Annotated in this window: 56 protein-coding genes and 2 tRNA genes (1 of these 58 only partly in view); 31 read left to right on the top strand and 27 right to left on the bottom strand. The window is 67.4% G+C overall.

The window, feature by feature from the left end; all coding sequences use genetic code 11:
• From glyS to JF542_RS19970, 4 genes are all read right to left on the bottom strand, one after another.
• Positions 1-1,705: the 5' portion of a glycine--tRNA ligase subunit beta gene (glyS, locus tag JF542_RS19985; RefSeq protein ID WP_207077153.1), read on the bottom strand. Its footprint begins 521 nt before the window's first position; the window shows 1,705 of its 2,226 coding nt (coding positions 1-1,705); the start codon lies at positions 1,703-1,705; its stop codon lies beyond the left edge, outside the window.
• Between the two features lie 97 nt (positions 1,706-1,802).
• A complete protein-coding gene (locus JF542_RS19980; protein ID WP_207077152.1) occupies positions 1,803-2,663 on the bottom strand; it encodes a DUF1206 domain-containing protein in 861 nt (286 codons plus the stop codon).
• Positions 2,664-2,869: 206 nt separating this feature from the next.
• A complete protein-coding gene (locus JF542_RS19975; protein WP_207077151.1) occupies positions 2,870-3,385 on the bottom strand; it encodes a DUF6446 family protein in 516 nt (171 codons plus the stop codon).
• 53 nt (positions 3,386-3,438) lie between these two features.
• The gene (locus JF542_RS19970) at positions 3,439-4,368 is read right to left on the bottom strand and encodes a glycine--tRNA ligase subunit alpha (protein WP_207077150.1); all 930 of its coding nucleotides are present in this window, start codon (positions 4,366-4,368) and stop codon (positions 3,439-3,441) included.
• Between the two features lie 176 nt (positions 4,369-4,544).
• Here JF542_RS19970 and JF542_RS19965 point away from each other — a divergent pair, with 176 nt between their 5' ends.
• From JF542_RS19965 to JF542_RS19945, 5 genes are all read left to right on the top strand, one after another.
• On the top strand, positions 4,545-6,284 hold the full coding sequence (locus tag JF542_RS19965; RefSeq protein WP_242533859.1) for a trypsin-like peptidase domain-containing protein: 1,740 nt from the start codon (positions 4,545-4,547) through the stop codon (positions 6,282-6,284).
• Positions 6,285-6,373: 89 nt separating this feature from the next.
• On the top strand, positions 6,374-6,724 hold the full coding sequence (locus JF542_RS19960) for a CidA/LrgA family protein (RefSeq protein ID WP_207077148.1): 351 nt from the start codon (positions 6,374-6,376) through the stop codon (positions 6,722-6,724).
• On the top strand, positions 6,717-7,442 hold the full coding sequence (locus JF542_RS19955) for an LrgB family protein (RefSeq protein ID WP_207077147.1): 726 nt from the start codon (positions 6,717-6,719) through the stop codon (positions 7,440-7,442). The genes JF542_RS19960 and JF542_RS19955 overlap by 8 nt, the downstream gene beginning before the upstream one ends.
• 96 nt (positions 7,443-7,538) lie before the next feature.
• Positions 7,539-8,924 carry a GntP family permease gene (locus JF542_RS19950; protein ID WP_207077146.1) on the top strand — a complete coding sequence of 462 codons (1,386 nt, stop codon included), beginning with the start codon at positions 7,539-7,541 and terminating at the stop codon, positions 8,922-8,924.
• A gap of 159 nt (positions 8,925-9,083) precedes the next feature.
• Positions 9,084-9,278 (top strand): hypothetical protein, encoded by a 195-nt coding sequence (locus tag JF542_RS19945; protein ID WP_007798324.1) that lies wholly within the window; start codon positions 9,084-9,086, stop codon positions 9,276-9,278.
• An 81-nt stretch (positions 9,279-9,359) separates the two neighbouring features.
• Here JF542_RS19945 and ilvC read toward each other — a convergent pair whose 3' ends face one another.
• Entirely contained in the window at positions 9,360-10,382 is a 1,023-nt protein-coding gene (gene ilvC, locus JF542_RS19940; protein WP_007798327.1) for a ketol-acid reductoisomerase, read from the bottom strand.
• A gap of 147 nt (positions 10,383-10,529) precedes the next feature.
• On the opposite strand from ilvC, the gene JF542_RS19935 reads away from it, so the two are divergent.
• From JF542_RS19935 to JF542_RS19925, 3 genes are all read left to right on the top strand, one after another.
• Complete coding sequence (locus JF542_RS19935; RefSeq protein ID WP_007798328.1) at positions 10,530-10,985, top strand: Lrp/AsnC family transcriptional regulator; 456 nt, start codon at positions 10,530-10,532, stop codon at positions 10,983-10,985.
• Positions 10,982-11,446 (top strand): Lrp/AsnC family transcriptional regulator, encoded by a 465-nt coding sequence (locus tag JF542_RS19930; protein ID WP_007798330.1) that lies wholly within the window; start codon positions 10,982-10,984, stop codon positions 11,444-11,446. Before JF542_RS19935 ends, JF542_RS19930 begins: the two co-directional genes overlap by 4 nt.
• A 129-nt stretch (positions 11,447-11,575) precedes the next feature.
• Positions 11,576-12,700, top strand: a complete 1,125-nt coding sequence (locus JF542_RS19925) for an aminotransferase class V-fold PLP-dependent enzyme (protein ID WP_207077145.1) — start codon at positions 11,576-11,578, stop codon at positions 12,698-12,700.
• Between the two features lie 210 nt (positions 12,701-12,910).
• Here JF542_RS19925 and JF542_RS19920 read toward each other — a convergent pair whose 3' ends face one another.
• From JF542_RS19920 to JF542_RS19910, 3 genes are all read right to left on the bottom strand, one after another.
• The gene (locus JF542_RS19920) at positions 12,911-14,104 is read right to left on the bottom strand and encodes a UbiH/UbiF family hydroxylase (protein WP_207077144.1); all 1,194 of its coding nucleotides are present in this window, start codon (positions 14,102-14,104) and stop codon (positions 12,911-12,913) included.
• Positions 14,105-14,160: 56 nt separating this feature from the next.
• Positions 14,161-14,370, bottom strand: a complete 210-nt coding sequence (locus tag JF542_RS19915; RefSeq protein WP_242533858.1) for a hypothetical protein — start codon at positions 14,368-14,370, stop codon at positions 14,161-14,163.
• A 139-nt stretch (positions 14,371-14,509) separates the two neighbouring features.
• Complete coding sequence (locus JF542_RS19910; protein WP_207077143.1) at positions 14,510-15,154, bottom strand: pyrimidine 5'-nucleotidase; 645 nt, start codon at positions 15,152-15,154, stop codon at positions 14,510-14,512.
• A gap of 99 nt (positions 15,155-15,253) precedes the next feature.
• On the opposite strand from JF542_RS19910, the gene JF542_RS19905 reads away from it, so the two are divergent.
• On the top strand, positions 15,254-15,898 hold the full coding sequence (locus tag JF542_RS19905; protein ID WP_007798345.1) for a GntR family transcriptional regulator: 645 nt from the start codon (positions 15,254-15,256) through the stop codon (positions 15,896-15,898).
• Here JF542_RS19905 and JF542_RS19900 read toward each other — a convergent pair.
• The gene (locus JF542_RS19900; RefSeq protein ID WP_207077142.1) at positions 15,883-17,733 is read right to left on the bottom strand and encodes a glycosyltransferase family 2 protein; all 1,851 of its coding nucleotides are present in this window, start codon (positions 17,731-17,733) and stop codon (positions 15,883-15,885) included. The genes JF542_RS19905 and JF542_RS19900 overlap by 16 nt on opposite strands.
• 92 nt (positions 17,734-17,825) lie before the next feature.
• Positions 17,826-18,965: a glutamine-hydrolyzing carbamoyl-phosphate synthase small subunit gene (gene carA / locus JF542_RS19895; RefSeq protein ID WP_207077141.1), complete on the bottom strand. Its 1,140-nt coding sequence runs from the start codon at positions 18,963-18,965 to the stop codon at positions 17,826-17,828.
• A gap of 196 nt (positions 18,966-19,161) precedes the next feature.
• Here carA and JF542_RS19890 point away from each other — a divergent pair, with 196 nt between their 5' ends.
• Positions 19,162-19,629 (top strand): GatB/YqeY domain-containing protein, encoded by a 468-nt coding sequence (locus tag JF542_RS19890; protein WP_007798351.1) that lies wholly within the window; start codon positions 19,162-19,164, stop codon positions 19,627-19,629.
• Between the two features lie 45 nt (positions 19,630-19,674).
• On the opposite strand, the gene JF542_RS19885 is transcribed toward JF542_RS19890, so the two are convergent.
• The 4 genes from JF542_RS19885 to ctaD all read right to left on the bottom strand — a co-directional run bounded on the left by JF542_RS19885 (position 19,675) and on the right by ctaD (position 23,724).
• Complete coding sequence (locus tag JF542_RS19885) at positions 19,675-20,571, bottom strand: hypothetical protein (RefSeq protein WP_207077140.1); 897 nt, start codon at positions 20,569-20,571, stop codon at positions 19,675-19,677.
• Positions 20,572-20,600: 29 nt separating this feature from the next.
• A complete protein-coding gene (locus JF542_RS19880) occupies positions 20,601-21,098 on the bottom strand; it encodes a DUF2244 domain-containing protein (RefSeq protein WP_207077139.1) in 498 nt (165 codons plus the stop codon).
• 84 nt (positions 21,099-21,182) lie between these two features.
• A complete protein-coding gene (locus JF542_RS19875; RefSeq protein WP_207077138.1) occupies positions 21,183-21,932 on the bottom strand; it encodes a metallophosphoesterase family protein in 750 nt (249 codons plus the stop codon).
• Positions 21,933-22,050: 118 nt separating this feature from the next.
• The gene (gene ctaD, locus JF542_RS19870; RefSeq protein ID WP_007798362.1) at positions 22,051-23,724 is read right to left on the bottom strand and encodes a cytochrome c oxidase subunit I; all 1,674 of its coding nucleotides are present in this window, start codon (positions 23,722-23,724) and stop codon (positions 22,051-22,053) included.
• A gap of 713 nt (positions 23,725-24,437) precedes the next feature.
• Between ctaD and JF542_RS19860 the strand changes: the two genes are divergently transcribed.
• On the top strand, positions 24,438-24,899 hold the full coding sequence (locus JF542_RS19860) for a GNAT family N-acetyltransferase (protein ID WP_207077136.1): 462 nt from the start codon (positions 24,438-24,440) through the stop codon (positions 24,897-24,899).
• Positions 24,900-24,904: 5 nt separating this feature from the next.
• Here the strand turns inward: JF542_RS19860 and lipB are convergent, their stop codons facing one another.
• Entirely contained in the window at positions 24,905-25,555 is a 651-nt protein-coding gene (gene lipB / locus JF542_RS19855) for a lipoyl(octanoyl) transferase LipB (protein WP_207077135.1), read from the bottom strand.
• Between the two features lie 223 nt (positions 25,556-25,778).
• Here lipB and JF542_RS19850 point away from each other — a divergent pair, with 223 nt between their 5' ends.
• Positions 25,779-27,476: a peptidoglycan-binding protein gene (locus JF542_RS19850; protein WP_207077134.1), complete on the top strand. Its 1,698-nt coding sequence runs from the start codon at positions 25,779-25,781 to the stop codon at positions 27,474-27,476.
• Between the two features lie 165 nt (positions 27,477-27,641).
• Positions 27,642-27,728, top strand: a tRNA-Leu gene (locus tag JF542_RS19845).
• An 88-nt stretch (positions 27,729-27,816) separates the two neighbouring features.
• Here the strand turns inward: JF542_RS19845 and JF542_RS19840 are convergent.
• Positions 27,817-28,053, bottom strand: a complete 237-nt coding sequence (locus JF542_RS19840; RefSeq protein ID WP_207077133.1) for a hypothetical protein — start codon at positions 28,051-28,053, stop codon at positions 27,817-27,819.
• A gap of 82 nt (positions 28,054-28,135) precedes the next feature.
• Positions 28,136-29,938, bottom strand: a complete 1,803-nt coding sequence (locus JF542_RS19835) for a hypothetical protein (protein ID WP_207077132.1) — start codon at positions 29,936-29,938, stop codon at positions 28,136-28,138.
• 111 nt (positions 29,939-30,049) lie between these two features.
• On the opposite strand from JF542_RS19835, the gene JF542_RS19830 reads away from it, so the two are divergent.
• Positions 30,050-30,520 (top strand): GtrA family protein, encoded by a 471-nt coding sequence (locus tag JF542_RS19830; RefSeq protein ID WP_207077131.1) that lies wholly within the window; start codon positions 30,050-30,052, stop codon positions 30,518-30,520.
• A gap of 22 nt (positions 30,521-30,542) precedes the next feature.
• On the opposite strand, the gene JF542_RS19825 is transcribed toward JF542_RS19830, so the two are convergent.
• The 3 genes from JF542_RS19825 to JF542_RS19815 form a co-directional block, all read right to left on the bottom strand.
• Positions 30,543-31,571 (bottom strand): glycosyltransferase family 2 protein, encoded by a 1,029-nt coding sequence (locus tag JF542_RS19825; RefSeq protein ID WP_207077130.1) that lies wholly within the window; start codon positions 31,569-31,571, stop codon positions 30,543-30,545.
• Between the two features lie 173 nt (positions 31,572-31,744).
• Complete coding sequence (locus JF542_RS19820) at positions 31,745-32,887, bottom strand: M24 family metallopeptidase (protein ID WP_242533856.1); 1,143 nt, start codon at positions 32,885-32,887, stop codon at positions 31,745-31,747.
• A gap of 82 nt (positions 32,888-32,969) precedes the next feature.
• Positions 32,970-34,196: a multidrug effflux MFS transporter gene (locus JF542_RS19815; RefSeq protein WP_207077129.1), complete on the bottom strand. Its 1,227-nt coding sequence runs from the start codon at positions 34,194-34,196 to the stop codon at positions 32,970-32,972.
• A gap of 176 nt (positions 34,197-34,372) precedes the next feature.
• Here JF542_RS19815 and JF542_RS19810 point away from each other — a divergent pair, with 176 nt between their 5' ends.
• The 9 genes from JF542_RS19810 to JF542_RS19770 all read left to right on the top strand — a co-directional run bounded on the left by JF542_RS19810 (position 34,373) and on the right by JF542_RS19770 (position 41,728).
• Positions 34,373-35,905 (top strand): acyl-CoA carboxylase subunit beta, encoded by a 1,533-nt coding sequence (locus JF542_RS19810; RefSeq protein WP_007798391.1) that lies wholly within the window; start codon positions 34,373-34,375, stop codon positions 35,903-35,905.
• A 26-nt stretch (positions 35,906-35,931) separates the two neighbouring features.
• Positions 35,932-36,270: a hypothetical protein gene (locus JF542_RS19805; RefSeq protein ID WP_207077128.1), complete on the top strand. Its 339-nt coding sequence runs from the start codon at positions 35,932-35,934 to the stop codon at positions 36,268-36,270.
• Positions 36,267-36,659 (top strand): DUF6497 family protein, encoded by a 393-nt coding sequence (locus JF542_RS19800; RefSeq protein WP_207077127.1) that lies wholly within the window; start codon positions 36,267-36,269, stop codon positions 36,657-36,659. Before JF542_RS19805 ends, JF542_RS19800 begins: the two co-directional genes overlap by 4 nt.
• A gap of 214 nt (positions 36,660-36,873) precedes the next feature.
• Positions 36,874-37,011: a hypothetical protein gene (locus JF542_RS19795; protein WP_007798398.1), complete on the top strand. Its 138-nt coding sequence runs from the start codon at positions 36,874-36,876 to the stop codon at positions 37,009-37,011.
• 156 nt (positions 37,012-37,167) lie between these two features.
• A complete protein-coding gene (locus JF542_RS19790) occupies positions 37,168-37,536 on the top strand; it encodes a hypothetical protein (protein WP_207077126.1) in 369 nt (122 codons plus the stop codon).
• Positions 37,537-37,635: 99 nt separating this feature from the next.
• On the top strand, positions 37,636-37,998 hold the full coding sequence (locus JF542_RS19785) for a hypothetical protein (RefSeq protein ID WP_207077125.1): 363 nt from the start codon (positions 37,636-37,638) through the stop codon (positions 37,996-37,998).
• Between the two features lie 355 nt (positions 37,999-38,353).
• Positions 38,354-38,563, top strand: coding sequence for a hypothetical protein (locus JF542_RS19780; protein ID WP_007798406.1), 210 nt, complete (start codon positions 38,354-38,356; stop codon positions 38,561-38,563).
• A 137-nt stretch (positions 38,564-38,700) separates the two neighbouring features.
• On the top strand, positions 38,701-40,701 hold the full coding sequence (locus JF542_RS19775; RefSeq protein WP_007798409.1) for an acetyl-CoA carboxylase biotin carboxylase subunit: 2,001 nt from the start codon (positions 38,701-38,703) through the stop codon (positions 40,699-40,701).
• A 7-nt stretch (positions 40,702-40,708) separates the two neighbouring features.
• Positions 40,709-41,728 carry a hypothetical protein gene (locus JF542_RS19770; protein ID WP_207077124.1) on the top strand — a complete coding sequence of 340 codons (1,020 nt, stop codon included), beginning with the start codon at positions 40,709-40,711 and terminating at the stop codon, positions 41,726-41,728.
• Between the two features lie 165 nt (positions 41,729-41,893).
• Here the strand turns inward: JF542_RS19770 and JF542_RS19765 are convergent, their stop codons facing one another.
• Complete coding sequence (locus JF542_RS19765) at positions 41,894-42,346, bottom strand: DUF4174 domain-containing protein (RefSeq protein WP_207077123.1); 453 nt, start codon at positions 42,344-42,346, stop codon at positions 41,894-41,896.
• A 148-nt stretch (positions 42,347-42,494) separates the two neighbouring features.
• On the opposite strand from JF542_RS19765, the gene JF542_RS19760 reads away from it, so the two are divergent.
• From JF542_RS19760 to JF542_RS19735, 6 genes are all read left to right on the top strand, one after another.
• The gene (locus JF542_RS19760; RefSeq protein WP_207077122.1) at positions 42,495-43,430 is read left to right on the top strand and encodes a hypothetical protein; all 936 of its coding nucleotides are present in this window, start codon (positions 42,495-42,497) and stop codon (positions 43,428-43,430) included.
• Positions 43,393-45,522: a methylmalonyl-CoA mutase gene (gene scpA, locus JF542_RS19755; RefSeq protein WP_207077121.1), complete on the top strand. Its 2,130-nt coding sequence runs from the start codon at positions 43,393-43,395 to the stop codon at positions 45,520-45,522. The genes JF542_RS19760 and scpA overlap by 38 nt, the downstream gene beginning before the upstream one ends.
• A gap of 275 nt (positions 45,523-45,797) precedes the next feature.
• Complete coding sequence (locus tag JF542_RS19750; protein WP_207077120.1) at positions 45,798-46,418, top strand: VOC family protein; 621 nt, start codon at positions 45,798-45,800, stop codon at positions 46,416-46,418.
• On the top strand, positions 46,415-46,894 hold the full coding sequence (locus JF542_RS19745) for a GNAT family N-acetyltransferase (RefSeq protein ID WP_207077119.1): 480 nt from the start codon (positions 46,415-46,417) through the stop codon (positions 46,892-46,894). The genes JF542_RS19750 and JF542_RS19745 overlap by 4 nt, the downstream gene beginning before the upstream one ends.
• Before the next feature lie 41 nt (positions 46,895-46,935).
• Positions 46,936-47,619: a molecular chaperone DjiA gene (locus JF542_RS19740; RefSeq protein ID WP_207077118.1), complete on the top strand. Its 684-nt coding sequence runs from the start codon at positions 46,936-46,938 to the stop codon at positions 47,617-47,619.
• A 5-nt stretch (positions 47,620-47,624) separates the two neighbouring features.
• Entirely contained in the window at positions 47,625-48,626 is a 1,002-nt protein-coding gene (locus tag JF542_RS19735) for an endonuclease/exonuclease/phosphatase family protein (protein ID WP_207077117.1), read from the top strand.
• A 5-nt stretch (positions 48,627-48,631) separates the two neighbouring features.
• Here JF542_RS19735 and hisA read toward each other — a convergent pair whose 3' ends face one another.
• Positions 48,632-49,354: a 1-(5-phosphoribosyl)-5-[(5-phosphoribosylamino)methylideneamino]imidazole-4-carboxamide isomerase gene (gene hisA / locus JF542_RS19730; RefSeq protein ID WP_207077116.1), complete on the bottom strand. Its 723-nt coding sequence runs from the start codon at positions 49,352-49,354 to the stop codon at positions 48,632-48,634.
• A 143-nt stretch (positions 49,355-49,497) separates the two neighbouring features.
• Between hisA and JF542_RS19725 the strand changes: the two genes are divergently transcribed.
• On the top strand, positions 49,498-49,884 hold the full coding sequence (locus JF542_RS19725) for a DUF2147 domain-containing protein (protein WP_207077115.1): 387 nt from the start codon (positions 49,498-49,500) through the stop codon (positions 49,882-49,884).
• Positions 49,885-50,091: 207 nt separating this feature from the next.
• Here the strand turns inward: JF542_RS19725 and JF542_RS19720 are convergent, their stop codons facing one another.
• The 4 genes from JF542_RS19720 to JF542_RS19705 are packed head-to-tail and all read right to left on the bottom strand — an operon-like array spanning position 50,092 to position 53,981.
• Entirely contained in the window at positions 50,092-51,210 is a 1,119-nt protein-coding gene (locus JF542_RS19720) for a DNA polymerase III subunit delta' (RefSeq protein ID WP_207077114.1), read from the bottom strand.
• Positions 51,207-51,833, bottom strand: a complete 627-nt coding sequence (gene tmk / locus JF542_RS19715; RefSeq protein ID WP_007798441.1) for a dTMP kinase — start codon at positions 51,831-51,833, stop codon at positions 51,207-51,209. The genes JF542_RS19720 and tmk overlap by 4 nt, the downstream gene beginning before the upstream one ends.
• Positions 51,830-53,005: a D-alanyl-D-alanine carboxypeptidase family protein gene (locus JF542_RS19710; RefSeq protein ID WP_207077113.1), complete on the bottom strand. Its 1,176-nt coding sequence runs from the start codon at positions 53,003-53,005 to the stop codon at positions 51,830-51,832. The genes tmk and JF542_RS19710 overlap by 4 nt, the downstream gene beginning before the upstream one ends.
• 49 nt (positions 53,006-53,054) lie before the next feature.
• Positions 53,055-53,981, bottom strand: a complete 927-nt coding sequence (locus tag JF542_RS19705) for an SPOR domain-containing protein (RefSeq protein WP_050768447.1) — start codon at positions 53,979-53,981, stop codon at positions 53,055-53,057.
• A 256-nt stretch (positions 53,982-54,237) separates the two neighbouring features.
• On the opposite strand from JF542_RS19705, the gene JF542_RS19700 reads away from it, so the two are divergent.
• Positions 54,238-54,327 (top strand) — tRNA-Ser (locus tag JF542_RS19700).
• A 226-nt stretch (positions 54,328-54,553) separates the two neighbouring features.
• On the opposite strand, the gene JF542_RS19695 is transcribed toward JF542_RS19700, so the two are convergent.
• Complete coding sequence (locus JF542_RS19695; protein ID WP_340689169.1) at positions 54,554-54,784, bottom strand: recombinase family protein; 231 nt, start codon at positions 54,782-54,784, stop codon at positions 54,554-54,556.
• Between the last annotated feature and the right edge of the window lie 122 nt (positions 54,785-54,906).

Raw genomic sequence — 54,906 nt, 5'->3', positions numbered from 1 at the left:
CGTCGCTGAGATCGGGGCGGTGGTTGGTGACCTCTGTGACCCACTCGGCCGCGTCGCCCTCGATCTGGTCGATCACGGCTTTGACCGAGGAGCCGAAGACGCCGTGTTGCGCGATCTCGCGCAGCAGCGCATCGCGCAGCTCCTGCTGGTCGCTATCGACGCCGGCGCCGATCTTGTGGCGCAGGATCTGCGCGTCGAAGAGGCGGTCGAGATGCAGGCGCAGCCCGTTGACCAGCACCAGCCGGATCACGCCAAGTGCGGCGCGGCGCAGCGCGTAGGGGTCCTTGGAGCCAGTGGGCTTCTCGTCGATCGCCCAGAAGCCGGTCAGCGTGTCGAGCTTGTCGGCCAGCGCCACGGCGACCGAGACCGGCGCGGTGGGCACGGCGTCGGACGGCCCGAGCGGCGAGTAATGCTCCTCGCAGGCCACGGCGACCTCTGTCGGCAGGCCGGCGGCCTCGGCGTAATAACGGCCCATAAGCCCCTGAAGCTCGGGGAATTCATAGACCATCTCCGAGCTCAGGTCGGCCTTGGCCACGCGCGCCGCCTGCTCGGCCAGCGCTGCGTCCGCGCCGACCATCGGTGCGATCTCGCGCGCCAGTGCCGCGATGCGCTCGATGCGGTCGCGCTGCGAGCCAAGCTTGTTGTGGAAGGTCACGTTGCCGAGCCGCTCGGTCCAGGCTTCCAGGCCCTCGTTCTTTGCGACACGCAGATCGTTCTCCCAGAAGAACTTGGCGTCGGACAGGCGGGCCGAAAGCACCTTGTTGTTGCCTGCGAGGATGGTCGCGCCGTCATCCGGCGTTTCCACATTTGCAACCGTGACAAAGCCTTCAATGCGGCTGGTGGCCGGATTCTTGACCGAAAAGAACTTCTGGTGCTCTTTCATCGAGGTCTGGAGCACTTCCGGCGGCAGCTCGAGGAACTGCGCGTCGATCTTGCCCATCAGCACCACCGGCCACTCGACCAGACCCGCCACCTCGGCCAGCAGCCCGCGGTCCTCGACCACTTCGAGGCCTTGGGCGAAGGCGCGGTTTGTCGCGTCATGCCAGATGGTTTCAGCGCGTTCCTCAGCCGAGAGGATGACCTTCGCGCGCTTCAGCCGGGTTTCATAATCGGCGAAGGAGGTCACTTCGAAGGCGCCGTCGCCCATGAAGCGGTGACCCTCTGTGGTCTGGCCCGCCTCGATGCCATCGATTTCCAAGGGCACCACCGCGTCGCCGGCCTCGGAGCTCAGGACGCAGATGATGCGGTGCAGCGGGCGCACCCAGCGCAACGTGCCTGCGCCCCAGCGCATCGACTTGGGCCAGGGGAAGTTGCGGATCGCCGCTTCGAGCACCTCGGCCACGATCTCGGCGGCCGGGCGGCCCGGCTTCTCGATCACCGCGTAGAGAAAGGTGCCCTTCTTGTCCTCGCGCGCTTCGCACTGCTCGCGGCTGACGCCGGCACCGCGCAGGAAGCCCTCGATGGCCTTCTCCGGCGCGTCGACCTTTGGGCCGCGGCGCTCTTCGCGGGTGGCGGGGGAGGCGTCGAGCAGACCGCTCACGGTGAGGGTCAGCCGGCGCGGCGTCGAGAAGGCGGCGGCGCCGGCATAGGTCAGACCGTTCTCCACCAGACCGTCGGTGACGAGTTTCTTCAGATCCTCCGCGGCACGCGTCTGCATGCGGGCGGGGATTTCCTCGGAAAAGAGTTCGATCAGAAGGTCGGGCATAGTCTCACCAAAGCATCCGCCCGCGCCGGGATCGGCACGGGCTGTTGTTCGCTTCGGTGGATAACGGCCCCAAGGGCCGAGGTCCAGCGGTTAGCCGTCAGGCGGTGGCCTCTTGCAGCTTGCCCTCGGCCTTGAGCTTTGCACGGCGCGCCAGCGTCATCACGTCGTCGCCCGAGCGGCGCGGCACGATGCGGTAGGCGGCCTCGATGAAGTTCTCCACTGCAAATCCGATCAGGCCGATGGCGACGACGCCCAAGAGGATGCGGCCATAGGCCACCGAGCGGATCTGGTCGAGCGCGGTGCCGACACCGCCGGCCTCTTCGGGATTGACGGTCATGCCGGCATAGAAGATCGACGCGCCGATAATGCCGATCACCACGCCCTCGGCGATGAGGCCGAACTTCATCACCGGATCGAGCTTGCGCGCGAGCGGGGTGACGCGGATGTCGCGCTTGTATTTCTCCTTGAGGCCCTTGTGTGCGTAGTAGATCCCTGCGCCGATGGTCACGAGCCCGACGGCCATGACCAGCCACGGCCCCCAGGGCATCGACATCAGCTTCTGTGTGGCGGTTTGCGCGCCACCTCCGCCACCGCTGCCGCCGCCCATCGCGGTGGTTGCCACCGACACGCCGATGGCGCCATGGATCACGCCGGTGATCGCCTGGCCGGCGCGGGCCACCATGCCCTTGGCATCGGTGCCCTCGCATTCGAGATCCATCCAGGCGTCGATCAGCCGCCAGATCATGTAGGCGATGAGGCCGATGGCAATCGCCCAGAGCAGCGCCACGCCCCATGGCACGCTTCGCAGCTCGGCGAGCGCATCTGTGGTGCCCTCGGCTTGGCCGCCTCTCCAGGCGGCCAGCAATGCAAGCCCCCCGACGACGGTATAAACGGCACCGCGCGCGGCATATCCGGCGCGCATTACGGGAACGACCCAGGCGGGGGCTTTGTCTGACATCACTGATCTCCTCGATTGAGGAGACAGCGCCCGGACCCCGCAAAAGGTTCCGTCCCGCCGTTCGACAGGCGCGCAACCCCCTGTCTTCTCTGGTTCAAAAATACCTCGGGGGAATCGCAGCCCTGCTGCGATGGGGGCAGCGCCCCCGCTTGTCGCCTCGGTTCAAATCCGACGCGACGGCAGGCAGGCCTCGGACCCTTCCGGCCTCACTCCCGCGGCGGGCAGTCCTCGCCGAGCGGCGTGCCGTCATAGGCCTTGTCGCCGCAATCGTTGATCTCTTCCCAGATATAGCCGCGGCCGTCCTCGGTCACCGCGACCACCCGGTCGATGCCGTATTCGATATTGCGCTGCGCGGTATAGACATGCGCCTCGCCGGTCTCGACAAGCGTCCCGATCGCCTCGGCGTCGAAGCAGCCGAACCAGAACGGCGCGTTGCGCGGCTCGGCGCCGTCGTAGCGCTCGAAGCGCGCGTCGAGCGCCTGCGGGCGCTCCGGCGTGGTGAAGCAGCCGCGGAAGCGGATCGGCGAGCTGGTGGCGTCGATGCCCTCGAAATCGCCATAGGGGATGTGTTCGGGCGCGCCGCCGTCGAGCGGCGTCAGGAAGACCTGCCCGGCATCGTCCTCGACACGCTCGTAGTAGTGGAACACCTGGAAATAGTAGACCCCGGCGCCGAAGAGCAGGGCGGTCACGATGATGGCGATGCCGAGGATCTTGCCGCTCATGTCTGCGCTCCGGTCTGGGTCTGGGTCTGTCTCTGGATGTCGGGCCGCGCGGCTCAGGCCGCGTGGCCGCCGGCCTCGGTCATCACGAAGGCGTCGGCGCAGCGCTTGGCCAGCGCCCGGACCCGGCCGATATAGGCCTGGCGTTCGGTGACCGAGATCACGCCGCGCGCGTCGAGCAGGTTGAACAGGTGGCTGGCCTTGATGCACTGGTCATAGGCCGGGTGGGCCATGACGATGCGCTTGCCGGTCTTGGGATCCACTGTCTCGGCCTCGAGCGCGCGCTGGCACTCGGCTTCGGCATCCTCGAAATGCTTCAGCAGCGTCTCGGTGTCGGCCACGTCGAAGTTCCAGCGCGAGTATTCCTCCTCGGTCTGGCGGAACACGTCGCCATAGAACAGCGGCTGCGGCGATTGCGGGTCGTTGAACGGCATCTCCATGACGTGGTCGATGCCCAGCACGTACATGGCGAGGCGTTCGAGCCCGTAGGTCAGCTCGCCCGAGACCGGGGTGCAGTCATGCCCGCCGACCTGCTGGAAATAGGTGAACTGCGACACTTCCATGCCGTCGCACCAGACCTCCCAGCCCAGGCCCCATGCGCCCAGCGTCGGGCTTTCCCAGTCGTCCTCGACGAAGCGCACGTCATGCATCGACATGTCGATGCCGATGGCCTCGAGCGAACCGAGATAGAGCGCCTGCAGGTCCGGCGGCGACGGTTTGATCAGCACCTGGAACTGGTAGTAATGCTGCAGCCGGTTCGGGTTCTCGCCGTAGCGCCCGTCGGTCGGGCGGCGCGAGGGCTGCACATAGGCCGCGGCCCAGGGCTTGGAGCCGAGCGCGCGCAGCGTGGTGGCCGGGTGGAAGGTGCCGGCACCGACTTCCATGTCGTAGGGCTGCAGCACGGCGCAGCCCTTGGCGGCCCAATAGGTCTGCAGTCGCAGGATGATCTCCTGGAAGCTCCGCGGTTTGGTGCTGGTGTCGGTCATCGCATCGGCCCTGTCTGAGAGTTGCGGACTGATTATGCGCCACAGGCGCAAGGGTCAATTGCGGGGCTGACCATATTTTGAGGTGACGGCCCGACCCGCTCTGGTAAACACGAGGACAGAGCAAAATAAGATTTCCGACGCAAGGGACAGATACAGGGATGTTGAGGTCAATACTGATGGCAGGCGCGACAACCGTGCTGGTCGCGCAGGCTGCCATCGCGCAGGAGCGGGTGTTCATCCAGATCGAGGCGCAGCCGAGCCTTGCGCAGGCCGAGGCGGCGCTGCGCGGCTATGCCAGCCGGCTCGACAACGTCAACGGCTTCTCGCTGGGCGGCGGCTGGTACGGCATCGCGCTTGGCCCCTACAGCCCCGACGACGCCGGACAGCTGCTGCGCAACCTGCGCGCCAACGGCGTGATCCCGCGCGACAGCTACCTCGCGGCGACCTCGGAGTACCGCGACCAGTTCTGGCCGGTGGGGGCAGGGCTCGCAACCGAAGCGCCGGTGCAGCCGACGCCGCAGCCCGAGGCCGCAGAGCCGCCATCCGAGACGCCGGTGGTCGAGGCCGCGCCCGGGCCCGAGCCGCAGCCGGTGATTGACGAGACCCCGCGCGAGGCCCGTGCCAGCGAGGCGCTGCTCAACCGCGCGCAGCGCGAGCAGCTGCAGATCGCCCTGCGCTGGGCCGGGGTCTATGACGCCGGCATCGACGGTGCCTTCGGTCGCGGCACCCGCGGCGCGATGGCGGCGTGGCAGTCGCAGAACGGCTTTGACGCGACCGGCATCCTGACCACCGGGCAGCGTGCCGCGCTGATGGGGCAGTACAACGCCGTGCTCGACGGGCTCGACATGCGCATGGTGCGCGACGAGCGCGCCGGCATCCGCATCGAGATGCCCACCGCCGCCGTCGGCTTCGATCGCTACGAGGCGCCCTTCGCGCTCTACGAGCCGACCGGAGACCTGCCGGCGCGGGTGCTGCTGATCAGCCAGCCCGGCGACCGCCAGAGCATGGGCGGGCTCTACGAGATCATGCAGACTCTCGAGATCGTGCCGCTCGAGGGCCCGCGTGTGCGCAACCGCGACGGCTTCAGCCTGACAGGCGCCAACAGCCGCATCGTCAGCCACACCGAGGTCAGCCTGCGCGACGGCCATATCAAGGGCTTCACCCTGATCTGGCCCGCCGGCGACGAAGAGCGCCGCGAGCGCGTGCTCGGCCTGATGCAGACCAGCTTCGCCACCACCGACGCGGTGCTCGACCCGGCCGAGGTCAGCGACGCCGGCCAGTCGGTCGACCTCGTCTCCGGGCTCGAGATCCGCAAGCCCATCGCCACGGTCTCGGGCTTCTTCGTCGATGCCGGCGGCGCGGTGGTGACCTCGGCCGAGGCAGTGGCCTCCTGCGGGCGCATCACCCTCGACGATGTTTACGAGGCCACGGTGGCGGCGCGCGATCCGGCCCTCGGCGTCGCCGTGCTGCGCCCCGAGACGGCGCTGGCGCCGCGTTCGGTGGCAAGCTTCCGGCAGGACACGCCGCGGATCAATTCCGAGGTTGCCGTCGCGGGCTACCCGTTCGGCGGCGTGCTGAGCGCGCCCACCCTGACCTTCGGCGCGCTCGAGGATATCCGCGGCCTGCGCGGTGAAGAGCAGTTCGAGCGGCTTGCGCTGGCCGCGCAGCCCGGCGATGCCGGTGGTCCGGTGGTGGATGCCGGCGGTGCGGTGCTGGGAATGCTGCTGCCCAAGGCGCAGAACGGCCAGTCGCTGCCTGAGGATGTCGCCTTTGCCGCCGATGCCTCGGCCCTTCAGGCCTTTCTCGACGGCGCCGGGCTGCGCAGCTCGGTGGCGCAGGGCGAGGCGGCCATGGCGCCCGAGGATCTGACCGCCGCCGCCGGCGCGATGACCGTCAAGGTCAGCTGCTGGGAGTGATCCCGGCGCGGCCCGCGACCGCATAACCGCTTGATCCGCACCGCCCTTGCGCGGTTATCCTTCGGGGGAGGTTTCCCCCGGAGGTGCATATGCTTGGCTATCTCACCCTGATCTTCGTCTGCCAGCTTGCCGGCGAGCTGGTGGTCGGCACGATGGCGATGCCGGTGCCCGGGCCGGTGGTCGGCATGGTGCTGCTGTTCCTCTACCTCGCGCTGCGCCGCTCGGTGCCCGAGGGGCTGGGGCAGGCGGCGGGCGGGCTGCAGCGCGCCATGTCGCTGCTCTTCGTGCCGGCGGGCGCCGGGGTGATGCTGCATTTCCATCTGCTGGCCGAGGCGGCGCTGCCGCTCGGGCTGGGGCTGCTGGTGAGCACCATCGCCACCATCGCCGTCACCGGCCTGCTGATGAGCTGGCTCGGGCGCGGGGCGCGCGACGATGGATAACCTCGACAATCTCGCCGAGACCTGGGTCTATCTCAGCGCCTCTCCGCTCTTTCACTTGACGCTGACGCTGGTGGCCTTCCAGGGGTCCTCCTGGTTGTTCGAGAAGGGCGGGCGCAACCCGCTGCTGAACCCCGTGCTGGGGGCGGTGATCGTGGTGGTGGCCGTGCTGCTCGTCACCGGCACCGACTACGCCACCTATTTCGAGGGCGCGCAGTTCGTGCATTTCCTGCTTGGCCCGGCGACGGTCTCGCTGGCGGTGCCGCTCTATCGCCAATGGGCGCTGGTGCGACGTTCTGCGCTGGCGATCACCGTGAGCCTGCTCTGCGGCTCGCTGACCGCGATCCTCACGGCGGTGGGCGTGGCTTCGCTGGCAGGTGGCGGCAGCGAGGTGCTGGCCTCGATCGCGCCCAAGTCGGTCACCGCGCCGGTCGCCATGGCCATCGCCGAGGAACTTGGCGGGGTGCCCTCGCTGACCGCGGTGCTGGTGATCGTGACCGGCATCCTCGGCGCCATGCTCGGCCCGCTGGTGCTGACCCTCGTGGGGGTGACGGGCTGGAGCGCCCGCGGCCTTGCCATCGGCACCGCCAGCCACGGCATCGGCACCGCCCGCGCGCTGCAGGTCAACGAGACTGCAGGCGCCTTCGCGGGGCTGGCCATGGGGCTCAACGCGCTCGCCACGGCGCTCTTGCTGCCGATCCTCTGGGGGCTGCTTTTCTGACGTGAAGTCAAGGTGGTGAAGTTTCCGTGACGGTGCTGGTCCTCGTCACTCATGCGGGCTAGGTCCCCTCTCGATACAACTGGAGGGGAATCTCAGATGGGTCTTTTCGGAATCATCCTGTCACTCGGGCTGCTGATGTATCTCGCTTATCGCGGGATCAACGTGCTGATCCTTGCGCCGCTGCTCTCGGCGCTCGCGGTGCTGATGTCCGGCGGTCTGCCGGTGCTGGCGACCTATACGCAGGTCTTCATGGAGAGCCTCGGCGGCTACGTCATCACCTATTTCCCGCTGTTCCTGCTGGGCGCGATCTTCGGCAAGGTGATGGCCGATGGCGGCGCGGCGCGCACCATCGCCGAGCGCATCGTCGACTGGGTCGGGCCGGGGCAGGCGATCCTTGCCGTAGTGCTGGCCTGCGGCGTGCTGACCTTCGGCGGCGTCTCGCTCTTCGTGGTGGCCTTCGCGATCTATCCCATCGCCAACGCGCTGTTCCGCCGCGCCGACGTGCCCAAGCGGCTGTTGCCGGCGGCCATCGCGCTGGGCTCCTTCACCTTCACCATGACCGCCTTTCCCGGCACCCCGGCGATCCAGAACGCCATCCCGATCCCGTTCTTCGGCACCAACGTCTTCGCCGCGCCGCTCTTCGGCACGCTGGCGGGGGTCATCATGCTGGGCGGCGGCACGCTGTGGCTGAACCGCCGCCGGGCCAGCGCGCAGGGCCGGGGCGAGGGCTATGGCGAGCATGACAGCACCGGCGCCGACAGCACGTTGCCGTCCGATGTGAAACTGCCGAATTTTGCCGTGGCGATCGCTCCGGTGGTGGCGGTGATCGGGCTCAACGCGCTGTTCACCTACGTGCTGATCCCGATGATGTCGGCCGACTACCTCGCCGAGCCGCAATATGGCGAGACCTCGCTGAGCTCGGTCGCCGGCATCTGGGCCATCATCGTGTCGCTGACCCTGTCGATCCTGCTCGCCATCGGGCTCAACTGGGGCCGTTTCAAGGATGTGTTGGAGACCGTCAATACCGGCACCATGGGCTCGCTCCTGCCGGTGTTCAACACCGCCTCCGAGGTCGGCTACGGCGCGGTTATCGCCTCGCTGCCGGCCTTCGGTCTGATCCGCGACGCGGTGCTGGGGCTGTTCCCGAACAACCCCGTGGCCTCGCTTGCGGTGGCGGTGAACGTTCTGGCGGGCATCACGGGCTCTGCCTCGGGCGGCATGTCGATTGCGCTGAACGCGCTCGGCGAGCAGTTTGCCGAGATGGGGCAGGCGCAGGGCGTGAGCATGGAGCTGATGCACCGGGTCACCGCGCTGAGCTCTGGCGGGTTCGACGCGCTGCCGCACAATGGCGCTGTCATCACCCTGCTGGCGATCACCGGGCTGACCCACAAGAAGAGCTATGGCGACATCTTCATGGTCGCGGTGGCGATCCCGGTTCTGGCCACGATCACGGTGATCGTACTGGGCTCGCTCGGCCTCTGAGGGGCAAAGCTGCCGTTTTCTTGAGCGGTTTGCGCAGACCATTGCGGAAAGACGGTGGGCCGATGCTGCATTGCAGCGTCGGCCCTCTCGATTCACACGATCTTCGGTTAGGGTGAGAGAGGGAGGACCGGACCAACGCCAATTGAAGGACCTCTCCCCATGTGCCTGACCGCTGAAGCGCTCTTCCTCTTCCTGTCCGTGCTGCCACCCGAGATCGTCGAGACCACGGAATCCCGCATCACCGTCGCAGCCGAGACCCGTGACGCGGTCTGGCTCGCCAAGGGGGACGAGTGGTGCACCTCTGCGCCTCAGATCGACGCCGCGATCCGGCTGAAGCGCGGCGAGGCGCTCTGATCGCAGCCGCAACGCAAAAGCCCGCGCCGGTGAGGGCGCGGGCCTGATCCGGCCAGAGCGGCCGGATGGATCAGCGAACGATCAGTTCTTCGCCTTGTCGACCATCTTGCCGGCGGAGATCCACGGCATCATGTCGCGCAGCTTTTCACCGACCTGCTCGATCTGGTGCTCGTCATTGGCGCGGCGCGAGGCCTTGAGGGTCGGCTGGCCGACCTGATTCTCGAGCATGAAGTCGCGCACGAACTTGCCCTTCTGGATGTCGGTGAGGACTTCCTTCATGCGCTTCTTGGTCTCCTCGTAGGGGAGGATGCGCGGGCCGGTGACGTACTGGCCATACTCGGCAGTGTTGGAGATCGAGTAATCCATGGTGGCGATGCCGCCTTCATAGATCAGGTCGACGATCAGCTTCACCTCGTGAAGGCACTCGAAATAGGCCATCTCGGGGGCATAGCCGGCTTCCACCAGGGTCTCGAAGCCGCAGCGGATCAGCTCGACGAGGCCGCCGCAGAGCACGACCTGCTCGCCGAAGAGGTCGGTTTCGCACTCTTCGCGGAAGTTGGTCTCGATGACGCCCGAGCGGCCGCCGCCGATGGCCGAGCAGTAGGACAGGCCGATCTCAAGCGCCTTGCCGGTGGCGTCTTGGTCGACGGCCACGAGGCAGGGCACGCCGCCGCCCTTGACGTACTCGCCGCGCACGGTGTGGCCGGGGCCCTTCGGTGCCATCATGATGACGTCGACGCCGGGCTTCGGCTCGATCAGGCCGAAATGCACGTTCAGGCCGTGGGCAAAGGCGATTGCCGCGCCGTCCTTGAGGTTGTCATGGACGTATTTCTTGTAGGTCTCGGCCTGAAGTTCGTCGGGCATGGTGAACATGATCAGGTCGCACCAGGCTGCCGCTTCGGCGATGCCCATTACCTGCAGGCCTTCGCCTTCGGCCTTCTTGGCCGAGGGGGAGCCTTCGCGCAGGGCGACGACGACGTTCTTCGCGCCGCTGTCGCGCAGGTTCAGTGCGTGCGCGTGGCCCTGGCTGCCATAGCCGAGGATCGCCACTTTCATGTCCTTGATCAGGTTGATGTCGCAATCGCGGTCGTAATAAACGCGCATGGTCTCGTCCTTCCTAGGTGATCTTGTTTTTGATCTCGTTGTGGCGGGCAATCTAGCGGGCCGGGGGCGATGGTGCTTGCGTAGTTCTTGAATTTTCCACGCAATGGTGAAAGGTCATTCTCGGTTTTGAGATTATGCGGGGAATTCATGCTCGACGATACCGACCGGCGCATCCTGCGCCAGTATCAAGCGGCGCCCGAGATGCCGTCGGCCGAGCTGGCCGAGCGTGCCGGCGTCACGCCCTCGACGCTGGCGCGGCGGCTGGCCGCCATGCGCGAGGGCGGCGTGCTGCGCGGCGTGCGCGGCGTGGTGCACTGGCCGGCGCTGGGCTACGACATCGAAGTGATGCTGAGGGTGACGCTGGAAAAGACCCATCCGCGCGCCTTCGACGAGTTTCTCGCCGGCGCCCGCTTGGTGCCGGAGGTGACCGAGATCCAGACCTTCCTTGGCTCGGTCGACATCCGCCTCGTGGTGATTGCCCGCGATCTCGCGCACTATCAGGTGCTCTACCGCGAGAAGCTGCTCACCCTGCCGCATATCGCCGACATCGAGGCGCTGATGCATGTCTCGCTGGTGAAATCCGACGAAACGGTGCCGCTGTGAGCGCCCTTGAGGATCTCGACGAGATCGACCGCGCGCTGATCCGGGCGCTGGCCGAGGATGCCAATGCCAGCGCCGGGGCGCTGGGGCGCCGGCTCGGCCTGTCGCAGCCGGCCTGCTGGCGCCGTATCCAGCGGCTGCGGGCGGCGGGCGTGTTCCGCGGCGCGCGCCTCGATCTCGATCTCGAGCGGCTGGGCTTCGGGGTGACCGTGTTCCTCGGCATCAAGCTCGCCACCAAGGGCCGGGTCAGCCTCGAGGATTTCGAGCGCGCTGTGCGGGCGATCCCGGAGGTGCAGGTGGTCGATCACGTGCTTGGCGCCTTCGATTACCGGCTGAGAGTGGTGGCGCGTGACCTGCCGGATTTCGAACGCGTGCTGCGGCGGCGTATCATGACGCTGCCCGGCGTCGGCAATGTCGAGGCCAACGTGATGCTGAGCGAAGAGCGCCGTCCCGGCCCGGTCTAGCCGTCGGGAGGCGGGACGGCGCTCGCCTGCGGCAATCGCCCCGCCCGCCATCCCGCGATGCCGCCCTTCGGAGGCGTTGCGTTTGCCGCGCGATGGGGTATCGAAGGGGCAAACAGACAGGAGCTTGCCATGCCGCTGCGCGATGATGTCGACCCGAACGGGCTCGAGGAATTCTCGGTCGTCTTCACCGACCGCTCGCTGAACCACATGTCCGCCGATTTCCAGCAGGTGATGCGTGACATCTCCACGATGCTGCGCGAGGTCTACGGCGCTGAGGGCGTGGCGCTGGTGCCGGGCGGCGGCACCTTCGGCATGGAGGCCGTGGCGCGCCAGTTCGGCCAAGGCGCCAAGGCGCTGGTGGTGCGCAACGGGTGGTTCTCGTTCCGCTGGTCGCAGATCTTCGACGCCGGGGCTTTTGGCGGCGAGGTGACGGTGATGAAGGCGCGCCAGACCGGCAACGAGCCCGTCGCGCCCTTCGCGCCGGCCCCGATCGAGGAGGTGGTCGCCGCGATCCGCAACGAGGCGCCGCAGATCGTCTTTGCCCCGCACGTGGAGACCAGCGCCGGCATCATCCTGCCCGACGACTACATCCGCGCCATGGCCGAGGCCGCCCACGAGGTCGGCGCGCTGATGGTGCTCGACTGCATCGCCTCGGGCTGTATCTGGGTCGACATGGCCGCCACCGGCGTCGATGTGCTGATCTCGGCGCCGCAGAAGGGTTGGTCGGCGACGCCCTGCGCCGGACTGGTGATGCTGTCGCAGCGGGCGCTGGCGCGGATGGAGGAGACATCGTCGAACTCCTTCGCCATGGACCTCAAGAAATGGCGCGAGATCATGGCGGCCTACGAGGCGGGCGGTCACGCCTATCACGCCACGATGCCGACTGATGGTCTGAAGATGTTCCGCGACGCGATGATCGAGACCCGCGATATGGGCTTCGACACCGCCAAGGCCGCGCAATGGGATCTGGGCGACAAGGTGCGCGCGATGCTTGCGGCACGGGGCATCACGTCGGTGGCGGCCGAGGGCTTCGGCGCGCCCGGCGTGGTGGTGAGCTACACAGACGATCCCGAAATCAAGACCGGCCGCGCGTTTGCCGCGAAGGGCACCCAGATCGCCGCCGGTGTGCCGCTGCAATGCGACGAGCCGGCCGGCTTCTCGACGTTCCGGCTCGGGCTCTTCGGGCTCGACAAGCTGGCGGATGTCGATGGCACGGTGGCGCGGCTCGAGACGGTGCTCGACCAGGTGGTCTGAGCGGCGCAATCGCCGGGGGGGGGGGGGCCAGCCCCCTCTTGGCGCAAGCGCCAATTCACCCCCGAGGTATTTCGAAACCAGAGAAGACAGGAGCGCTGTGCCCCTGTCTTCTCTTCGTCAAAAATACTCCCGCCGGAGGCAGGCCGGACCGTGCCGCCCGCGCGACGTCGGGCACGGGCACCACGCTGGACGGAGGCGCGTTCCTCACGCTCAGGTTCTGGTGCCGAGACCCAGTTGCATCAGCGTGCGGCGCACCGGGGCGATGCCGTAGAACGCGTCGAGTGCTTTGGCGCGGGCATCGCGCAGCGGGGGAGCGGAGAGCATCGACGTCCGGTTGAGCAGCGTGATGCCCGCGACCCGGGCGCGGATGTCGACGATGCGCTGGCGGTGATAGCTTGCGAGCATCTGGCGGTCGCCGAGCCGGTCGGGGGCCCGGATTGCCAGTTCGTGAAGTGCGCGCAGGTCGTTCAGGGACATGTTGAGCCCCTGCGCGCCGATTGGCGGCACCACGTGGGCCGCCTCGGCGACCAGAGCCAGTCGCTCGCCGGAGAGGCGTTCCGCGTGCTGCGCGATGATCGGCCAGAGCGTGCGCTGCGAGGCCAGTTTCAGCGGCCCCAGGATATGACACGAGCGTTCGGACATGGCGGTCTCGAGGTCGGGCGTGTCGAGCTTGAACAGCGCCTCCGCCTTCGGGCCTTCCTCCATCCAGACCACCGCCGAGGAGGGCTGGCCATCCAGATCCGGCAGGGGCACGAGGGTGAAGGGGCCGCCGGTGCGGTGGACCTCGGTCGAGACATTGCCATGCGGGATCGGATGGGTCACCGCGAAGGCCAGCGCCTTCTGGCCGAAGCGCGTGGTCTTCACTCCGATCCCGGCGGCGCGGCGCATCGGCGAGTTGCGCCCGTCGGCGGCGATCACCAGCCGCACGGTGGCGTGGCTGCCATCCGACAGCCCGACCCGCGCCGAGGCCTCGCGGGTGAAGAGCGTGGTCGTGCCGGTGCCGGGGCGAAAATCCACCCCCGGCATCTCGTGCAGATGGGCGGAGATCTCGCGCCGCAGCAGCCAGTTGGGCAGGTTCCAGCCAAACGGCCGCTCCGAGATATCCTCGGCGTCGAAATCCCGCGTCACGCGCGGCTCGGGCCGCTCACCGCCGGCATCGATGATGCGCATCACCTGGAGCGGCATGGCGTGGCCGTCGAGCCGAGCCCAGATTCCGCACTGGTCGAGGAAATCCCGCGCGGGCTGCAGGAAGGCGGTGGTGCGCAGATCCGCTCCGGCCGCCTCTCGGTCGGTCACCGGAGGGGCAGGGTCGACGCAGAGCACCGAGAACCCGGCAGAGCCGAAGGCGGCGGCCGCGGTCAGACCCGCGATGCCGCCGCCCGAGATGAGAATGTCGTAATCCATGACCGCTCTCCTTTGCCTCTCTATCTAGGGCAGGCGCGGGTAAGAGGCCATGCCGCTTACTTGCCGACCGTGATCAGAAGGATCCCGGCATAGCAGAAAGGCACGCAGGCCAGAGCCGACATGGCAAGACCCACGGGACCCCAGATCACCGTGGCGGTGACGACCAGCGCGAGAAACAGCGCGATGCCAGCGAAGAGCTTGGCTTCGATGCTGATGCCGCCCGAACGGGTCTCGGTGGGGGTGGCGTAGTCTGCGGTCTGGGTCATGGCCATTCGGGGATCTCCTTCGAAACTGTCTGGCGGCCGCGCGGAGCGGCGGTTCCGGACCGGAGATAATGATGCACGCGACGCATATCATCTGTCAGAATTGCCGCAGGCACGAAATGTCGCAGTCTGTCGCGCGGGCTCAGCGCAGTCCGCGCAGAAAGGCCGTAAGATCATCGGTATGGTGCTCGATGTGATCGCCCTCGCCACGCTCGGGCGCCACGTGCACGGTGCGCATGCCCATGGCGTGCGGCGCCGTCAGGTTGCGCGGGTCGTCCTCGAACATCGCGGCCTGCGCGGGATCTGTGCCGTCGAGTGCAAAGACAGCGCGGAAGGCGCCTTCCTCGGGCTTGGGGCGGTAGCCCGCGTGCTCGACACCATAGATCGCGTCGAAGGCTGCATCCAGCCCACGCGCCCGCAGCACCTGCGCCGCATAGGGCGCGCTGCCATTGGTGTAGACGATCTTGCGCCCGGGCAGCGCGGTGATCAGTTCGGCCAGGTGCGGGTCGGGGGTGAGCGCGTCGAAGGTGATGTCGTGCACTTCCTCGAGATAGGCGTCGGGATCGATGTGATGCTCGGCCATCAGTCCTGCCAGCGTGGTGCCATGCAGGTGCCAGTAGGTCTTGCGCAGGGCGTCGGCCTCGCCGTGGTCGGCGCCGGTGACGCGCATGACGAAATCGGTCATCTTACGCTCGATCTGGTCGAAGAGACGGGCGGCGGGCGGATAGAGCGTGTTGTCGAGGTCGAAGACCCAGTGACGCACGTGAGAGAAATGCTGTTTCACCATGGCGGCGACCCTAGTCCCGGCGCGGCAGCGCGGCAATGGGCGCATTGATCCCGGTGGCGTGATGGCGCTATCGTCGCGCAATCGCCCGAGGAGACACGCATGAACCAGATCCGCACCCCCAACAAGGACGCCTACACGCTGATCCTCGAGGCCATCGATTCCGGCGTCTACCGCCCCGGGGACCGTCTGGTCGAGAGCGAGCTGGCCGAGCGCTTCGGGGTGTCGCGCACGCCGATCCGCGAGGCGCTGCAGCGCCTCGAGACGCAGTCGCTGCTGGCTCGCGACGGGCGCTCGCTGATCGTCGCCTCGCTCGATCACAACCAGATGGCCGAACTCTACGTGGTGCGCACCGAACTCGAGGGGCTGGCGGCGCGGCTGGCGGCGCGTCATGCCACCGAGGAAGAGATCCAGGTGATGCGCGACATGGTCAGCGAGGACCGGGTGCTGCTCGACGATCCCTCGGCGCTGGCCCGCGCCAACCGGCGCTTTCACAAGATGATCCACCTCGCCTCGCACAACCGCTTTCTCGTGCAGCAGCTTGATCTGGTGCATCGCTCCATGGCGCTGATGGCCACAACCTCGCTCGCGGCGCAGGGACGGGGCGAGATCGCGCTGGCCGAACACAAGGCGATCGTCGACGCGATCTCGCGGCGCGACGAGGATGCCGCCTACAAGGCGCTGCGCGACCATATCTCGGTGGCCTTCGTGACGCGGCTCAAGCTCGACAGTCACAAGATCGACTGAGCCGTGCCCTGTGCGGGGCGCTCCGGCAGGTCGGCGCCTTCGTGGTCGGGCGCGGAGTGGCCGTGCATCGTCTTGTCCCAGAAGAACGGACGGGTGACCAGCTCGAGCAGCGCCTTGTAGATCGCCACGGTTGCGAGGGGGAAGTAGAGAAACAGCGTCGGAACCCAGGGCAGCAGGCCCTGGTGCGGGCTCCGCGCGACCGCGGCGACGCTGACCATGAGCGAGATCGCCTCGGCGACGAGGAAGCCTCCGAACAGCAGCTGTTTCTGTGCCTCGGTGAGGATGGCGAGGCCGGCGGGCTGCCAGCCAAGCAGCAGCAGCCAGAAGCTCCAGAGCGCGGGGGCGAGCAGGAACTGCAGGATCGTGGTGAGAAACAGGACCTGCATCCCGACGAACCGCCACGCTCCGAGATCGCGCAGCAGCGTGAGCGGTCGGCGGGAGTGCACCAGCCAAGTGACCATGTAGCCCTTGAGCCAGCGCGACCTCTGCCGGATCCACGGCCAGGTGCGGTTGTTGGCTTCTTCCCGGGTCACAAGAGGGACGAGCTCGGTGACATAGCCAAAGCGGGCGAGGCGGATGCCGAGGTCGGCGTCCTCGGTGACATTGTGCGCGTCCCAGCCGCCAACCCGGTCGAGCGCCTCGCGACGGAAGAACACGGTGGTGCCGCCGAGCGGAATCGGAAAGCCCAACCGGGCGAGCCCGGGCAGCACGAGGCGGAACCACGTGGCGTATTCGATGGTGAAGCAGCGCGACAGCCAGTTGGCGTGGGGGTTGTAGAAATCGAGGATGCCCTGAAGGCAGGCGGTTTCGGGCGGGGCGCGGCAGAAATGCCCGGCGACCTTGAGAAGCTGGTCGGGGGCAGGCGAGTCCTCGGCATCGTAGATCCCGACAATGTCGCCCTGGGCGAAGGTCAGCCCGTAGTTCAGCGCCCGCGGCTTGGTCGCGATCGGGCCGCCTGGGACCTCGATCACCCGCAGCCAGGGCGGCAGGCGGGTTGCCGCCAGCGCGGCGCGGGTGGTGTCGTCGCTGGCCTCGAGCAGCAGCAGCACTTCGAGCCGGTTGCGTGGGTAGTCGAGGCGCGACAGCCGGTCGAGCAGTGCCGCGGCGATCCGCTCCTCGCGGAACAACGGCACCAGCAGCGAGATGCGGGGAAGTCGCACGGGGCCGACTGGTGCGTCCGGCACCGAGCGCCGGCTGGCAAGGAGCGCGGCAAGCCGGGTGATCTGGGCGAGGATCAGCACCGCGATGGCAAGCGATGCAGCCGCCAGAAAGAACGCCGCGGGGGCGAGCGCGAGGGTGGTCAGCGCGGCCAGCGCAAAGCCGCCGGCGGCAAGCGCCCGTCGCGGCGTGAGCCGGTTCAGGTCGCGGCAGCTCAGCTCGGGGCGCAGGCGGGTTTCGGCGTCGCGGGCCAGTGCCGGGCCGTGGCGAGCGGCGATCTCGGCCTGGATGTCGGCCATCGAGGCGATGGCCATGACCACGTCGTCGCAGCCGGGAGGCAACGCGGCGCGCGCCGCGTCGAACCTCTCGGGCCGGGCGGTGGCCAGAAGCAGGGTGTTGCCAACCCGCCGCCACGGCAGGGCCGCATAGCGCAGGCAGGTCTCGGGCGGCAGCAGGCGCGCAAGGGCAGGATCCGGCGGACGCTGGTTGCGCTCAAGATGCAGCACCGGGCCGCGCCAGAGTGGCGCCGGGGCCTCGGCGAACTGCAAGCTGCGCACGGGCGCCACGGCAAACGGCCGCGATGGCTTTGGCGCGGGGATCTTCGGGGCGGCTGACTCTGCGGCGCTGGCGCCACGCGCCGGGCGCGTCGAGCGGAAGACCGGTCTGCTCTCTGGCATGATCCCCTCCTGTACCGGGACAGGAAGGGTTCTGGAGACTTATGGTAAAGCGTTCGTTAATTTCGGCGGGTCGCGCCGAAATTTCGCCGCAATTACATCGCCTGGACGAAGCGCTCGAACAGGTAGAAGCTGTCCTGCGGGCCGGGGCTCGCCTCGGGGTGATGCTGGACCGAGAACACCGGGCGGTCGCTCATGCGGATGCCGCAATTCGAGCCGTCGAAGAGCGAGACATGGGTCTCGACCACGCCTTCGGGCAGCGACTGGCCGTCGACCGCGAAGCCGTGGTTCATCGAGGTGATCTCGACCTTGCCGGTATCGAGCTCCTTGACCGGGTGGTTGGCACCGTGGTGGCCGTGGTTCATCTTGACGGTCTTGCCGCCAAGCGCCAGCGCCAGCATCTGGTGGCCAAGGCAGATCCCGAAGACCGGCAGCTTGGTGTCGTCGAGGATGCCCTTGATCATCGGCACGGCGTAGGCGCCGGTCGCGGCCGGGTCGCCGGGGCCGTTCGACAGGAACACGCCGTCGGGATTGTGCGCCAGCACCTCTTCCTTGGTGGCGGTGGCGGGCAGCACGGTGACATCGCAGCCGGCAGAGGCGAGGCAGCGCAGGATGTTGCGCTTGGCGCCGTAGTCGATGGCGACCACCTTCTTCTTGGGCGCGGTCTGCGGCGCGTAGCCCTCGGGCCAGGCCCACCGCATCTCGTCCCAGCGGTAGCTCTGGGCGCAGGTCACGCCCTTGGCGAGGTCGACACCGGTCAGACCCGGGAAAGCGCGCGCCGCCTTGACCAGAGCCTCGACGTCGAAATTCCCCTCGGGATCATGCGCAAGTGCCACGTGCGGTGCACCGGACTGCCGGATGGCGCGGGTCAGACGCCGCGTGTCGATGCCGCCGATGGCGATGCGTCCGCGCGAGGCGAGCCACTCGGACAGCTCCTGCACCGCGCGCCAGTTCGAGCTTTGCGTCGGCATCCACTTGACCACCATGCCCGCGGCGACCGGATCCTGGGTCTCGTCATCCTCGGGATTCACGCCGACATTGCCGATATGCGGGAAGGTGAAGGTCACGATCTGCCCGGCATAGGACGGGTCGGTCATGATCTCCTGGTAGCCGCTCATGGCGGTGTTGAAGCAGAGCTCGGCCTCGGTCTGGCCGGTGGCGCCGAACCCCTGTCCGTAGAACAGCGTGCCATCGGCGAGGGCGAGGCAGGCAGTAGGTTTGGCGATCGGCGGCATGGCGCGACTCCTTTTGGCAGCTGGCAGACGGCAAATTGCGCCTTAGGTAAGGTGCGCGGGACTTGGGGTCAAGTGCTATCCTGAAAACGAAATGTGTTTGAAATCAATGCTTTAGCGGGCGGGCGCGCAGAGTTGCGCCGCGCCGGGGCTTTCGATAGGTTGGGCGCTTGAAACGTCAACGGGGATAATCGTTTCCATGCAATTGCGAGAACGCATCTCGGCTGCGACCAAGCAGGCGATGAAGGACCGGGCCACCGACAGGCTGTCGACGCTGCGGCTGATCAACGCCACGTTCAAGGATCGCGACATCGCGGCTCGGAGCGCGGATGGCGAGACCAAGGTCGACGAGGCCGAATTGCTGGCGCTGCTGGTGAAGATGGTCAAGCAGCGCAAGGAAAGCGCGCGGACCTACGAGGAGGGCGGCCGGCTCGACCTCGCGGAACAGGAACTGGCCGAGGTCGAGGTGATCGAGGAATTCCTGCCAAAGCCCATGAGCGACGCGGAAATCTCGCAGGCGGTCGACGATGCAATGACCGAGGTCGGCGCCAGCTCAATCCGCGACATGGGCAGGGTGATGGGGGTGCTCAAAGGGCGCTACCAAGGCCGCATGGACTTTGGTGCCGTGGGGCCGATGGTCAAGGACCGGCTCGCCGCGGCGGGCTGAGGCCCGGGGTTTTTCCCAACAGGCAGGTGGCGGCGGGATCGCCGCTCAGGGCTCGGGAAATTGCTTCCGGGCCGCTTCCCAGTCCTTTGGGTCGACGGGGAATCGCTGCACGAAACGGGTCTTGAACCCGACCCGTCCGCGGCGCGCACCGAAGTTCTCGCCGTGATTGAGCACGTAAAGCACCGACGGCCGGCGCAGCGCCGAAAGACCGCGTCCGGCGAGCCCTGCCAGATAGGGGAACATGCGGTGCTCATGCGCGGTCATCTCGCGCAGGAAGGCGGCGCTCTCGGGCAACTCGGGATCGTGCAGCAGCGCGGTGCAGGAGCCGCAGAGCTTCCAGAACGGCTTGCGCAGCGCCTTGGTGAGGCGGCGCGGCCCGGCCAGCGCCGCGTCGGCGGTGGCATGATCCATCACGTAGCCGGTTTCGACGAGGTAGCCGGCCTCCTGCCGCTCCAGCATCTCGGAAACCGTGCCGTCGCGCAGCAGGTCATCGGCATCGAAGCTCATGACATAGGCGGGGCCCCGCGACTCAGCGGCGAGGTGATCGCAGAGTGCGGCCAGCTTGCGCCACTTGTCGTTGCCGGGCGTCGGATCGTCGAAGGGTAGCCAGCTGATCCGCGGATCGTCGGGGAGCGGCGGGCGCTCCTGGCAGCAGATCACCGCCTGCCACGCGCCATCCTGCCGGCGAAAGCTCTCGACGGTCTGCTGCAGCCGCTCGGTCACCGCTTGCCAATCGCCAACGTGATGCGGCCCGACCAGCGGCACGAGGAAGATCACCTTCTCGGCCCGGGGGCGGGGTCTTCCTCGAGCCGCAGCGCGCAACGCCAGCGCCGCCTGTTCCGATGGCGCGGGCGAAAGCCGCTCAGCCAGGGACGGCGCGAGGGTTGCGGCGGCGCGCAGGACGAGGCGTTTCAGCTTGGGCGTGGCGGGGGCCTGGGCCATGGGAAATCCTTGCGGGGACCGGGGGGGCGTCAGGGGCGGGCGAGCACGCGCACCCGGTCGCTCAGCTCGGCGAAAAGGGTCTTGCGTTCGTCTTCGCTCAGAAACGCGCCGATCTCAACCTCTCGCCCGCTGCCCTGCAGCGTCACGTAATAGGGCACCGGGCCGCCGCGCTCGTGCATCGCGACTTTGACCCAGTAGGGGTTGCCCTCCCAGTCTTGATCGGGGCCGCGCGGGTTGTGCCGCACGAGGCGCAGCGTCTCATGGTCGATGGTGAGGATCTCGAGGATCTGCCGGTCTCGGTTGTTGCGTCGGATCGCGAACCAGATGCCGCCCACCGCCAGCAGCATGAAGGGCAGCAGACCCCAGAGCAGCACCGTGCCGATCAGCCCGAAGAACGGGATCAGCGCCAGCAGGAAAAAGCTCAGGATGAAGATCGAGAAGCCCTCGGCCGAAAGCGACTGGTGCGGCCAGAGATGCAGCTCTGCCCGGTCGGACGGTGTCTCGGTCTGTTCCCAGCGATATGGCATGACGGGCGAAATCTAACACCTCCCGCGCGCCGGTCGACAAGAAAGATGTCGCAGGTCTGCTTCTTTGGCGAGGGGGCGCGGGGCTCAGGCCGAGAGCCAGCCGGTCTCGAGCGCGCGGGCCCATTCGTCTCGGCCGCGCGCTCGGGCAAGGGCGGCCATGCGGCGGCTGTCATAAGGCACGTGGCGGTGGCTGACCTGCCAGCTCTCGCCCTCGCGCGTCAGCACCGCATAGCAGGCATCCGGCGTGCCGGTCTCGACCACGTGCGGCACCGGGTGGATGTCGTCATAGCCGGGGCAGCCGACGCTGCCGGGATTGACGATGAGCTGCCCGTTCAGGCGCACGGCGCGGGGCAGGTGGGTGTGGGCGCAGAGGATCAGAGGCCGGGTCACGCCCCCGAGCCGCGCGGCAACGGTGGCCTGCGGGGCAGGGTGCACGATGCCCTCGGGGCTGACCTCGTCGAGCCAGTAGACCTGATCACTGCCGGGCGTGGCGTGGCAGAGGAAGGCATTGCCCAGCTCCAGCACCATCGGCAGGCTGCGCAGCCAGCCCATCGCCCTTTCCGGGAGTTCGTCACGGGCGACCCGGTCCGAGGCCATAAGCTCGTGCGGAAGATGCTCGATCAGGTGGCGGTCATGGTTGCCGCGCACCGTGGGGAAGGCGCGCCGGTGCAGGATCTCCCAGGTTTCGGAGGCGGCGAGCGGGCCGCTGAACACGTCGCCCAGATTGATCACCGTGCTGATGCCGAGCCGGTCGATATCGGCCAGCACCGCGCGCAGGGCGTCGGCGTTGCCGTGGATGTCAGCGATGGCGGCGAAGCGGTTGGGCAGGGTCATGCGACAACTGCAGCCGGTTTTGCGCGCTTGCGCAAGGAGGCAGATCAACACCGCGCCAAAGAAGAAGGCCCCGGAGCGTGCTCCGGGGCCTTCTGGTCTGTCGGGATCAGCGTGGCGCTCAGTGCGCGTGTTGCTTGTCCCAGTCCTCGCGCTTCGGCAGCTGCTCGAAGGTGTGCTCCGGCGGCGGCGAGGGCAGGGTCCACTCGAGCGTGTCCGCGTATTCGTTCCACGGGTTACGCTCGGTCGCCGGTGCGCCCTTGCGGATCGTGTAGATCACGATGCCGAAGAACAGCAGGAACGAGGCGAAGGACAGGAGCGCACCCCAGCTCGACACGAAGTTCCAGGTGGCGAAGGCCTCCGGGTAGTCGATGTAGCGGCGCGGCATGCCCTGGCGGCCCAGGAAGTGCTGCGGGAAGAAGGTCAGGTTCACGCCGACGAAGAACATCCAGAAGTGAATCTTGCCCAGCGTCTCGTTGTACATCTTGCCGGTCATCTTCGGCAGGTAGAAGTAGACCCCCGCGAAGATGGTGAAGGCCGCGCCCATCGACATGGTGTAGTGGAAGTGCGCCACGACGTAGTAGGTGTCGTGATAGGCGCGGTCCACGCCAGCCTGGCTCAGCACGATGCCGGTCACGCCGCCGATGGTGAACAGGATCAGGAAGCCGAGGGCGAAGAGCATCGGCGTCTTGAACTCGATCGAGCCGCCCCACATCGTCGCGATCCACGAGAAGATCTTAACGCCGGTGGGCACCGCGATCACCATGGTGGCGAGCATGAAGTAGCTCTGCTGACGCAGCGACATGCCGACGGTGTACATGTGGTGGGCCCACACGACGAAGCCGAGCGCGCCGATCGCGATGATCGCCCAGACCATCGGCAGGTAGCCGAAGACCGGCTTGCGCGAGAAGGTGGCGATCACGTGAGATGCGATGCCGAAGCCCGGCAGAATCACGATGTACACTTCCGGGTGGCCGAAGAACCACAGGATGTGCTGGTAGAGGATCGGATCACCGCCACCTGCGGGGTCGAAGAAGGTGGTGCCGAAGTTGCGGTCGGTCAGCAGCATGGTGATGGCGCCGGCCAGAACGGGAAGGGCCAGCAGGATCAGCCATGCGGTGACGAAGATCGACCACGCGAAGAGCGGCACCTTGAACAGCGACATGCCCGGGGCACGCATGTTCAGGAAGGTGGTGATGATGTTGATCGCGCCGAGGATCGACGAGGCGCCCGAGACGTGCACCGCGAAAATCGCGAGGTCGGTCGACATGCCCGCTTCGGTGGTCGAGAGCGGCGGGTAGAGCACCCAGCCGATGCCCGAGCCGAGCTGGCCGTTGCCGCCGGGCGAGAACACCGAGCAGACCGCCAGCGTGGTGCCGGCAGCATAGAGCCAGAAGGACAGGTTGTTCATGCGCGGGAACGCCATGTCCGGCGCGCCGATCTGCAGCGGCATGAAATAGTTGCCGAAGCCGCCGAAGAGCGCCGGAATCACCACGAAGAACATCATCAGGATGCCGTGGCCGGTGATCATCACGTTCCAGAGGTGGCCGTTGGGCGTGCAGTTTTCGGTCGCGGTCGGAATCAGACGCGCCCCTTCCATGCACATGAATTGAACGCCCGGCTCCATGAGCTCGAGTCGCATGTATACGGTGAAGCACACCGAAATGAGGCCCACGATCGCCGAGGTGATCAGGTACAGAATCCCGATATCCTTGTGATTCGTAGACATGAACCAGCGGGTAAAGAACCCCCGGTCATCCTCATGTTCGTGGCCGTGAATGGCGGCGTCTGCCATTGTCTGCCTCCTGTTGGTCCGTCCCTGGCGGCTGCTTGAGAACCACAACCCACCTCTCTTTCAAGTCTCTCTTTTAGAATGTCCCTAAGGACGCGGCAATATTGGGGTTTGATCTGGATCAAACTTTATTGTCGCACCTCCCTTGCGACGGGCACGCATCCTTCCAATAAGGGGGGATGAGCGCGATCTGGTTCTACCTTTCTGCGATCGGCGCTTTCCAGCGCAACCAGGGGGCGTAGGCACATGTGACTTGACGCGAGCATGCGCGACACGTCAGGTTTTCCAGACCTGTCAGCACCGCCGTTTGGTGCTAGGGTGAAGACATTAATACCAAGTTTCTTTGTTTTGAGTGGAGAAGCCCGCGATGGCTTATTTTGAGCACACGGTATTCGAGTCCGTTTGGCGGACAGTCTGGCGCTGGGTATCAGCGCCGTTCTGTAGCCGCAGGAAGCAGGTTCTCGAGCAGCGCGCGACGCTGCGAACGATGTCTGATGACGAACTCCGGCAGATCGGGCTGACCCGCGAAGACCTCCGAGACGAGATGTTCCGCACGCCCTGACCGGGCGCTGCCGAGCAGAGACCTCACCTTGCCCGACCCCAGTCTGCAAGGTGCGTGCCTGTCGGTGTTGTTCCCCACCGTGACAGGCTAGGCTGACCGGAGCGGCTCTCTCCCCAGATCCGCCGCTCCGGTCAATTCCCGTGAGGAACCCTTGATGAACGATCCGCTGCCCGAGACCGCGATTGCCGGTATCTCCGACCTTCCGGTGATCGAGGCGATCGTCGAGGCTGCCTACCGTCCCTACGTGGCGCGCATGGGTCTGTTGCCGGGGCCGATGCGCGACGATTACGCCGCCCATGTCGCCGCCGGACGGCTGCGGGTGCTGCGCGATGGGCAGGGGGTGGCGGGGCTTCTGGTGCTGATCCCGGAAGCGACCCACATGCTGCTCGACAATATCGCCATCGCGCCGCGGGCGCAGGGCCGGGGCTATGGCCGCCTGCTGCTCGACTGTGCTGAGGCCGAGGCGCGGCGGCAGGGCTTCGGCGTGATCCGCCTCTACACCCACGTGACCATGGTCGAGAACGTCGCGATCTACCGCAAACGCGGCTATGCCGAGACCCACCGCGCAGAGGTGAACGGACTGCAGCGCGTCTACATGGAGAAGCCGCTGCCCTGAGCGGCTTAGTTGCCGAAGACCTCGTCGAAGCTGCGCTTCAGCGCCACGTCGAGGTCTGCCATGCAGACCGGCAGGCCGAGATCGACAAGGCTGGTGACGCCGAACTCGGTGATGCCGCAGGGCACGATGCCTTCGAAATGCGAAAGCTCCGGTTCGACATTGATCGAGATGCCGTGGAAGCTCACCCATTTGCGCAGGCGGATGCCGATGGCGGCGATCTTGTCCTCGGTCATGCGTCCGTCGGGCAGGCGCGGCCGGTCGGGGCGCTCGACCCAGACACCGACCCGGCCCTCGCGGATGTGGCCGGTGACGTTGAACTCGGCCAGCGCCGCGATCACCCAGGCCTCGAGCTGCTGCACGAAGCGACGGATATCGCGCCCGCGCCGGTTGAGGTCGAGCATGACGTAGATCACCCGCTGGCCGGGGCCATGATAGGTGTACTGCCCGCCGCGCTTGCTGTCGTAGACCGGGAAGCGGTCGGGCTCGCGCAGATCCTCGGCCCGGGCCGAAGTCCCGGCGGTGTAGAGCGGCGGGTGCTCGAGCAGCCAGATCGCCTCGTCGGCCTCGCCCGCGGCGATGGCGGCGGCACGCGCCTCCATGAAGGCCACCGCCTCTTCATAGCCCGTCAGGCCATCGGATGTGATCCACTCGGTCATGGCGGATCGGCTAGGCCCAGTCGGGCAGGGCGTCAAGAGCGCACCGCACCCGGTTTGGAAGCCTGTCCGTCAAGGTTGAGGCATTTTTGCATCGCTCATTCATTGACAGAATCGTGAATGCGACCGAACCTGACGCGATAGCACGTCGACTTTTCGCCCTTTTTCGCGCGGCCGCGGCATCAATTCATTCGCGGTTCGCTCCATTTTCTTCAGGAGATTGACCGTGAAACGCCATGTCATCGCCGGCCTTCTTACCTCAAGCATCGCCCTCACACCGCTGCCCGCGCTGGCCGACAACGCCTTTGTCGGGGGCCTCGTGGGGGGCATGATCGGCAGCGCCATCGCCAACCAGCCGAAAAAGCAGCGGGTCTACCGCGCGCCGGCCAAGAAGACCTATACCAGCCGCAGCAGCAGCGTGAACACGGCGCAGCGCGCCGCCAACCGCGACACCCAGTCGGCGCTGAACTATTTCGGCTTCAACGCGGGCTCGGTCGATGGCGTCATGGGCAGCCGCTCGCGCTCGGCGATCTCGAGCTATCAGGCCCACATGGGCTATACCCCCACTGGACAGCTCACCCAGTATGAGCGCGACTTCCTGATCGGCTCCTACCACCGCGCGCAGGCCGGCGGACCGGCCACCTCGCAGCTCATCGCCTCGAACCCGCTTGGCGTGAAGGGGCTGCTCGTGGCCTATCGCGACGAGCAGATGAATGGGGGCGGGCGCAGCGCGACCTCCTCGATCGGCGGCCACTACGGCCTGCCCAGCGTCGTCGCCGCCGCCGTGAACGAGATCGCCAAGAGCTCGGACCCGACCGCCGAGCAGCTGGTGCAGCGCAGCGGTTTCATACAGCTTTCGGACATCAACGGCGATGGCCAGACCGACTATATCGTCGACACCTCGGTCACCGGCTCGGCCTTCTGGTGCAGCGCCCAGAGCTGCATGGTGCGGGTCTTCGCCTCGACCCCGGACGGCTACGAGCGGAACGACTTCCAGGCCTTCAACGTGACGCCGGCGATGTTCACCTGCACCCGCGGCACCTGCTCGAAGACAGAGGGCAGCGGCACGATGGCCGCGGTGGCGCCCGCCGTGCCGGTGCCACAGGGGATCCGTCCGGCGCCGGGCACGCAGATGGCCGCCGCCCCGGTGCCGTCGGCGGTTCCTGCAGTGCCCGCCACGACCGCGGCCGTCAACGCAAGCCCGGCTCTGCCCAACTTCTTCGGTGGCGACAGCAGCCCGACCGAGGCCTCGCTGGCCTCGCATTGCAACACCGTCAGCCTCGTGACCTCCACGAATGGCGGCTACATCACCGCCGAGACGCTGACCGACGCCGGCGCGGCGATGGCAGAGCAGCTCTGCCTCGCGCGGACCTACGCGATTTCGGCCGGCGAGACGCTGATGGGGCAGGTGCAGGGCGCCAGCCAGCAGCAGATCGCCGATCAATGCGCCACCTTCGGGGCGCTGCTGAAAGAGCAGGTCGCGTCGGTCTCGCTGCAGCCGCGCGATCAGGTGCTGCAAAGCGTGGGGCAGTTCGTACTCTCCACCGGCATGTCCCCGGCGCAGCTCGAGAAGACGGCGCAGATCTGCCTCGCCTCGGGCTACAAGTCCGATGACATGGGCACCGCGATGGGTGCGGCGCTGATGCTGGTGGCGCTGGGCAAGGGCCCTTACGCCGAGCTGATGGGCCACCACCTGAGCCAGGGCTTCGGCGCGACCCAGCGCGAGGATCTTGCGGTCGGGTGGTACGATCAGGCGCTGACCTCGCTCGACGGCGGTGCCACACCGGTCTTCGGCCCCGGCCAGCCCGAGCGTGCCGGGCTGCTGCGCAAGGCGTCGATGATGCTGGGTGGCAGTGCGTCGGCAGGCGACAGTGCTCCGGAAGTCACCCAGGCGGGCCTTCCGGTGTTCAGCATCTCCGAGTGATCGGGCTCCGATAACCCTCCGATAACCCATGGTGTCGCGGCGGGCTCGACCGGCCCGCCGCGCCGCGTTTGAGGGGGTGCGCGAAAAAATCTGCGCGCGGATGCATTTCCCTCTTTTCATCCCCCGCAGGCTTTTGTAGAGAGCCCCTCACCAAGTCAGGACAGTGCGGTCGTGGCGGAATTGGTAGACGCGCAGCGTTGAGGTCGCTGTGGGGTAACTCCCGTGGAAGTTCGAGTCTTCTCGACCGCACCATTCTCTCCGAACATCGGTGAGTGAGCCTTCGGGCAAACCGGCCCTCCGGCCTTTGCCGGGGTCCGCCCTGTCTGGGTTTCCCCCTTTCTCAACCTGTCGCACCTTGGCGCATAAGATGTTGTCCGTCGCTTTGGCTTGCGCTGGTCGCTGGTGCCATGCGCATGGCTTCGCGCCCCTCGGGCGCAAAGCTGCGTTTCGGGAAGGTGGTTTGAAGATCAATCGGTTCTGGGCTGGCGCTTGCCCGCCGCGACACATCCCAGTTGGCGTTCACGATGTTCATCGCGGCCACCATGCAGATGGCTGAAGCCTCAACACCGCCGGGCATGTCGATCCTCGGAGCCTGCAGACCGACCCCCAAAAGGCTGGACCGCTGACGGTATCGCCCGGGCATCCGCGAGGTGCGGGGCTCAGTTTACCTTGTAGATGCGCAGGGCGCTTTCGCTGTCACCGCTCGGAATCGCTTTCAGGAAGCCGGGCACCGCGCCGCCTTCCAGCGCGTGGCCGAAGCCGTCGAAGCCGGCATTGGCGAGGGTGGTCAGCTCGGGATCGCCGGGACAGACCAGCATGTAGTCGATGCCATGCCTGACGAGCGCGGCCTGTGCGGCCTCGGGCGTTGCGGCAAGCGTGATTTCGAGCTGCGCGCGCATCCCGTCCTGATTGCGATGATAGGGCGCCGAGAGCGTGCGGTGGCCGCTGTGCAGCAGCACGTGGGTGCCGAAGTTCGACGGCGCCGACACCACGCCCTCTGGCAGCGAGGCGAGCGCGGCCATGGCGCCGGGTGTGAAGCAGGCCTGCGCGTCATGATCCGGCGCGGCGGGGGCCGCGTTGGCGGGGCGGGCGACATGGTCCGCCAGCGTCTCGGCGCCGCTGACGAGCTGTACCCAGCTCATCGGGAGGGCGAGCAGCGCGCAGGCCAGCGCCGCGAGGCCGCGGCTGGTGCCGCGCCCGTCGCGCCAGGCACGGTGCAGCTCTGCCGTGGTGACGCCCAGCACGGGGGCCGAGAGCGCGGTGAGCACGAAGACGCCTCGCAGCTGGTAGCTGCCGATGGCCAAGGCGGAGCTGAGCAGCACGCCGATCAGCAGCCAGGCGCCGCTGCGTTGGCGCCACGCGTGGGACAGCGCCAGCCCGAACGCCGCAAGGCCGAGCAGGTAGTAGCCGAAGAGGAACGGCTCGGCATCGGTCGCGATCAGGTCCGCAAGGCTGCGGGCCTCGCGCACGAAGGCCATCCAGCGGGCATCGAGATAGGGGTCGAGCGCACCGTAGGGCTCCGACAGGCAGGCGGGCGTGGCGGCAAGCGTCAGGGCGCCGACGGCGGCGAAGAGGCCAAGGAGCACGCCGGCGCGGGTGTTGAGGGGGCGGTCGGAGACACATGCCGCCGCCAGCGCCATCGCGCCCACGCCAAGCGCGACCGGCAGCGCAAGGTCGATCGAGAAGGCGTCGCAATAGCCGCCCAGATAGGCCGAGGCCGGGGCAAGGGCGGGGAAGAGCAGCGCCAGCCCGCCGACCGCGCCGAGCGCGAAGCGCAGCACCGGGCCGCGCTCCACGACGCCGTTGGCCAGCCAGAACCCTGCCATGCCGAAGGTGCAGAGCGCCAGCAGCGGCAGGGTTTCGACTCCGATGGCGAGGCTTGCGGCCAGCGCGAGCCCCGCAATCACTGGCAGCAGGCGGCGGTCGCGGCGGTCGATCACGCCCCAGAGCAGCAGCAGGAGCAGCGCGACCTGTGCGTTGTGATGGTCGATGGCACCCGGCAGGAAGCGGGCGTCGCCCCAGAACATGCCGGCGACCAGTGCCCCCGAGACCGGGCCCGCGACTGCGCCGCCAAGGGCGGTGCCGATCCGGGTCACCAGCGCGATCACGGCGGCAAGCATCAGCAGGGGCCAGATCGTGATGGCGAGGATCTCGGCCTGAAGGCGATCGGTGAACAGGTCCAAAAACAGCACCAGTCCGGCGATGGGGGTGTCGATCAACCGCGACCAGTGCATCTCGAACCCGCCCTCGAGCCCAAGGCGGCTCTGGGTCAGGTCGAACCAGCCCTGACCGGCGAGCAGGTCGCGAACGCTCACCAGCCGCATCGCCGAGTCGTTGCCGAGCGCATAGAGCAGCTCGGTGGCCGCGGGCGCCCGGGCCAGCGTCACGAAGGCGACATAGGCGAAGGCGATGATAGGCAGCCAGCGGAGGAGCGGGCTGTGCGTGTCGGTCTGCTGGGTCATTCTGACGGCTCTGACGGTTCTGACTCGTTAACGGGGTGATGCGCCGGGGGCGACGCGGCAAACGCTCGTGGCGGGGTCGCCACAGCGGCCGGGGCGCGGGGTGCTCCGGCCTTGATCGAAGCGGGCAGGGCGGCGCATATCGGTGCCATCCGCAACCGCGAGGTGCCCGTGTCCGAGCGCTCCCGACAGACGGCCGCCGGCGAGCGGCGGCGCCATCTCGGTGGCTTTGCGCTGGCCGGGCTGGCCGGATTCGGTGTCGATGCGGGCGTGCTCTCGGCGCTGCTTGGGCTGGGCTTGTCGCCCGGGCTGGCGCGGGTGCCGTCCTTCGTGGCGGCGGTGCTCACCACCTGGGCGATCAACCGGACCCTGACCTTCCGCACCTCGACCCGTGCCTCGCTTGCCGAATTCCTGCGCTACATCCTCGCCATGGGGCTGGGTCTCGCGATCAACTACGCCACCTTCCTGCTGGCGCTGCGTCTGAGCGAGGCCGCCGCCGCGCAGCCGGTGCTGGCGCTGGTGCCCGCGACCGCTGCCGGCATGGTGGTGAACTTCCTCAGCTCGCGCCATATTCTTCACCGCTGACCGCATCGCCCCGCGACCTGCCTCAGCTGTGCGGGCCGGGGATCTGCAGGTACGTCATGTAGCGCGCCTCGCGGCGGCCACGAGCCACGGTCTCGAGGATCACCGCGCAGACCAGCGACAGCGCCGCCAGACCGATGCCCGAGAGCGACACGAAGAGCGAGGGGAAGCGCGCGACCAGGCCGGTGTCGAGGAACTCGCTCAGGACCGACAGGAACACCGCGGCCGAGGGCAGGAAGAGTAGCGCCGCGACCGCCGAGAAGAACTGCATGGGCTTTTCTTCCTTCACCAGCAGGCCGATCATCTTGAGGATGCGGAAGCCGTCGGACCAGGTCGAGAGCTTGGAGGTCGAGTTCTCGGGGCGGGCGTAGTAGGGCGTCTCGATCTCGTCGGCGGGCATGCGCAGCTGCAAGGTGTGCACGGTCAGCTCGGTCTCGATCTCGAAGCCCTGCGACAGGGCGGGGAAGCTCTTGACGAAGCGGCGGCTGAACACGCGGTAGCCCGAGAGCATGTCGTCGAACTGGCGGCTGAACAGGCGGCGCACCAGCCCGGTGAGGAGGCGGTTGCCGAACTTGTGGCCGGCGCGGTAGGCGGCCTCGTCTGTGCTGCGGCGCGCGCCGTTGACCATGTCGAGCCCGCCTTCGCAAAGCCGCGCGATCATCGCCGGCGCGCTGGGCGCGTCGTAGGTCGCATCGCCATCTGCCATGACGTAGACGTCGGCCTCGACGTCGGCGAACATGCGGCGCACCACGTTGCCCTTGCCCTTGCGGGGCTCGCGGCGGACGACGGCGCCGGCCTCGCGGGCGATCTCGGCGGTGTTGTCGGTGGAGTTGTTGTCGTAGACGTAGATCTCTGCGCGGGGCAGGGCGGCGCGGAACTGGCGCACGGTCTGTCCGATCGCCGCGGCCTCGTTGTAGCAGGGCAGGATCACGGCCACCCGCGGTTCGCTCATCGGCTGGCGGTCCTCGCGGAGCGCAGGCTCGAGCAGGTCGAGCCCGCCGCGCAGGTCGCCGTCCATCAGGTCGCTGTCAAACGGTGTTGCGTAATCTCTCATCCGGCTGCCCCGCCTCGATCCTTGTAAACCCACTGCCGCGCTCCGGCCCGGGAGGCGGTCGCGGTCTGGCAACGTGGATAGACAGGCATTCGGGCGCCACTTGGCTCAGATTGTGGCGGTTTCGGCGCAATTTGCCGACGTCCCGGAGCCCGGCCCGGCTAGCGGATCATGGGTCAGTCGATCACCGGGATCTCGCGCGGGGCCAGGGGGGAGAGCCACTCGGCTCCGTTCTCACCAATCACAATATTCTCCTCGTGCACCAGCATCCGGCGCGGTCCAAGGGGCAGCCACGGCTCGAGCGTCAACACCATGCCGGGGCGCAGCACGGTGTTGTCGGCGGGAATCAGCGAGGGCCACTCGGTGAGCCGCATCCCAAGGCCATGACCGACGCGCCCGCCGGGATCCTGCCCGAGCGCGCCTACGATGGTGCGGTGCAGGTCGGCACAGGTGGCGCCGGGGCGGGCGGCCTCGAAGCCGGCGAGAGCGGCGTCGTGCAGGCGGCGGTGGGCGTCCTGCACCTCGGGCGTGGCATGGCCGACCGCCCAGTTGCGGTCGTAATCGCAGAAATAGCCCTGCCGCACCGCGCCGGTGTCGAGCATCAGCACGTCTCCGGCCGCGAGCGGGCGGTCGTCGGCTGGCGAAATGACATCGCCATAGCCTCCCCGTGCCGCGCCGCCGGCGAGGTAGCTCACCCAGTCGGCGCCCTCCTCGAGAAGCAGCATCTGGAAGCGGCGGAACACCTGCGCCAGCGTGACACCGGGAGTGAGCAGTTCGGGCACCCTTGCATAGGCGCGGCCGGCGATGGCGCAGGTTTCGCGGATCAGCGCGATCTCGGCGGGGGATTTGACCTCCTGCTGCGTCCGCAACAGGGCCGAGACATCGCGGCGCGGGCGGTCTCCGATCAGGGCGCAAAGCCTGTCCCAGTCGGCGGGCGGCATGCGCAGCGCGGTCTCGCGCCCCAGCGGCACGCCAAGGCGCGCGCCGTCCGGGACCAGCTCGCGGATCGTCTCGGCCAAGAGCGTGACGCCGTCGTCGTCGTAGTCGGGTGAGGTCCACGTGCGGATGTCACTGAGCCAGCTCTGCGCCATCAGCTCGGCGCCGATGGCGGGGATCACCGCGACCGGTTTGCCGCTGGCCGGGACGAGCAGGAACCACGGCCGGGTGTGGCTCTCCCAGAAGCGGGTAAGGAATCCGGTGAAATAGCGCAGATCCGGCTCGCTGGTGAGCAGCATCGCAGCGATGCCCTCGCGCGCCATGGCCGCCTGCGCCTTGGCGCAGCGGGCCTCGAATTCGGAACGGGGGAAGGGCTGGGGCAAGATCGGTCTCCGCCGGGGTGTCCGGCGGATCATCGGCGCGCGGGGCGGGGCCGTCAAACCCCGTTCCGCGAAAGGCGCAGTCTCAGAGCGTGCCGAGCCCCGCGAGGCGCTTTTCGCGGCGCAGCACCAGCAGGATCGACACGATCGAGGCGACGCCGGTCAGGAACATCAGCCAAAGCAGCGGCCAAGCGCCCGTGCCCGGCTGCAGAAGGGCGCCTGCGAGCGCCGAGAGCGCCGCGCCGCCGCCGATCATGATCGCGCCCGAGAGTCCCGAGGCGGTGCCCGCGAGGTGCGGTCGTACCGACAACGCACCGGCGGTTGCGTTGGGAATGGTCATGCCGTTGCCGAGGCCCACGAAGGTCATGAAGCCGAAGAAGGTCCACTCGGACTGGAAGCCCGCCGCGAAGACCAGCAGCGCCATGCCGAGGCCGGAGGCGTTGAGGATGCAGCCCCAGAAGATCATCTTGTTGATGCCGACCCGGGCCGACAGCTTGCCCGACAGCCCGTTGCCGGCGAAATAGCCCACCGCCGGCGCGCCGAAGAAGAAGCCGAGGGCGGCGGGCGACAGGCCGAACACCTCTGTGCCGACGAAGGGCGCGCCGCCGAGATAGGCGAAGAAGGCGCCCGAGGAGAAGGCGCAGGTCAGCGCGTAGCCCCAGAAGCGCGGGCTCTGGAACAGCTCGGGATATTCCCGGAACTGCTGCCCCAGCGAGAGCCCGCGCGAGACCGAGGTTTCGCCGAGGTCGCGCCAGCTCATCCACAGGATGCCCGCGCCGAGCAGGAACAGCATCCAGAAGGTCGACTGCCAGCCGAAGATCTCGTCGAGCACGCCGCCGATCACCGGTCCGATCATCGGCACCACCGCGACGCCCATCGTCACGTAGCCGATCATCGAGGCGGCCTGGTCCTGCGGGACCATGTCGCGCACCACCGCGCGGCTCAGCACCATCGCCGTGACGATCACCGCCTGACACATCCGGAAGGCGAGGAAGACGGTGATGTTGGGGGCGAAGATGCAGCCCAGCGTCGCCAGCAGGAACAGCGTCACGCCCCAGAGAATCACCGGACGGCGCCCGAACTTGTCGGAAATCGGCCCGATCACGATCTGAAGCGCCGCGTTGACCGCGAGATAGATTGCAACCGAGAGTTGCATGACGCGGTATTCGGTTTCGAAGTGCGCCGTCATCTTGGGCAGCGACGGCAGGAAGACGTTCATCGTCAGCGCCGAGAGCCCCGCGAGCAGGATCAGTGTGACAATATGTGGCGGTGTGGTTTGATCCAGGAACCGGACCTTGGGCGGATTTTCCATGTACGGATGGGTAGGACCGAAACGGGGCCTTGTCCATTCGGGAACGATTTGCTGGCGCGTGTTTTGCAGTTATGCAATTTGCGTAAAAGGGGCTTTCCCGCCTTTGCAAATTTGCCGAATTTGACTTGAGCGAGCATCGGGCCTCTGTATGGTCTCGGCAAAGGAAAGGGACGGCCATGAAAGACATTCTGCACGAACTGGAAGAGCGGCGCGCCGGCGCCCGGATCGGCGGTGGTCAGAAGCGCATCGACGCCCAGCACGCCAAGGGCAAGCTGACCGCGCGCGAGCGCATCGAGCTGCTGCTCGACGAGGACAGCTTTGAGGAATACGACATGTTCGTCGCTCATCGCTGCACCGATTTCGGCATGGAGAAGAACCGTCCCTATGGCGACGGCGTGGTCACCGGCTGGGGCACGATCAACGGCCGCATGGTCTATGTGTTCAGCCAGGATTTCACCGTTCTGGGCGGCTCTGTCTCGGCCACCCACGCGCAGAAGATCTGCAAGATCATGGACATGGCGATGCAGAACGGCGCGCCGGTCATCGGCCTGAACGACTCGGGCGGTGCCCGCATCCAGGAAGGTGTCGACAGCCTTGCCGGCTATGCCGAGATCTTCCAGCGCAACATCGAGGCCTCCGGCGTGATCCCGCAGATCTCGGTCATCATGGGGCCCTGTGCCGGCGGCGCGGTCTACTCGCCCGCCATGACCGACTTCATCTTCATGGTGAAGGACACCTCCTACATGTTCGTCACCGGCCCCGACGTGGTGAAGACCGTGACCAACGAGGTGGTGACCGCCGAGGAGCTTGGCGGCGCCTCGACCCACACCAAGAAGAGCTCGGTCGCCGATGGCGCCTTCGAGAATGACGTCGAGGCACTGGCGGAAGTGCGCCGCCTCGTCGACTTCCTGCCGCTCAACAACCGCCAGAAGCCGCCGGTGCGGCCGTTCTTCGACGATGTGGCGCGGGTGGAAGGCTCGCTCGACACGATCATCCCGGAAAACGCCAACCAGCCCTACGACATGAAGGAGCTGATCCTGAAGGTCGCGGACGAGGGCGATTTCTACGAGATTCAGGAAGAGCACGCCAAGAACATCATCACCGGCTTCATCCGGCTCGAAGGGCAGACCGTGGGCGTGGTTGCGAACCAGCCGATGGTGCTCGCCGGCTGCCTCGACATCGACAGCTCGAAGAAGGCCGCGCGCTTCGTGCGCTTCTGTGACTGCTTCGAGATCCCGATCCTGACCTTCGTCGACGTGCCGGGCTTCCTGCCGGGCACCGGCCAGGAATATGGCGGGGTCATCAAGCATGGCGCAAAGCTGCTCTTCGCCTATGGCGAGGCGACGGTGCCTAAGGTGACGGTGATCACCCGCAAGGCCTATGGCGGCGCCTATGACGTGATGAGCTCCAAGCACCTGCGCGGTGACGTGAATTACGCCTGGCCCACAGCCGAGATCGCGGTGATGGGCGCCAAGGGGGCGACCGAGATCATCCACCGCGCCGACCTTGGCGATCCCGAGAAGATCGCCAAGCACACCGCGGATTACGAGGATCGCTTCGCCAACCCATTCGTGGCGGCGGAACGCGGCTTCATCGACGAGGTGATCCAGCCGCGCTCGACCCGCCGCCGGGTCAGCCGTGCCTTCGCCATGCTGCGCAACAAGACGCTCAGCAACCCGTGGAAAAAGCACGACAATATCCCGCTCTGAGCAGCGTGCCTTGGGGGAGGGAAGCCATGCGCCGCAAGGGCTGGCATACGCATGAGGCCGAGGGTGAGCTGATCCTCGCCCGTCGCTGGCCGGCGCGTTTCGACCTGAGTGTCGAGACGCGGCTGCCACCGGTTGGCCGCAAGGCCCGGCTGGCGCATCAGGTGCGCCAGGATCTCTGGCGTGCGCTGCAATCCCTGCGTGGCTTCTCTCCCTGCGTTTCGGTGCGCGAGGTCGACGGCGCGACCCTGCTGCGCGCCGGCGGCCAGCTCGACACGTCCGCGCCGCGCGCCCTCGCCGAGGCGCGGCTCGCCGCCGTCCTGAACGACGATGACAACCGTCGCCGCTGGCTGAGGTGGTCGAGATGAGTGCCTGGGCCGCGCTTGTGCTGTTTTCCGCCTCGTCCCTGCCGGCCATGGGCGATGCCGTCGCCGTGCCATCGGGCATGCCCGTGACGTTTCACGACATGATCTGGGACGAGCCTGTCGGGGCAGGGTTGATCTACCGCTTCCGCTTCGTTGCGCCCGAGATCGGCGGCGATGCGCCACGCCCGTTCTCCGAGGTGTCGGGGGACATGGACCTGCTGTGCCAGGACTACGCACTGCCGAGGCTCTCCGAGCTTGGCCCGCGTCCGTCACGCGTGATGATCTCGCTGATGGCGGCCCCCGTCGAATTCGGCGTGGCGAGTCCCGACGTCATCCAATATTTCGAGGCTTACTCGGTCAGCGACGACCGCTGCATCTGGGAGGCTTTCTGATGCTCCCACAATATCTTGCAGGCAGAAGCTTAGATCCGCTCATCTATGAGGCTTTCGAGCCACAAATCGACCTATGCGCGCATGTTCGATATTGTCCCGCAAAACTTTGGGCTATGTTGGGGATTGATTGCACCCAAGCAATCGAAACCTCGGAACGAGGACGGGCAGGGCCGAAGGCTCATGTCGGTTCCGTAGAATGTGACAGGAGAATAAGATGTCCAAGAGCATCAAAGTGCTTGCAATGCTTGGTCTGTTCGGTCTCGCCGCGTGCGGCCAGCAGGAAGAAGAGTTCGTTGTCGTCGATCCGGAGCCGATCACGACCGAGCCCGTCTACACCGGCAAGTACAAGTAAGACTATTGGGCGGGCCTACCGGCCCGCCCATCCCTCAGCCCTGCGATCTCAAGGTCTTGTTGACCGAGATCATGGCTCGCATTCCCGTGATTGCTACTGTTCGACGCATGGGGTCGCCGTCTCTCCGGCGCCCTTGCAGCAAGCGGGAGGACGAGAATGTCACCAAGAGTCAAATTCGTTGCGGTCGGCGCAATGGCACTGGGCCTTTTGGCCTGTGCGCAGCCTGAGCCTGAGCCGCTTCCGGTTCAGCCGCTCTACGACAAGCTCGGCAACGCGGAATGTCCGGCAGGCTACATGCTGTCCGGCAATGTCTGCGTGCTTCCGGCCGGAACCGCAGCCCCGATGGGCGCCGGCGGCGATGGCGACATGGGAGGCGACGGCATGTCGGCAGATCCGGGCGATCCCGGTAGCGATCCAGCCGACGCGCCCGATGACGGCAGCGGCACACAGAATCAGAACGAAAACCAGAACCAAAATCAAAATCAGAACCGGAGCGACACCCAGTCTCGCAACCAGAACGGCTGATCTTGGCGGGCTGCCTTGCGGCGGCCCCGACCAGCTTGGCGGCCGGGATGTGATCGCGGGTCAGGCGCATGGGCGCCCGCTCCGTCTCGAGAGGGCAATATGCTGAAACACCGCGGCTTTCCCGGCCGTCTTCCCGGAACCGACTACCAGTTCGTCATCCGGCGCGCCAACCCGCGCGGCGTGACCGCCATCATCCGACGCGAGCGCTATCGCGACCGCAAATCCGCCGACAAGCGTGCGGATCTGGCCTTCATGGCCTCGCTCTGGGCGCATTTCGGCGCCGAACCGTTCGAGCGCGGCAATCTTGATGCCGGGCGGCTGAGCTGGCTCTTCGGGCGCGAAGTGCTGCCCTATGACGATCCTTTCGATGCCGAGAGCTACGAGGCGCTGCTGGTGATCGACGAGCAGGCCGCCCGCGCTTCCTTTCCCGAAGCCTTCGAGGAGAACGAAGATTGGGCGTGATGCCGCCTGTCCCGGCCCGCGCTGAGCGGAGCGACGCCGACGTGCGAGCGTTCGGTGAATACCGCTATGCGTGTGTCGGAGACTCGGGCACTCTTCAGGTGTTGCGAGCTGTCCGGAGTCACCGCAGAGACCCGGGCAGACACCGTTACCCTTCCCCTTGCGGGCGGCGCGGCACATCCCCTGGCCCGTCGTCCGCCTTTCTTTCTGCACTTGTTGCCGGGCACCCGCGATATTCCGCCGTCACTCGGCAAGCTGGCGCCGGTCTCGGCAGGATCGTTAAGATCGTATGGAACCCTGTTCAGATCTGTGGCGTTGATCACCCGACAACGCAACAGGATCCAAGGGAACAGAATCCATGGCAAAATTCGCCGTTCGCACCGCCGCCATCCTCGGCCTTCTCACCGTCGCAGCCTGCGAGACCTCTGATCTCGGCCGCGCGGGCATCGGGGCCGGCAGCGGCTATCTCATCGACCGCGCCGTGGGTGGCGACGGCACCGTGGGCGCAGCCGTGGGCGCGACCGCAGGCGTCGTCTGCGACGACGTCACGCCGCAATACTGCAACTGATCGCCTGATCTCCGCCGCGTCTCGCGCGGCGGCCAGCACAACATCGAAGCCATCGGAGCCCCGCGCTCCGGTGGCTTTTTTCGTGGCTGCGCCCGGGACGGGGCACGGCCTGAGGAATACGTAGGAAAGGGACGAGGATGTTCGACAAGATCCTGATCGCGAACCGGGGCGAGATCGCCTGCCGGGTCATCAAGACGGCGAAGAAGATGGGCATCAAGACGGTGGCCGTCTATTCCGAGGCCGACAAGCACGCGCTGCACGTGGCGATGGCCGACGAGGGCGTGCATATCGGCCCGCCGCCGGCCAACCAGTCCTATATCGTGATCGACAAGATCATGCAGGCGATCAAGGACACCGGGGCGCAGGCCGTGCACCCGGGCTACGGCTTCCTCTCCGAGAACCCCAAGTTCGCCGATGCGCTCGACGCGGCCGGTGTCGCCTTCATCGGACCGCCGAAGCGCGCGATCGAGGATATGGGCGACAAGATCACCTCGAAGAAGATCGCCAAGGAAGCTGGGGTCAACACCGTGCCCGGCTACATGGGCCTGATCGAGGATGCAGACGAGGCGGTGAAGATCTCGGGCGAGATCGGCTACCCGGTGATGATCAAGGCCTCCGCCGGCGGCGGCGGCAAGGGCATGCGCATCGCCTGGAACGACCAGGAGGCGCGCGAGGGCTTCCAGTCGTCGAAGAACGAGGCAGCAAGCAGCTTTGGGGATGACCGCATCTTCATCGAGAAGTTCGTCACCCAGCCGCGCCACATCGAGATCCAGGTGCTCTGCGACGCCCATGGCAACGGCCTGTGGCTGAACGAGCGCGAATGCTCGATCCAGCGCCGCAACCAGAAGGTTGTCGAAGAGGCGCCGAGCCCGTTCCTCGACCCCGAGACCCGCAAGGCGATGGGCGAGCAGGCCGTGGCGCTGGCCAAGGCGGTGGGCTACACCTCGGCCGGCACGGTGGAATTCATCGTCGACGGCGAAAAGAACTTCTACTTCCTCGAAATGAACACCCGTCTGCAGGTGGAGCACCCGGTCACCGAACTGATCACCGGCATCGACCTCGTCGAGCAGATGATCCGCGTCGCCAATGGCGAGCCGCTCTCGATCACGCAGGACGACGTGAAGATCAACGGCTGGGCCATCGAGAACCGCCTCTATGCCGAGGATCCCTACCGCAACTTCCTGCCCTCCATCGGGCGCCTGACGCGTTATCGTCCGCCGGCAGAGGGCGAACTGGGCGAGGGCATCGTGCGCAACGACACCGGCGTCTACGAGGGCGGCGAGATCTCGATGTATTACGACCCGATGATCGCCAAGCTCTGCACCTGGGGCCCGACCCGTGACGCCGCGATCGAGACCATGCGCAACGCGCTCGACAGCTTCGAGGTCGAGGGCATCGGTCACAACCTGCCCTTCGTGGCAGCGGTCATGGACCACGAGCGCTTCATCACCGGCAACATCACCACCGCCTTCATCGCCGAGGAATATCCCGACGGCTTCGTGGGGGTGACCCTGTCGGACGAGAAGCTGCGCGAGGTCGCGGCGGCCGCTGCCGCGATGAACCGGGTGGCCGAGATCCGGCGCACCCGCATCTCTGGGACGCTCGACAACCACGAGCGCAAGGTCGGCGACGAGTGGAACATCGCGCTGCAGGGCGAGAGCTTCGACGTCACAATCGCCGCCGACAAGACCGGCTCGAGCGTCACCTTCGCCGATGGGGCGGTGATCCGCGTCGATGGCGACTGGACCCCGGGCCACGCGCTGGCCCACATGACCGTCGACGGCAATCCGCTGGTGCTCAAGGTCGGCAAGATCTCGGGCGGGTTCCGCATCCGCTCGCGCGGGGCCGATCTGAAGGTCCATGTGCGCACGCCGCGCCAGGCCGAGCTCGCGCGCAAGATGCCCGAGAAACAGCCGCCCGACACCTCCAAGATGCTGCTCTGCCCGATGCCGGGTCTCATCGTGTCGATGAACGTGGCCGAGGGCGACGAGGTGCAGGAGGGCCAGGCGCTCTGCACCGTCGAGGCGATGAAGATGGAGAACATCCTGCGCGCCGAGCGCAGCGGCACCGTCAAGAAGATCAACGCCGGCCCGGGCGACAGCCTCGCGGTCGACGACGTGATCATGGAGTTCGAGTAACTCCGGCATGGGCGGGCAGGAGCGGGCATATGGCGGCCTCAGGCTGGAGCGCGTCGGCGCTCCGGTACTGGTGGCGTTGGCCTGCCTGCTCCTGTTCGTCTGGCCTGCGCTGCCCGCGAGCCTGCCGCAACGGCTGGTGAGCTTTGCGGCCGTGCTGTTGGTGGCCTACTGCATCTTCGATGCCAAGGTCCTGCGGGTGCTGTGGAAGGCGGCGCTGGTCGCCGCTCCGATCTCGCTTCTGGGCGTGGCCTCGGTGCTGGCGCTGCTGCCGGTGATTGACGGCATCCAGGCCGAGGGGGCGCAGAATCCGCGCTACCTTTACCAAGGGCTCATGGCCGGCGGCGTGGTCGCCGCAGGCTGGGTCTTCACCTTCCTCGTGCAGACATGGCGCGAGGAGAGTGCCCGCGACAAGGCGCTGAACGAGACGCTGCTGGCGCTGCGCTCTGAGGTGTATGATTACCTCTCGGACATTCTCGCGATCTGGGAGCGCGAGGCCCCTGCGAGCGCCGCGCCCGAGGCGCGCCTGCAGGCGCTGGTCGCTGCCATGCTGGGCCATGATGCGGCCGGCCGCAGCGTGGCCGAGCGCATCGCGGGGGACGGCTACGAGCCGTTTGTCCCGAGTGGCAAGGAGCCGGTGGTGCTGACCACCTTGGCCCCGAACCTCCAGCTTCTGCCCGAGGACGTGATGCAGCCGGTGATCGGCTTCTACACCCAGCTTGGCGACGTGCAGCGTCTGGCGCAGGATCTCAACGGCGCGGCCTATCGGCGGCTTGGCCGGGCGCGTCGGGCAGAGATCTATTTCGATTTCGAGGAGGTGCGTCTGCAGACCGTGCGGGTGGGCTGTCAGGCGTGGCTGGCGCTCAACGCGCGTACACGGCCGCAAAAGGTCGAGCCCGAGGTGTTCGGTCTTTTGGCAGAGGCGGATACCAGCCGCGCGCGACCGGATTTCGAGGCGCTGGTGCCGGCTGGCGCGGACGAATCGCGCAAGGGCGAAAGCTCCGGCGATGCGGAGCGGTCACATGATTAAGGCTTTGGAATCAGTAGCTGATCTTGGGGCCGGAGCGATGCGGAGAGCGTTCGACCGGTTCGGGGAGCGGCTTGAGAAAGATCCGCTGCAGGTATGTGATGAGCTTTTCCATGCCTCAAATATAGCGCGGGGCCGGGCGCATTTCAATCTTCACCGCCGCGCGGCTCACTGGTCGGGCAGGGCGCGGCGGTCGCGGACCTCCTGCTTGCGCAACGGCTGCTTGTCGATCGAGCGCGAGATCTCGCGCACATCCCAAGGCGCGGGTTTGCGCAGCAGGATGGTGCCGTCCTTGGCGATCAGCACGAACATGAAGCCGCGGGCGCGCAGCGCGTGGCGGATCGGGGAATCCGCCGCCGGGTCTGTGTCGGTGATCACCACCACGTCGCGATCCTCGAGCGCGTCGAGCCGTTCGGAGATCAGCTGCATCTGCTGCACGTATCGCGGATCTGCCGGATTGTCGGCGAACACCACCAGCGGCCGCTTCACCCAGAGAAACTCGTCGAGCGTCGACTCTCCTGCCGGGCGGATGGTCTCGTCGAGCGTATCCGGCGTTTCGGCCCCCTGCGCCGCGCCGAAGCTGGCGGTGAAGGTGAAAAAGGCGAGCGATGCGAGGGTCATGCGGCGGTTCATGCCCAGAGATATAGGCATGGCGGCACCGAGTTCACAACGTTTGCCGCAAGGTCGCGACGATTTTACCGCGTTTAACCGCTTTCTCAGGGAGGGGCGCGCATGATGCAGCGGTTCACTCTCGTGAGGACGGGCACGCATGGAGATCATCCTGCATGTCGGTGCGCATCGCACCGGCACGACCAGCTTTCAGAGCTACCTGCGCGGTGTCGCTCCGGGTCTCGCAGCGCAAGGGCTGGGGTTCTGGGGGCCGAGGCGGACCCGCAAGGGCCTGTTCCAAGGCGTGCTGAGCCCGGCTTCGGCGGCGGACAGCCGGCAAGCACAGGACCGCTTGCGCCGCGCGCTTGCGGCGTCGGCGGGGCAGGGCTGTACGCGGTTGCTGATCTCGGACGAGAACCTGCTCGGCTCGACGCGGGCCTGCCTTCGGGCGCAGGCGCTCTATCCGCAGGTCGGGGATCGGTTCCAGCGGCTCCATGCGGCGCTCGGGAGGATCGACCGGGTGGTGCTGCAGATCCGCTCGCCCGAGGCGTGGTGGACCTCGGCGCTGGCCTTTCTGGTGACGCGCGGCGTGGCGCCGCCGCCTGCGGCGCTGCTCGAGCGGCTGTCGCGGGAGGCGCGCGGCTGGCGCGAGGTGATCGCGGATCTCGCCTGCGCGCTGCCGCGCTGCGACATCGTGGTGAGCCGGTTCGAAACCTGCGCCGCCCGGCCCGATGCGCTGCTCATGGTGGCGACCGGCGGGGCTTGCGATGTGCCTGCGCTGCCCGAGGGCGGCATCTGGTTGCATCGCAGCCCGGTCTTGCCGGAGCTGCGCGCGACGCTGGCCGAGACCGGCGCCGATGTCACACGACTGCCGATGGGGGAGGGCCCGTGGCGGCCCTTCTCGGAGGCGCAGGCCGCACGGCTGCGCGAGAGATACGCCGACGATCTGTTCTGGCTCATGGCCGGGGCGGACGGGTTGGCACGACTGACAGAGGACCCGAAGCCCGGCAGGGACAGGAGGCACTGGCCGCCGGCTTCACAGAAGAGAGGACAGGACGATGACAGCCAAGGTGGACGACTGGCGGGCACTCGCTGAAAAGGAACTGCGGGGCCGCCCGCTCGAGGATCTGACCTGGAAGACGCTGGAGGGCATCGAGGTCAAGCCGATCTACACGGCAGAAGATGTCGAGGGGCTGCCGCAGGTCGGCGAGCTTCCGGGCTTCGAGCCCTTCACCCGCGGCGTGAAGGCGACCATGTATGCCGGCCGGCCCTGGACGATCCGGCAATATGCCGGTTTCTCCACGGCGGAGGAATCCAACGCCTTCTACCGCAAGGCGCTGGCCGCCGGTCAGCAGGGCGTCTCGGTGGCGTTCGACCTCGCCACCCACCGCGGCTATGACAGCGATCACCCGCGCGTGGTGGGCGATGTCGGCAAGGCCGGCGTGGCGATCGACTCGGTCGAAGACATGAAGGTGCTGTTCAACGGCATCCCGCTCGACAAGGTCTCGGTCTCGATGACGATGAACGGCGCGGTGATCCCGGTGCTGGCCAACTTCATCGTCACCGGCGAGGAGCAGGGCCACGACCGCTCGCTGCTTTCGGGAACGATCCAGAACGACATCCTGAAAGAGTTCATGGTGCGGAACACCTATATCTATCCGCCCGAACCCTCGATGCGGATCATCTCGGACATCATCGAGTACACTTCGAACGAGATGCCGAAATTCAACTCGATCTCGATCTCGGGCTACCACATGCAGGAGGCCGGCGCGAACCTCGTGCAGGAGCTGGCCTACACGCTGGCGGACGGCAAGGAATACGTGAAGACGGCGATGGATGCCGGCATGGACATCGACAAGTTCGCCGGGCGGCTGTCGTTCTTCTTTGCCATCGGCAAGAACTTCTTCATGGAGATCGCCAAGCTGCGTGCCGCGCGGATGCTGTGGTCGCGCATCATGACCGAGCTCGGGGCCAAGTCGGCGCGTTCCAAGATGCTGCGCACCCACTGCCAGACCTCGGGGGTGAGCCTCGCCGAGCAGGATCCCTACAACAACGTCATCCGCACCGCCTACGAGGCGATGTCGGCGGTGCTGGGCGGCACCCAGTCGCTGCACACCAACGCGCTTGACGAGGCCATCGCGCTGCCGACCGAGTTCTCGGCCCGCATCGCGCGCAACACCCAGCTCATCCTTCAGGAAGAGACCGGCGTGACCAAGGTCGTGGACCCGATGGCGGGTTCCTACTACGTCGAGAAGCTCACGGCCGATCTCGCCGAGGCAGCCTGGGCGCTGATCGAGGAGGTCGACGAGATGGGCGGCATGACCAAGGCGGTGGCCTCGGGCATGCCCAAGCTGCGCATCGAGGAGACCGCCGCCAAGCGTCAGGCCGATATCGACCGCGGCGACGACGTGATCGTCGGCGTGAACAAGTACCGGCTCGAGAAGGAAGACGAGCTCGACATCCTCGACATCGACAACGCCAAGGTGCGTGACGGCCAGGTGGCGGCGCTCGAGCGTATCCGCGCGAGCCGCGATCAGGCTGCCTGCGATGCGGCGCTGGGCGAGCTCGAGCGTCGGGCCAAGGAGGGCGGCAACCTGCTCGAGGCGGCCGTGGAAGCAGCCCGCGCGCGGGCCTCTGTCGGAGAGATCAGCATGGCGATGGAAAAGGTGTTCGGCCGTCACCGGGCCGAGGTGAAGACGCTGGCAGGCGTCTACGGTGCCGCCTACGAGGGCGACGAAGGCTTTGCCGCGATCCAGAAATCGGTCGAGGACTTCGCCGAGGAGGAGGGCCGCCGCCCGCGCATGCTGGTGGTCAAGATGGGCCAGGACGGCCATGATCGCGGCGCCAAGGTGATCGCCACCGCCTTTGCCGATATCGGTTTCGACGTCGACGTGGGCCCGCTGTTCCAGACGCCCGACGAGGTGGCGCAGGACGCCATCGACAACGACGTGCACATCATCGGTATCTCTTCGCAGGCCGCCGGTCACAAGACGCTGGCACCGCAGTTGATCGAGGCGCTGAAGGCGCAGGGCGCCGGGGACATCATCGTGATCTGCGGCGGGGTGATCCCGCACCAGGATTACAAGTTCCTATACGATGCCGGCGTGAAGGCGATCTTCGGGCCGGGGACCAACATCCCCGACGCGGCGCAGGACATCCTCAAACTGATCCGCGAAGCGCGCGGGTAACGGGACAGGGGCCGGGGCTTTCCCCGGCCCTTTGCATTCCGGAGGCGGTTCTTGCCGGAGGCGTGCGACCGGCATGACGATGGCGCGTTGCCCCGCGTGCGAACGCGGCATTCTCCGCCGCTGCCCGGAGCCGATACGCTCGGGGACAAACTGCAAGGGTCCGTGTTCAGCTGAATGGTAGCGCGCAAACCCCGGGGGTTGATGCATTTTAGCCGTTGCGCAGCCGGTCCGCTCGCCTATCGTAGCTCGGATGCACGAAGAAACCCGAGCGACGGATGAAGCTGGAACTGGATCACATTGCGGTGGCGGGCGAGAGCCTCGAGGAGGCGGTCGCCCACGCCGAGGCCGCGGTTGGCATGCCGCTGCTGCCGGGCGGCGAACACCCGCGCTATGGCACTCATAACCAGCTGCTCGGCCTCGGCCGGGGGCTCTATCTCGAGGCCATCGCCATCGATCCCGCCGCCCCGCCACCGGAGGGCGCGCGCTGGTTCGGGCTCGACGACTTCCGCGGCCCCGCAAGGCTCGACAAGTGGATCTGCCGGGTCTCCGACATGGATGCCGCGCTCAACGCGCTGCCGATGGCCGGCAAGCCCGTCGATCTCGAGCGCGGGCGCCTGCGCTGGGTGATGTCGGTGCCCGAGGACGGGCGGCTGCCCTTTGATGGCGTGTTCCCGGCGCTGATCGAGTGGAAAAGCCCGGTGCCCGCCGGCGCCATCCTCTCGGCCTCCGGGACGCAGCTCGAAAAGCTCGAGGTGATCCATCCCGAGGCCAAGGCGCTCGAGGCGCTGCTGGGCCCGCATCTCAACGCGCCGCTGGTCTCCTTCGTCAGCGGCCCCAAGCCCGGCCTGCGCGCCGAGCTGCGCACCGCACAGGGCCAGCGCCGCATCCTGCAATGATCATCCGTCCCGCGCATGCAACGGACGCCGCCCCGCTCGCGGCGCTCTGGAACCCGTGGATCGAGACCACGGCGATCACCTTCTCGACCGCGCTCAAGACGCCCGAAGGGCTTGCCACCGACATCGCCGCGCGCGGCGACGCCTTCCTCGTCGCGGAGGCTGACGGCGCGCTCCTTGGCTTCGCCACATTCTTTCCGTTCCGCGCCGGGCCGGGCTATGCCCGCACCAAGGAACACACGGTGATCCTCGCCCCCGAGGCAAGAGGTCGCGGGGCGGGCCGCGCGCTGATGAACGCTCTCGAAGAGGTCGCCCGCAGCCAGCAGGTGCACTCGCTTTTCGCCGGCGTGTCGGCCGAAAACCCTGCAGGCATGGCGTTTCACGCCGCCATCGGCTTTACCGAGACCGCCCGGCTGCCACAGGTCGGGTACAAGTTCGGGCGCTGGATGGATCTTGTCCTGATGCAGAAATTTCTCTGAACCGCGCTGACTTCGCCCCCGCAACGCACTAAAATTGGCAAATGTCGATTTGGACCCGCATCTCCGAGGCTCTGTCCGCGCTCGCCAATGGCGAGGGCCTTGGCGCGGTGTTCGACCGCCTGCGCCAGCCGCCCGAGCGCAGCGTCGCTTTCACCATCGCGGTGATCGCGCTTTCGGCCAAGATGGCCAAGGCCGACGGGCAGGTGACCCGCAACGAGGTTCTGGCCTTCCGCGAGGTGTTCCACGTCGCCCCCGAAGACGAGGCGGCGGCGGCGCGGGTGTTCAACCTCGCCCGTCAGGACGTGGCCGGGTTCGAGGAATACGCCCGCCGCATCCGTCGCATGTTCGACGACAGCAAGGGTCCGATCTGCGACCTGCTGGAAGGGTTGTTCTACATCGCCATGGCCGACGGCCACTATCACCCCGCCGAGGAGGAATTCCTCGACCGCGTGGCCGAGATTTTCGAGGTTGCGCCGGGGGATTACCATGCCATCCGCGCCCGCTTCGTGCCCGATGCGGCCCCCGACCCCTACGCCGTGCTCGGGGTCTCGCCCGACGCTTCGCTCGACGAGATCCGCAAGCAATGGCGCCGTCTGGTGCGCGACAGCCACCCCGACGTGATGCAGGCGCGCGGCGTGCCCGAGGAGGCGGTCAAGCTCTCCGAAAAGCGCCTGATCGATATCAACCACGCCTGGGAAGAGATCTCGGCGCAGCGCGCGGCCTGAGCCGGATGCGCCTGGCCACCTACAATATCGAGTGGTTCGACGCGCTTTTCGACGATGCCGGTCAGCTCTTGAACGATGGCGGCTGGTCGGCCCGGCACGACATCACCCGTCAGCATCAGACCGAGGCGCTGGGCATCGTCTTCACGGCGATGGATGCCGATGCGGTGATGATCATCGAGGCGCCCGACAGCAATTCCCGCCGCGATACCGACCGGGCGCTCAAGACCTTTGCCGAGGCCTTCGAACTCCGCACCCGCGACGTGCTCACCGGCTTCGTCAACGACACCCAGCAGGAAATCGCGCTGCTCTACGACCCGAGCGTGTTCACAGTGCGCCACGCGCCGGGGGAAAGCTCCGACGCGCCGCGATTCGACCGCGTCTTCCATATCGATCTCGACATCGACGCCACCCGCGACAAGGTCAGCTTCTCGAAGCCCCCGCTCGAGATCGAGGCGGTGACCGCTTCGGGCAAGGTGCTGCGGCTGATCGGGGCGCATCTGAAATCCAAGGCGCCACACGGGGCGCGCACCCGCGACCAGATCATGCGCCTCGCCATCGCCAATCGCCGCAAGCAGCTGGCCCAGGCGATCTGGCTGCGCCGCCGGGTCGAGGCGCTGCTCGAGGAGGGCGAGAGCGTCATCGTCATGGGCGATCTGAACGATGGTCCCGGGCTCGACGAGTACGAGCACCTGTTCGGGCGCAGCTCGGTCGAGATCGTGCTCGGCGATGGTGGCCCGCCGCTCTTCGATCCCCATGCCGAGCGGGCACTGGCGTCGAAATTCGGCGCCCAGCCGACCACCGCACGGTTCTATCTCAAGCCAGAGAAACGCTACATGCAGGCGATGCTCGACTACATCATGGTGTCCGAAGACCTCACCCGGACGGGCCCGTCATGGCGCATCTGGCATCCTTTCGATGACCCGGTCTGCTGGCGCACTCCCGAGCTGCGCGAGGCGCTGCTCGACGCCTCGGATCACTTCCCGGTCACGCTGGATATCGATCTCTGAGAGGCTCAGCCCGCTAGGGCCTTCAACGCCTCCTTGAGGTCGAGCGCGCCGTCATAGAGCGCCCGGCCCGAGATCGCGCCGTTGAGCGCTGCGCCGCAATCGCGCAGATCCTTGAGATCCTTGAGCGAGGAGACGCCGCCGGAGGCGATCACCGGGATCGTCACCGCGCGGGCGAGTGCCGCGGTGGCCTCGATATTCGGCCCCTGCATGGCGCCGTCGCGGTTGATGTCCGTGTAGATGATCGCGGCCACGCCCGCATCCTCGTAGCTCTTGGCCAGCTCGACCGCATCGACATCGGTGACCTCGGCCCAGCCCTTGGTGGCAACGCGGCCGTCGCGGGCGTCGATGCCCACGGCGATCTTGCCGGGGAACGCCGCGGCCGCCTCGCGGACCAGCGCCGGGTTCTCCACCGCCACGGTGCCGAGGATGACGCGGGCCAGCCCCTTGTCGAGCCAGCGCTCGATGGTGGCCATATCGCGGATGCCGCCGCCAAGCTGGGCGGGGGTCTTGGTCTGGCTCAGGATCGCCTCGACCGCGGCGGCGTTCACCGGCTCGCCGGCGAAGGCGCCGTTCAGGTCGACGAGGTGCAGCCACTCGCAGCCGGCGGCGACGAATTCCAGCGCCTGCGCGGCGGGATCGTCGTTGAACACGGTGGCCTTGTCCATGTCGCCACGGAGCAGGCGCACGGCCTTGCCGTCCTTCAGGTCGATCGCGGGGTAGAGGATCATGGGCTCGCTGGGCTCCGTCTGTGGTCTCGTGCAGGTCGTTCGTGACGCGAGGTCTCATGAAAGCCTACCTTGCGTCAATGTTGAACGGAATCGGCGGCTTGCGTCACGCTCTCGATACATTGCTCAGAGGGAGGAGACGAGCCATGAAAGCATTGGCACTGGCGGTGGGGCTGATCGGCCTTGCCGGCGCGGCGCTTGCGGACCCGGTGGAGGGGGTCTGGCAGACGCAACCGGACGACAACGGCCATTTCGCTCTGGTCACCATCGCGGCCTGCGGCGCCGAGATCTGCGGCACGCTGGGCAAGGGCTATGACAGCGCCGGCCAGCCGATCGCCTCGCCGAATATCGGGCGGCAGATGATCTGGGGCATGTCGCCAAAGGGCGGCGGCGCCTATGGCGGTGGCAAGATCTGGGCCCCGGACCGCGACAAGACCTACAATTCCAAGATGGCGCTCTCAGGCGACCGGTTGAAGGTCGAGGGCTGCGTTCTGGGTCTTTGTCGGGGCCAGACCTGGCGGCGGGTGAAGTAGCGCGCCGCCACCGATCTTGGCGGTCGCGTCCTGCCAGAAACAAAGGGGGGGGGCGCTGCCCCCTCTTGTCGCCGTGCGCCAATTCACCCCCGAGGTATTTTTGAACCAAAGAAGCCAGAAGCGCTGCGCCCCTGGCTTCTCTTCGTCAAAAATACTCCCGCCGGAGGCGTCCGGGATGGCCACCTGCGCGACACCGGGACCGGGCGGTCAGGCGACCTTGTGCAGTTGCAGGATCATGTCGAGCACCAGCGCGGCGGGATCGACATTGACGGCGCGCGCGTGGCGGGCCCGGTCGCCGGCCTCTTGCGCCAGCTGCGCCCAGGCGCGGCCGGTGGCCGGGTCGGGAGAGAGGCGCGCCAGCATGGCGGCTTCTCCCGGCGCGGCCTCGGGCGCTGGGGGCGTACCGGTGACGCCGGTGCGGGCGAGCCGGGCAAGCAGCGTGTCCATCAGTGTCAGCGTCAGGTCGAGCCGTGCCTCGTTGGCCTTGCCTGCCGTGCTGTCGCCGAGCGCGATGGCGCGCGGACGGTCGAGGCGGGGCAGGGTGCCGACGGTGTGCACCAGATCCGCGTAGAGCTTGAGGCCGTCATGGTTCAGCAAGCGCATCGACGCGCCCACCGAGCCCGAGGACAGCGCGGCCAGCGCCTGCGCGTCGGTGGCGGCGACCTCGGCCCCGGCCTGACCGAGCGCGCGGGCCATGTCCTCGGTGTCGAGCGGCGCCAGGCGCAGCTCGCGGCAGCGCGAGCGGATCGTCGGCAGGAGCCGCGACGGCTGGTGCGCCACCATCAGCAGCGTGGTGCGCGCCGGCGGCTCCTCGAGCAGTTTGAGGATGGCGTTGGCGGCGCTGGTGTTGAGCTCGTCCATGCTGTCGACGATCACCACGCGGCGTCCGCCTTCGGCCGAGGACAGGGTGAAGAAGCCCTTGAGCTTGCGCACCTCGTCGACCGTCAGCTGGGTCTTGAGCCGCTTGGCCTTGTCGTCCCAGGCCCGGCGCAGCAGGAACAGCCCGGGCTCCGAGAGTGCCAGCGTGCGGCGCATCACCGGGTGGTCGGCGCCGATCTCGAGCGTTTCGGGCGGCGGAGGCGCGCCGAAAAGCCCGTCATCCTCCTGTTCCGGCGTTGCCAGCAGGAAGCGCGCGATGCGCCACGCCAGCGTCGCCTTGCCCAGCCCCTTCGGCCCGGTCAGCAGCCAGCCGTGATGCAGCCGTCCGGTGGTGTAGGCGGTGAGGAAATCCTGCTCCGCCCTGTCCTGGCCGAACAGTCGCACGGTCTCGCGCGGGTGCGGCGCGCCCTCGACGCGGTCGGGCTGGGGAATCTCGGTCTCGCTCATGCCTGCGCTTGTAGCGCGGCCCGCACATCCTGCGCCACCGCTTCCGGGGCGCGGTTGCCGTCGACGATGCGGAAACGGCCGGAGAACTCGGCGGCCAGCGCGAGAAAACCCGCGCGCATCTTCTGTTGCAGGGGCAGGCCGAAATCCTCGAAGCGCTCCTCGGCGGTGGCGCGGGCCTTGGCGCGGGCGAGAGCGGCCTCGGGGTCCATGTCGATGAGCAGGGTGAGGTCGGGCTCGACGCCGATCATCAGGGCGTGCAGCGTATCCACCGCGCCGCGCAGGTCGCCGCGCGACAGGCCCTGGTACATGCGGGTGGAATCGGCGAAGCGGTCGCAGATCACCGTGGCGCCGCGCGCCAGCGCCGGGCGGATGGTGCGCTCGAGATGATCGCGCCGCGCGGCGGTGAACAGCAGCAGTTCGGTCTCGGCCGACCAGCGCTCGGGATCGCCCTGCAGCACCAGTGCACGGATTTCCTCGGCACCGGGCGAGCCGCCGGGCTCACGGGTCAGAACGACCTCGCGGCCCGTGCTGCGCAGATGTTCGGCGAGGAGCCGCGCCTGCGTGGACTTGCCGGACCCGTCGATGCCTTCGAAGCTGATGAACAGCCCCGTGCCGCCGGTCACATCGCCTCCCCGGAGCTGTCGTTCAGGCGGCTGAGAAGCGCCTGGCTGACCACCATCATGCGCTTGCCGAAGCCGCCGCCGGCCACGGCATCCTCGGCGAAGAGCGGCACGCGGTGCTCGGGCAGGCCCTCGGGGCGGATGATCAGTTCGGCGAGCTGCTGCCCGGCGCTGATCGGCGCCTTGAGCGGGCCGGTATAGACCACCTCGGCCTCGAGCATGGTGCCCGGGGTCACCGGCACCAGAAGCGTGACGTCCTCCTCGGCGACCAGCCCGACGCTGTCCTCGGCGCCGAGCCAGACCTCGGCCTGCGCCACCGCGGTGCCCTGTTCGACGAGGGTGCGTTCAGCGAACTGCCGGAACGCCCAGTTGACGATCGATTCCGCTTCCTCGGCGCGGGCGCGCTCGCTGTCGAGCCCGCTGATGGTGAAGATCACCCGGCGGCCGTCCTGCTCGGCCGAGCCCACCAGCCCGTAGCCGGCCTCCTGGGTATGGCCGGTCTTGAGCCCGTCGGCGCCGATGTCGAGGCGCAGGAGCGGGTTGCGGTTGTTGACGTTCGAGGGGGCGCGGCCGTCGAACTCGAAGCGGCGCTCGGCGAAGATCGGGTAGAACTCGGGGAAGTCCTCGATGATCCGGGTCGCCAGGAGCGTCAGGTCTCGCACCGACATGCGGTGGTTCGGCGCCGGCCAGCCGCTGGCATTCTCGAAGGTCGAGTTGGTCATGCCGAGCTGCTGGGCGCGGCGTGTCATCAGTTCGGCAAAGCCGGCCTCGGTGCCGTTGGGCGAGAGCGCCTCGGCGATCACCGCGCAGGCATCGTTGCCCGACAGCACGATGATGCCGCGCAGCAGGTCCTCGACCGCCACCCGGTCGGTGGTGTTGAGAAACATCGTCGAGCCGCCGTAAGACATGGCGTGCTGCGACACCGGCAGGCGCTCATCAAGCTGCAGCCGGCCGTCGCGGACCGCCTCGAAGGCCATGTAGAGCGTCATCAGCTTCGACATCGACGCCGGCGGCAGGGCCTCGTCGGCGTTCTTGGCCATCAGCACGGTGCCGGTGGTGTAGTCGAGCACGAAGGCGGCACGGGCGCTGGTGTCGAAGGCGCCGGCCTGGGTGGCGAGCAGCGCCACCGCGGAGGCGGCGGCCAGCATCCGGCGCAGGGAACGGGTCGGGATCATGTGCGGGTCCTCGTCCTTGTGCGCCCCGGGCCGCGCGGGCCGGGACGGATCAGTTGGTGACGGCGTAGGCGTCGGTGAAGCCGGAGGCCTTGATCTTGGTCAGCAGCTCGGCGCGTTCGGCTGCGGTCTGGGCCGGGCCCACGATGACGCGCCAGAAGGTCTTGCCGGAGCTTTCCTGCTTGCGCACCGTCGGCACCATGCCCTGCTGACGCATGGCGGTGGCGGTGTTCTCGGCGTTCTGCTCGATGCTGAAGATGCCGATCTGGAGATAGGGCTTGTCGAGGCTCGAGGCGGGTTTCGCCGGCGGCTTCGGTTGCGGGGCAGGGGAGGCTGCCGGGGCCGCGGTGGTGGTCGCGGCGGCAACCTCGGCTCCGGGCGCGGGGATGCCGGCGGCACCGTCGAGCGCCGCTGCTGCGCTGGCGGCCACCGGGTCGAGCGTGCCCTCGGTCACGTCGGGCGCGGCGGCGATCATTGCGGCCTCGTCAGGGGTTGCAGCGGGGGCGTCCTCGGCGGGAACCTCCTCGCGGCGCAGGGCGATCACGTCGAGATTGGTCGGGGCGCCGGCCAGCATGCCGAGTGCCGCGGCGGCATCGGACGAGACCTGAAGGCGCGGGCCGGGGGACTGGCGCTCGCGGCGGAACAGCGCGCCGATGACGAACTGGCCGTTCTGCTGGTTGCGGATGATGACGCGCTCGGGTTCGCTCACCTCGGGGTGGGCGACCCAGACGCCGCCGAGCGACGGGCGCCCGTCCCACAGGCCGGCCTCGGTGGCGTGGAACACGTCGGGCGCCTCGATGTCGCGCTCTACGCTCTGCGCCGCGCGGCTGACGGTCTCGCCGCTGGCGCTGGCATCGTCCTTGGGTTTGAGAAAGCCGGGCATCTGGGCATCGTCGCAGGCGGCGAGTGCCGCCATGCCGGTCAACAGCCACGCGGCCCGCCAGGCCGCCCCACGACGCTTCGAAAACGCTCTGCCCATGTTCTGCCCCATGCCTGTCTTGCGGGTGCTCCTGTCCCGCATCCCCTGCTCGCCCCGGATCTTTTTGCCGGGTTCCGCGATGAGCGGGGGTGCCGGTGCCGGGGTTCTGTGAGTGGACGCCCGGCGGCGCACCCGCCCTGATGCGCAAGAGTAACGGCTCGGCCAGATCAAGGAAAGCCTGCAATGCCGGATCGGCGGTTTTTCCCGCGCGTGGCGGCTTTCAGAATCGCGTGAGCGGGGCTAGAGCTTCGGGACCGGAGGTTTGGCAGAGTGGTCGAATGCGGCGGTCTTGAAAACCGTTGGGCGTGAGAGCGTCCCCAGGGTTCGAATCCCTGAGCCTCCGCCAAGCTCTCAATTGCACATCTAAGTGATTGATTTAAATGGGTAATGTGCTGGTTGCCGATTCTGTTTCCACACAGGTTTCCCATACAGGTTTACCACACAGGTCTGAACGACGTGGTGAGGCTGAGCGCTGGGCCTTCTCCTTAGGTCTCTCGATTCGATCGGGCTGGGGTGTTCCTTCCGGTGCCGATGGCGGCGAGGGCCAACTGTTCGCTGGCCCCCAGCGCACGTCACAACCTCAGTTGTGCGCAAATCCGGTGAACGGACCTTTCGGAGATCGATAGATCTTGCGCGATGGACCTCTTAGACTTGCCGGTACTCAGGAGGTGGCGAACATCCTCAGTCTTAGCCATCGCTGTGGGCTTCCTGCCTCGGTACTTGCCGTCAGCCTTCGCCTTGGCAATGCCCTCCCTCTGGCGCTCCAGCATCATCTCACGTTCGAACTGAGCGACTGATCCCAAGACTGTGAACCGGCATGCAAAATTGACCCCGTAGCGGGGTGATCGGCGTCCAAAAATGACCCCCTTACACTGATGTGGATGATGCCCCCGAGGTCATCGGGGAGCACAGTGTGGGATGTTGG

This window comes from Salipiger bermudensis, assembly GCF_017309175.1.
In the GTDB taxonomy this organism is placed as follows: Bacteria; Pseudomonadota; Alphaproteobacteria; order Rhodobacterales; family Rhodobacteraceae; genus Salipiger; species Salipiger bermudensis.
This window is presented reverse-complemented; position numbering and strand designations above follow the sequence as displayed.

Excerpts from the sequence above, each read along its gene's own strand:
- JF542_RS19890 (WP_007798351.1), top strand. The coding sequence starts at position 19,162 with ATGCAATTGCGAGAACGCATCTCGGCTGCGACCAAGCAGGCGATGAAG.
- JF542_RS19710 (WP_207077113.1), bottom strand. The coding sequence starts at position 53,005 with ATGATCCCGACCCGTTCCCTGCGCCGGATGCTGGCCGCCGCCTCCGCG.
- JF542_RS19705 (WP_050768447.1), bottom strand. The coding sequence starts at position 53,981 with ATGGGCAGAGCGTTTTCGAAGCGTCGTGGGGCGGCCTGGCGGGCCGCG.
- JF542_RS19980 (WP_207077152.1), bottom strand. The coding sequence starts at position 2,663 with ATGTCAGACAAAGCCCCCGCCTGGGTCGTTCCCGTAATGCGCGCCGGA.
- JF542_RS19960 (WP_207077148.1), top strand. The coding sequence starts at position 6,374 with ATGCTTGGCTATCTCACCCTGATCTTCGTCTGCCAGCTTGCCGGCGAG.
- JF542_RS19810 (WP_007798391.1), top strand. The coding sequence starts at position 34,373 with ATGAAAGACATTCTGCACGAACTGGAAGAGCGGCGCGCCGGCGCCCGG.
- JF542_RS19910 (WP_207077143.1), bottom strand. The coding sequence starts at position 15,154 with ATGGTGAAACAGCATTTCTCTCACGTGCGTCACTGGGTCTTCGACCTC.
- JF542_RS19840 (WP_207077133.1), bottom strand. The coding sequence starts at position 28,053 with ATGCCCGGCGGTGTTGAGGCTTCAGCCATCTGCATGGTGGCCGCGATG.
- JF542_RS19815 (WP_207077129.1), bottom strand. The coding sequence starts at position 34,196 with ATGGAAAATCCGCCCAAGGTCCGGTTCCTGGATCAAACCACACCGCCA.
- JF542_RS19900 (WP_207077142.1), bottom strand. The coding sequence starts at position 17,733 with ATGCCAGAGAGCAGACCGGTCTTCCGCTCGACGCGCCCGGCGCGTGGC.
- JF542_RS19760 (WP_207077122.1), top strand. The coding sequence starts at position 42,495 with ATGGAGATCATCCTGCATGTCGGTGCGCATCGCACCGGCACGACCAGC.
- JF542_RS19920 (WP_207077144.1), bottom strand. The coding sequence starts at position 14,104 with ATGGATTACGACATTCTCATCTCGGGCGGCGGCATCGCGGGTCTGACC.
- JF542_RS19740 (WP_207077118.1), top strand. The coding sequence starts at position 46,936 with ATGTCGATTTGGACCCGCATCTCCGAGGCTCTGTCCGCGCTCGCCAAT.
- JF542_RS19955 (WP_207077147.1), top strand. The coding sequence starts at position 6,717 with ATGGATAACCTCGACAATCTCGCCGAGACCTGGGTCTATCTCAGCGCC.
- JF542_RS19860 (WP_207077136.1), top strand. The coding sequence starts at position 24,438 with ATGAACGATCCGCTGCCCGAGACCGCGATTGCCGGTATCTCCGACCTT.
- JF542_RS19975 (WP_207077151.1), bottom strand. The coding sequence starts at position 3,385 with ATGAGCGGCAAGATCCTCGGCATCGCCATCATCGTGACCGCCCTGCTC.
- JF542_RS19795 (WP_007798398.1), top strand. The coding sequence starts at position 36,874 with ATGTCCAAGAGCATCAAAGTGCTTGCAATGCTTGGTCTGTTCGGTCTC.
- JF542_RS19970 (WP_207077150.1), bottom strand. The coding sequence starts at position 4,368 with ATGACCGACACCAGCACCAAACCGCGGAGCTTCCAGGAGATCATCCTG.
- JF542_RS19785 (WP_207077125.1), top strand. The coding sequence starts at position 37,636 with ATGCTGAAACACCGCGGCTTTCCCGGCCGTCTTCCCGGAACCGACTAC.
- scpA (WP_207077121.1), top strand. The coding sequence starts at position 43,393 with ATGACAGCCAAGGTGGACGACTGGCGGGCACTCGCTGAAAAGGAACTG.
- carA (WP_207077141.1), bottom strand. The coding sequence starts at position 18,965 with ATGCCGCCGATCGCCAAACCTACTGCCTGCCTCGCCCTCGCCGATGGC.
- JF542_RS19835 (WP_207077132.1), bottom strand. The coding sequence starts at position 29,938 with ATGACCCAGCAGACCGACACGCACAGCCCGCTCCTCCGCTGGCTGCCT.
- JF542_RS19880 (WP_207077139.1), bottom strand. The coding sequence starts at position 21,098 with ATGCCATATCGCTGGGAACAGACCGAGACACCGTCCGACCGGGCAGAG.
- JF542_RS19885 (WP_207077140.1), bottom strand. The coding sequence starts at position 20,571 with ATGGCCCAGGCCCCCGCCACGCCCAAGCTGAAACGCCTCGTCCTGCGC.
- JF542_RS19965 (WP_242533859.1), top strand. The coding sequence starts at position 4,545 with ATGGCAGGCGCGACAACCGTGCTGGTCGCGCAGGCTGCCATCGCGCAG.
- JF542_RS19790 (WP_207077126.1), top strand. The coding sequence starts at position 37,168 with ATGTCACCAAGAGTCAAATTCGTTGCGGTCGGCGCAATGGCACTGGGC.
- JF542_RS19905 (WP_007798345.1), top strand. The coding sequence starts at position 15,254 with ATGAACCAGATCCGCACCCCCAACAAGGACGCCTACACGCTGATCCTC.
- hisA (WP_207077116.1), bottom strand. The coding sequence starts at position 49,354 with ATGATCCTCTACCCCGCGATCGACCTGAAGGACGGCAAGGCCGTGCGC.
- JF542_RS19735 (WP_207077117.1), top strand. The coding sequence starts at position 47,625 with ATGCGCCTGGCCACCTACAATATCGAGTGGTTCGACGCGCTTTTCGAC.
- JF542_RS19780 (WP_007798406.1), top strand. The coding sequence starts at position 38,354 with ATGGCAAAATTCGCCGTTCGCACCGCCGCCATCCTCGGCCTTCTCACC.
- JF542_RS19765 (WP_207077123.1), bottom strand. The coding sequence starts at position 42,346 with ATGACCCTCGCATCGCTCGCCTTTTTCACCTTCACCGCCAGCTTCGGC.
- JF542_RS19745 (WP_207077119.1), top strand. The coding sequence starts at position 46,415 with ATGATCATCCGTCCCGCGCATGCAACGGACGCCGCCCCGCTCGCGGCG.
- JF542_RS19945 (WP_007798324.1), top strand. The coding sequence starts at position 9,084 with ATGTGCCTGACCGCTGAAGCGCTCTTCCTCTTCCTGTCCGTGCTGCCA.
- JF542_RS19915 (WP_242533858.1), bottom strand. The coding sequence starts at position 14,370 with ATGACCCAGACCGCAGACTACGCCACCCCCACCGAGACCCGTTCGGGC.
- JF542_RS19805 (WP_207077128.1), top strand. The coding sequence starts at position 35,932 with ATGCGCCGCAAGGGCTGGCATACGCATGAGGCCGAGGGTGAGCTGATC.
- ilvC (WP_007798327.1), bottom strand. The coding sequence starts at position 10,382 with ATGCGCGTTTATTACGACCGCGATTGCGACATCAACCTGATCAAGGAC.
- JF542_RS19720 (WP_207077114.1), bottom strand. The coding sequence starts at position 51,210 with ATGAGCGAGACCGAGATTCCCCAGCCCGACCGCGTCGAGGGCGCGCCG.
- JF542_RS19725 (WP_207077115.1), top strand. The coding sequence starts at position 49,498 with ATGAAAGCATTGGCACTGGCGGTGGGGCTGATCGGCCTTGCCGGCGCG.
- lipB (WP_207077135.1), bottom strand. The coding sequence starts at position 25,555 with ATGACCGAGTGGATCACATCCGATGGCCTGACGGGCTATGAAGAGGCG.
- JF542_RS19770 (WP_207077124.1), top strand. The coding sequence starts at position 40,709 with ATGGGCGGGCAGGAGCGGGCATATGGCGGCCTCAGGCTGGAGCGCGTC.
- JF542_RS19775 (WP_007798409.1), top strand. The coding sequence starts at position 38,701 with ATGTTCGACAAGATCCTGATCGCGAACCGGGGCGAGATCGCCTGCCGG.
- JF542_RS19825 (WP_207077130.1), bottom strand. The coding sequence starts at position 31,571 with ATGAGAGATTACGCAACACCGTTTGACAGCGACCTGATGGACGGCGAC.
- ctaD (WP_007798362.1), bottom strand. The coding sequence starts at position 23,724 with ATGGCAGACGCCGCCATTCACGGCCACGAACATGAGGATGACCGGGGG.
- JF542_RS19750 (WP_207077120.1), top strand. The coding sequence starts at position 45,798 with ATGAAGCTGGAACTGGATCACATTGCGGTGGCGGGCGAGAGCCTCGAG.
- JF542_RS19925 (WP_207077145.1), top strand. The coding sequence starts at position 11,576 with ATGCCGCTGCGCGATGATGTCGACCCGAACGGGCTCGAGGAATTCTCG.
- JF542_RS19935 (WP_007798328.1), top strand. The coding sequence starts at position 10,530 with ATGCTCGACGATACCGACCGGCGCATCCTGCGCCAGTATCAAGCGGCG.
- JF542_RS19800 (WP_207077127.1), top strand. The coding sequence starts at position 36,267 with ATGAGTGCCTGGGCCGCGCTTGTGCTGTTTTCCGCCTCGTCCCTGCCG.
- JF542_RS19950 (WP_207077146.1), top strand. The coding sequence starts at position 7,539 with ATGGGTCTTTTCGGAATCATCCTGTCACTCGGGCTGCTGATGTATCTC.
- JF542_RS19875 (WP_207077138.1), bottom strand. The coding sequence starts at position 21,932 with ATGACCCTGCCCAACCGCTTCGCCGCCATCGCTGACATCCACGGCAAC.